53 protein-coding genes and 1 pseudogene (1 of these 54 only partly in view) are annotated in these 55,644 nt (G+C 73.7%); 26 read left to right on the top strand and 28 right to left on the bottom strand.

Features of this window, described 5'->3' with window-relative positions:
• From DN069_RS26970 to DN069_RS26990, 5 genes are all read right to left on the bottom strand, one after another.
• On the bottom strand, positions 1-1,659 hold a 1,659-nt coding region (locus tag DN069_RS26970; RefSeq protein ID WP_165845649.1), incomplete at its 3' end, for a SpoIIE family protein phosphatase.
• 142 nt (positions 1,660-1,801) lie between these two features.
• A complete protein-coding gene (locus tag DN069_RS26975; RefSeq protein WP_111505212.1) occupies positions 1,802-2,755 on the bottom strand; it encodes a geranyl diphosphate 2-C-methyltransferase in 954 nt (317 codons plus the stop codon).
• Positions 2,752-3,894 (bottom strand): family 2 encapsulin nanocompartment cargo protein terpene cyclase, encoded by a 1,143-nt coding sequence (locus DN069_RS26980; protein ID WP_243639777.1) that lies wholly within the window; start codon positions 3,892-3,894, stop codon positions 2,752-2,754. The genes DN069_RS26975 and DN069_RS26980 overlap by 4 nt, the downstream gene beginning before the upstream one ends.
• Positions 3,895-3,912: 18 nt before the next feature.
• Positions 3,913-5,355 carry a family 2B encapsulin nanocompartment shell protein gene (locus DN069_RS26985; protein WP_111505214.1) on the bottom strand — a complete coding sequence of 481 codons (1,443 nt, stop codon included), beginning with the start codon at positions 5,353-5,355 and terminating at the stop codon, positions 3,913-3,915.
• A gap of 106 nt (positions 5,356-5,461) precedes the next feature.
• Positions 5,462-6,766, bottom strand: a complete 1,305-nt coding sequence (locus DN069_RS26990) for an NsdA family TPR-like regulatory protein (RefSeq protein ID WP_111505216.1) — start codon at positions 6,764-6,766, stop codon at positions 5,462-5,464.
• A 66-nt stretch (positions 6,767-6,832) separates the two neighbouring features.
• Between DN069_RS26990 and DN069_RS39515 the strand changes: the two genes are divergently transcribed.
• The 6 genes from DN069_RS39515 to DN069_RS27015 all read left to right on the top strand — a co-directional run bounded on the left by DN069_RS39515 (position 6,833) and on the right by DN069_RS27015 (position 11,708).
• Entirely contained in the window at positions 6,833-7,081 is a 249-nt protein-coding gene (locus DN069_RS39515; RefSeq protein ID WP_133260047.1) for a hypothetical protein, read from the top strand.
• A gap of 173 nt (positions 7,082-7,254) precedes the next feature.
• Positions 7,255-8,046 (top strand): DUF4389 domain-containing protein, encoded by a 792-nt coding sequence (locus DN069_RS26995; protein ID WP_111505218.1) that lies wholly within the window; start codon positions 7,255-7,257, stop codon positions 8,044-8,046.
• 43 nt (positions 8,047-8,089) lie between these two features.
• Entirely contained in the window at positions 8,090-8,740 is a 651-nt protein-coding gene (tenA, locus tag DN069_RS27000) for a thiaminase II (protein WP_111505220.1), read from the top strand.
• Between the two features lie 32 nt (positions 8,741-8,772).
• Positions 8,773-9,414, top strand: a complete 642-nt coding sequence (locus tag DN069_RS27005) for a TVP38/TMEM64 family protein (RefSeq protein ID WP_165845650.1) — start codon at positions 8,773-8,775, stop codon at positions 9,412-9,414.
• A gap of 153 nt (positions 9,415-9,567) precedes the next feature.
• Positions 9,568-9,972, top strand: a complete 405-nt coding sequence (locus DN069_RS27010) for a hypothetical protein (RefSeq protein WP_111505224.1) — start codon at positions 9,568-9,570, stop codon at positions 9,970-9,972.
• 155 nt (positions 9,973-10,127) lie between these two features.
• Entirely contained in the window at positions 10,128-11,708 is a 1,581-nt protein-coding gene (locus tag DN069_RS27015; RefSeq protein WP_111505226.1) for a sialidase family protein, read from the top strand.
• Between the two features lie 47 nt (positions 11,709-11,755).
• On the opposite strand, the gene DN069_RS27020 is transcribed toward DN069_RS27015, so the two are convergent.
• Entirely contained in the window at positions 11,756-14,080 is a 2,325-nt protein-coding gene (locus tag DN069_RS27020; protein ID WP_111505228.1) for an ABC transporter permease, read from the bottom strand.
• Positions 14,077-14,808, bottom strand: a complete 732-nt coding sequence (locus DN069_RS27025; RefSeq protein ID WP_111505230.1) for an ABC transporter ATP-binding protein — start codon at positions 14,806-14,808, stop codon at positions 14,077-14,079. The genes DN069_RS27020 and DN069_RS27025 overlap by 4 nt, the downstream gene beginning before the upstream one ends.
• A gap of 153 nt (positions 14,809-14,961) precedes the next feature.
• Between DN069_RS27025 and DN069_RS27030 the strand changes: the two genes are divergently transcribed.
• On the top strand, positions 14,962-15,807 hold the full coding sequence (locus DN069_RS27030; protein WP_111505232.1) for a sensor histidine kinase: 846 nt from the start codon (positions 14,962-14,964) through the stop codon (positions 15,805-15,807).
• The gene (locus tag DN069_RS27035; RefSeq protein ID WP_207892272.1) at positions 15,804-16,505 is read left to right on the top strand and encodes a response regulator transcription factor; all 702 of its coding nucleotides are present in this window, start codon (positions 15,804-15,806) and stop codon (positions 16,503-16,505) included. The genes DN069_RS27030 and DN069_RS27035 overlap by 4 nt, the downstream gene beginning before the upstream one ends.
• Positions 16,506-16,525: 20 nt before the next feature.
• Here DN069_RS27035 and DN069_RS27040 read toward each other — a convergent pair whose 3' ends face one another.
• On the bottom strand, positions 16,526-17,494 hold the full coding sequence (locus tag DN069_RS27040; RefSeq protein WP_165845651.1) for an ArsR/SmtB family transcription factor: 969 nt from the start codon (positions 17,492-17,494) through the stop codon (positions 16,526-16,528).
• Positions 17,495-17,586: 92 nt separating this feature from the next.
• Between DN069_RS27040 and DN069_RS27045 the strand changes: the two genes are divergently transcribed.
• The gene (locus DN069_RS27045; protein WP_111505236.1) at positions 17,587-18,132 is read left to right on the top strand and encodes a hypothetical protein; all 546 of its coding nucleotides are present in this window, start codon (positions 17,587-17,589) and stop codon (positions 18,130-18,132) included.
• A 74-nt stretch (positions 18,133-18,206) separates the two neighbouring features.
• Here DN069_RS27045 and DN069_RS27050 read toward each other — a convergent pair whose 3' ends face one another.
• Entirely contained in the window at positions 18,207-19,892 is a 1,686-nt protein-coding gene (locus DN069_RS27050; protein WP_111505238.1) for a hypothetical protein, read from the bottom strand.
• A gap of 242 nt (positions 19,893-20,134) precedes the next feature.
• Here DN069_RS27050 and DN069_RS42670 point away from each other — a divergent pair, with 242 nt between their 5' ends.
• From DN069_RS42670 to DN069_RS27070, 3 genes are all read left to right on the top strand, one after another.
• Complete coding sequence (locus DN069_RS42670) at positions 20,135-20,998, top strand: DUF998 domain-containing protein (RefSeq protein ID WP_341538505.1); 864 nt, start codon at positions 20,135-20,137, stop codon at positions 20,996-20,998.
• A 98-nt stretch (positions 20,999-21,096) separates the two neighbouring features.
• Positions 21,097-21,861, top strand: coding sequence for an ArsR/SmtB family transcription factor (locus DN069_RS27065; protein ID WP_111505304.1), 765 nt, complete (start codon positions 21,097-21,099; stop codon positions 21,859-21,861).
• 87 nt (positions 21,862-21,948) lie between these two features.
• Positions 21,949-22,275, top strand: coding sequence for a DUF6401 family natural product biosynthesis protein (locus DN069_RS27070; protein WP_111505240.1), 327 nt, complete (start codon positions 21,949-21,951; stop codon positions 22,273-22,275).
• 21 nt (positions 22,276-22,296) lie between these two features.
• On the opposite strand, the gene DN069_RS27075 is transcribed toward DN069_RS27070, so the two are convergent.
• From DN069_RS27075 to DN069_RS27085, 4 genes are all read right to left on the bottom strand, one after another.
• A complete protein-coding gene (locus tag DN069_RS27075; RefSeq protein ID WP_424556328.1) occupies positions 22,297-22,965 on the bottom strand; it encodes a mechanosensitive ion channel family protein in 669 nt (222 codons plus the stop codon).
• A 24-nt stretch (positions 22,966-22,989) separates the two neighbouring features.
• Entirely contained in the window at positions 22,990-23,142 is a 153-nt protein-coding gene (locus DN069_RS42925) for a mechanosensitive ion channel family protein (protein WP_424556329.1), read from the bottom strand.
• Positions 23,143-23,308: 166 nt separating this feature from the next.
• Positions 23,309-24,457 (bottom strand): ROK family transcriptional regulator, encoded by a 1,149-nt coding sequence (locus DN069_RS27080; protein WP_111505242.1) that lies wholly within the window; start codon positions 24,455-24,457, stop codon positions 23,309-23,311.
• A gap of 94 nt (positions 24,458-24,551) precedes the next feature.
• Positions 24,552-26,051: an FGGY family carbohydrate kinase gene (locus DN069_RS27085; RefSeq protein WP_111505244.1), complete on the bottom strand. Its 1,500-nt coding sequence runs from the start codon at positions 26,049-26,051 to the stop codon at positions 24,552-24,554.
• A gap of 84 nt (positions 26,052-26,135) precedes the next feature.
• Between DN069_RS27085 and xylA the strand changes: the two genes are divergently transcribed.
• The gene (gene xylA, locus DN069_RS27090) at positions 26,136-27,308 is read left to right on the top strand and encodes a xylose isomerase (protein ID WP_111505246.1); all 1,173 of its coding nucleotides are present in this window, start codon (positions 26,136-26,138) and stop codon (positions 27,306-27,308) included.
• A 48-nt stretch (positions 27,309-27,356) separates the two neighbouring features.
• Here xylA and DN069_RS27095 read toward each other — a convergent pair whose 3' ends face one another.
• A complete protein-coding gene (locus DN069_RS27095; protein WP_111505248.1) occupies positions 27,357-29,870 on the bottom strand; it encodes a helix-turn-helix domain-containing protein in 2,514 nt (837 codons plus the stop codon).
• Positions 29,871-29,907: 37 nt separating this feature from the next.
• Complete coding sequence (locus DN069_RS27100; protein WP_111505250.1) at positions 29,908-30,600, bottom strand: MerR family transcriptional regulator; 693 nt, start codon at positions 30,598-30,600, stop codon at positions 29,908-29,910.
• A 205-nt stretch (positions 30,601-30,805) separates the two neighbouring features.
• Between DN069_RS27100 and DN069_RS27105 the strand changes: the two genes are divergently transcribed.
• The 6 genes from DN069_RS27105 (at position 30,806) to DN069_RS27130 (ending at position 34,489) form a co-directional block, all read left to right on the top strand.
• Positions 30,806-31,033, top strand: coding sequence for a hypothetical protein (locus DN069_RS27105; protein WP_111505252.1), 228 nt, complete (start codon positions 30,806-30,808; stop codon positions 31,031-31,033).
• Positions 31,034-31,095: 62 nt separating this feature from the next.
• A complete protein-coding gene (locus DN069_RS27110; protein ID WP_111505254.1) occupies positions 31,096-31,491 on the top strand; it encodes a hypothetical protein in 396 nt (131 codons plus the stop codon).
• A gap of 67 nt (positions 31,492-31,558) precedes the next feature.
• Positions 31,559-32,203 (top strand): hypothetical protein, encoded by a 645-nt coding sequence (locus tag DN069_RS27115; RefSeq protein WP_111505256.1) that lies wholly within the window; start codon positions 31,559-31,561, stop codon positions 32,201-32,203.
• A 51-nt stretch (positions 32,204-32,254) separates the two neighbouring features.
• Positions 32,255-32,917, top strand: a complete 663-nt coding sequence (locus tag DN069_RS39520; protein ID WP_133260048.1) for an LppU/SCO3897 family protein — start codon at positions 32,255-32,257, stop codon at positions 32,915-32,917.
• A gap of 91 nt (positions 32,918-33,008) precedes the next feature.
• Positions 33,009-33,563: a dihydrofolate reductase family protein gene (locus DN069_RS27125; protein ID WP_111505260.1), complete on the top strand. Its 555-nt coding sequence runs from the start codon at positions 33,009-33,011 to the stop codon at positions 33,561-33,563.
• A gap of 11 nt (positions 33,564-33,574) precedes the next feature.
• A complete protein-coding gene (locus DN069_RS27130) occupies positions 33,575-34,489 on the top strand; it encodes an RNA polymerase subunit sigma-70 (RefSeq protein WP_111505262.1) in 915 nt (304 codons plus the stop codon).
• A gap of 109 nt (positions 34,490-34,598) precedes the next feature.
• On the opposite strand, the gene DN069_RS27135 is transcribed toward DN069_RS27130, so the two are convergent.
• Together DN069_RS27135 and DN069_RS27140 are read right to left on the bottom strand one after the other, a co-directional pair.
• A complete protein-coding gene (locus DN069_RS27135) occupies positions 34,599-35,387 on the bottom strand; it encodes an SAM-dependent methyltransferase (RefSeq protein WP_243639779.1) in 789 nt (262 codons plus the stop codon).
• A 153-nt stretch (positions 35,388-35,540) separates the two neighbouring features.
• Complete coding sequence (locus DN069_RS27140; protein ID WP_111505266.1) at positions 35,541-36,269, bottom strand: hypothetical protein; 729 nt, start codon at positions 36,267-36,269, stop codon at positions 35,541-35,543.
• A gap of 326 nt (positions 36,270-36,595) precedes the next feature.
• On the opposite strand from DN069_RS27140, the gene DN069_RS27145 reads away from it, so the two are divergent.
• The gene (locus DN069_RS27145; RefSeq protein WP_424556330.1) at positions 36,596-36,760 is read left to right on the top strand and encodes a hypothetical protein; all 165 of its coding nucleotides are present in this window, start codon (positions 36,596-36,598) and stop codon (positions 36,758-36,760) included.
• On the opposite strand, the pseudogene DN069_RS27150 reads toward DN069_RS27145, so the two are convergent.
• A pseudogene (locus tag DN069_RS27150) lies at positions 36,738-37,978 on the bottom strand (FAD-dependent monooxygenase). The gene DN069_RS27145 and the pseudogene DN069_RS27150 overlap by 23 nt on opposite strands.
• 83 nt (positions 37,979-38,061) lie before the next feature.
• Here DN069_RS27150 and DN069_RS27155 point away from each other — a divergent pair.
• A complete protein-coding gene (locus DN069_RS27155) occupies positions 38,062-38,646 on the top strand; it encodes a TetR/AcrR family transcriptional regulator (RefSeq protein ID WP_111505306.1) in 585 nt (194 codons plus the stop codon).
• Between the two features lie 46 nt (positions 38,647-38,692).
• On the opposite strand, the gene DN069_RS27160 is transcribed toward DN069_RS27155, so the two are convergent.
• The 3 genes from DN069_RS27160 to DN069_RS27170 all read right to left on the bottom strand — a co-directional run bounded on the left by DN069_RS27160 (position 38,693) and on the right by DN069_RS27170 (position 42,438).
• Positions 38,693-39,958: an RNA polymerase sigma factor gene (locus DN069_RS27160; RefSeq protein ID WP_111505268.1), complete on the bottom strand. Its 1,266-nt coding sequence runs from the start codon at positions 39,956-39,958 to the stop codon at positions 38,693-38,695.
• A 9-nt stretch (positions 39,959-39,967) separates the two neighbouring features.
• Entirely contained in the window at positions 39,968-40,339 is a 372-nt protein-coding gene (locus DN069_RS27165) for a YciI family protein (RefSeq protein ID WP_243639781.1), read from the bottom strand.
• Between the two features lie 134 nt (positions 40,340-40,473).
• Positions 40,474-42,438, bottom strand: coding sequence for a SpoIIE family protein phosphatase (locus DN069_RS27170; RefSeq protein ID WP_165845652.1), 1,965 nt, complete (start codon positions 42,436-42,438; stop codon positions 40,474-40,476).
• Positions 42,439-42,613: 175 nt separating this feature from the next.
• Between DN069_RS27170 and DN069_RS27175 the strand changes: the two genes are divergently transcribed.
• Positions 42,614-44,176 carry a pectate lyase family protein gene (locus tag DN069_RS27175; protein WP_111505272.1) on the top strand — a complete coding sequence of 521 codons (1,563 nt, stop codon included), beginning with the start codon at positions 42,614-42,616 and terminating at the stop codon, positions 44,174-44,176.
• Between the two features lie 12 nt (positions 44,177-44,188).
• On the opposite strand, the gene polX is transcribed toward DN069_RS27175, so the two are convergent.
• Positions 44,189-45,928 (bottom strand): DNA polymerase/3'-5' exonuclease PolX, encoded by a 1,740-nt coding sequence (polX, locus tag DN069_RS27180; RefSeq protein ID WP_111505274.1) that lies wholly within the window; start codon positions 45,926-45,928, stop codon positions 44,189-44,191.
• 4 nt (positions 45,929-45,932) lie between these two features.
• Positions 45,933-46,160 (bottom strand): hypothetical protein, encoded by a 228-nt coding sequence (locus tag DN069_RS27185; protein WP_111505276.1) that lies wholly within the window; start codon positions 46,158-46,160, stop codon positions 45,933-45,935.
• Between the two features lie 70 nt (positions 46,161-46,230).
• On the opposite strand from DN069_RS27185, the gene DN069_RS27190 reads away from it, so the two are divergent.
• Both DN069_RS27190 and DN069_RS27195 read left to right on the top strand, forming a co-directional pair.
• Positions 46,231-46,899 (top strand): ComEA family DNA-binding protein, encoded by a 669-nt coding sequence (locus tag DN069_RS27190; RefSeq protein ID WP_133260049.1) that lies wholly within the window; start codon positions 46,231-46,233, stop codon positions 46,897-46,899.
• 142 nt (positions 46,900-47,041) lie between these two features.
• Positions 47,042-49,729, top strand: a complete 2,688-nt coding sequence (locus DN069_RS27195; protein ID WP_243639782.1) for an HAD-IC family P-type ATPase — start codon at positions 47,042-47,044, stop codon at positions 49,727-49,729.
• Between the two features lie 112 nt (positions 49,730-49,841).
• On the opposite strand, the gene DN069_RS27200 is transcribed toward DN069_RS27195, so the two are convergent.
• Positions 49,842-50,702 carry a 3'-5' exonuclease gene (locus DN069_RS27200; protein ID WP_111505280.1) on the bottom strand — a complete coding sequence of 287 codons (861 nt, stop codon included), beginning with the start codon at positions 50,700-50,702 and terminating at the stop codon, positions 49,842-49,844.
• 216 nt (positions 50,703-50,918) lie between these two features.
• On the opposite strand from DN069_RS27200, the gene htpX reads away from it, so the two are divergent.
• Positions 50,919-51,863, top strand: a complete 945-nt coding sequence (htpX, locus tag DN069_RS27205) for a zinc metalloprotease HtpX (RefSeq protein WP_279387934.1) — start codon at positions 50,919-50,921, stop codon at positions 51,861-51,863.
• A 16-nt stretch (positions 51,864-51,879) separates the two neighbouring features.
• On the opposite strand, the gene DN069_RS27210 is transcribed toward htpX, so the two are convergent.
• Together DN069_RS27210 and DN069_RS27215 are read right to left on the bottom strand one after the other, a co-directional pair.
• On the bottom strand, positions 51,880-52,335 hold the full coding sequence (locus DN069_RS27210) for a GNAT family N-acetyltransferase (protein WP_111505284.1): 456 nt from the start codon (positions 52,333-52,335) through the stop codon (positions 51,880-51,882).
• Between the two features lie 359 nt (positions 52,336-52,694).
• Positions 52,695-52,910 carry a dodecin gene (locus tag DN069_RS27215; protein ID WP_111505286.1) on the bottom strand — a complete coding sequence of 72 codons (216 nt, stop codon included), beginning with the start codon at positions 52,908-52,910 and terminating at the stop codon, positions 52,695-52,697.
• 165 nt (positions 52,911-53,075) lie between these two features.
• Between DN069_RS27215 and DN069_RS27220 the strand changes: the two genes are divergently transcribed.
• Positions 53,076-53,411: a hypothetical protein gene (locus DN069_RS27220; protein ID WP_111505288.1), complete on the top strand. Its 336-nt coding sequence runs from the start codon at positions 53,076-53,078 to the stop codon at positions 53,409-53,411.
• 7 nt (positions 53,412-53,418) lie between these two features.
• On the opposite strand, the gene DN069_RS27225 is transcribed toward DN069_RS27220, so the two are convergent.
• Both DN069_RS27225 and DN069_RS27230 read right to left on the bottom strand, forming a co-directional pair.
• Complete coding sequence (locus tag DN069_RS27225) at positions 53,419-55,008, bottom strand: dipeptide ABC transporter ATP-binding protein (protein WP_111505290.1); 1,590 nt, start codon at positions 55,006-55,008, stop codon at positions 53,419-53,421.
• A gap of 2 nt (positions 55,009-55,010) precedes the next feature.
• Positions 55,011-55,644, bottom strand: the 3' portion of a protein-coding gene (locus DN069_RS27230) for an ABC transporter permease (protein WP_111505292.1). The gene runs 353 nt beyond the window's last position; only the last 634 of its 987 coding nucleotides appear in the window; the start codon falls outside the window, past its right edge; the stop codon is at positions 55,011-55,013.

Raw genomic sequence — 55,644 nt, forward strand, 5'->3', positions numbered from 1 at the left:
GGCGTCGAGGAGGGTGTCGGCGAGGGGTTCCAGGGCCGGGGCGGTGGTGTGGGCGGTGCGCAGGAGGGTGAGCAGGCGGGCGACGGAGTCGTCGTAGGGTTCGGTGCGCTCCTCGATCAGGCCGTCGGTGTAGAGCAGCAGCGTCCCGCCCGGGGCGAGGTGGTGCTCGGTCAGCGGGTAGTGCGCCGAAGGGTCGATGCCCAGGGGTGGGCCGCCCGGCAGGTCGAGTTCGCGCGGGTCGCCGTCCGTGCCGGTCAGCACGGGCAGCGGGTGGCCCGCGCGGGCGGCGAGGAGGCGGCCGGTCGCCGTGTCGAGGGTGACGTAGCAGCAGGTGGCGAAGAGGCCGGTGTCGAGCTCCGCGAGCAGCCGGCCGGTGCGTTCGAGCACCACGCCGGGGTCGTGGCCCTCGCGGGCGAAGGCCCGCAGCGCGACGCGCAGTTGGCCCATCACGCCGGAGGCGTGCGCGCTGTGGCCCTGGACGTCGCCGATCACCAGGCCGACGCGCTCGCCCGCGCCGTCGTGGTCCAGCTCCAGCACCTCGTACCAGTCGCCGCCGACCTCCATCCCGGCCGTACCCGGCCGGTAGCGGGCGGCGACGGTGTGGCCCGCGATGTCCGGGACGCGGCGCGGCAGCATCGCGCGCTGCAGTTCGGTGGCACGCTGGTGCGCCGCGTCGAAGTGCAGGGCGCGGCACAGGGCGTGCGCGATGATGCCGCTCAGCGCCGTGAACGTGGCCCGCAGCGCCTCGTCGAAGCGGCGCACGCCGGAGTAGCCGACGATGCAGCCGCCTATGCGGTCGCCCGCCGCGATCAGCGGCAGCACCGCCCAGGAGCGGACCAGCGGGCGCTGCCCGGGCGGGGGCGGCGCGGAGACGCCCTCGACGAAGACCGGCTGCTCCTGCTCGATCGCCCGCCGCATCACCGCCGTGGCGGCGGGACGCAGCGGGTGCAGTGCCTCGGGCTGCGGCTGGTGCAGCGGGCGGGCGCCGAGGTTGACCAGCTCGCCGTCAGGCGTGAGGTGGATCAGGAAGGTCTCGGCGTTGAGAGCCGGCCGGGCGATGTCGGTCAGCACCCGCATCACGTCGGCCGCGGTGGTGGCCCGGGAGAGCGCGCGGGTGATCGTCAGCAGGAACCTGTCGGCGCTCTGCGGGTCGTCATCGGGCCCGGGGGCGGTGGACGGGGCTGCGGGCGGGGCGGACGGATCCGGCGGGTCGGGCGCCGGGCCCGTCAACGACGGTGTGGCGTGGGCCGGGTAGCCGGGGTCGGGGCCGTCGTCGGTGCGGTCGATGACCAGGCCGACCACGCGCGCGGGCCGCCCGTCCGGACCGAGCAGGACCTCGCCACGCTCCTCGATCCGCCGCACGCCGCCCTCGCGTTGCACGATGCGGTAGCGGTTGCGGTACCGGCCGCCGCGCTCCAGCACCTCGGCGGTGGCGGCCGCGAGCCGCGCCGCGTCGGAGGCGTGCAGGGCGGCGAAGAACGCCTCGGCCCGGCCGTTGAAGTCCTCCGGGGCCACCCCGACGAGGTCGCAGACCGCGTCGTCCCAGTGCAGGGCGCCGGTGGCCAGATCCCAGTGGAAGGCGCCGGCGCGGGCGGCCCGCACGGATTCCGGCAGCAGCGGCCGCGCCTCCTGTGCCAGAGCTGATGGCTCCGGTTCCACCTGTCCCCGTTCCACGAACGCCTGCCTCATGCTGCCGCACGCGCCCGAGGGCCGGGGCGTAGTCGCCGACTGGTGATCGGTTGATCACATCAGATCACCCGATTATGGCGACTACGTCCCGGCCTGGGCTATCGGCGCGCCGTCAGATGCGGTCGGCGGCGATGAGGAGGTATTGGAAGCTGCCGTCCTTGTAGGCGTCGAGGAAGGCCTTTTCGATGCCGGTGGTGAGGTGGGACTGGGCGCGCAGTTCCCAGTAGGGAATGGTCGCGGCCGTCAGGTCGATGACGCTGACGGGGACGAGGCGGTTGGCGGCCATTTCCTTGAAGTAGGTGCTGCGGGGGTGGATGTCGCAGATGTAGTGGGCGTTGATCTCGCTCACCGCGCGGGAGGGGAGGCCGTAGGTGTCGTTGTAGCAGCCGGTGATGGTGACGTAGCGGCCGCCGCGCTTGAGCTGGCGGGCGTGTTCGGCGAAGAGCTGGGAGAGTTCGACGTACATGGTGGACTCGTTGTTCCAGATGCCGTCGAAGGCCGCGGTCTCGAAGCCGGTGTCGAGCATGTTGCGCAGGTGGAAGCGGACCTTGTCGGCGACGCCGTGTTCCTTGGCCTGGAGGTTGGCGAACTCGACCTGGTGGCTGGAGATGGAGATGCCGTCGACCTGGCAGCCGAAGCGCTGGTTGGCGACCAGGCTGCCGCCGCCGCGGCCGCAGCCGGCGTCGAGCAGGCGGCCGTCGGCCGGGATCGGCCCCAGATGGTCCGCGAGCAGCTGCGCCTGCACGCTCTCCAACCGGTGCAGCTCCCGGACGGTGCGCTCCTCGCGGGTGTCCTCGGGTCCCTCCAGGACGGACCAGTCGGGCTCACCGATGCCGTAGTGGTGGTGGTAGAAGCCGTCGACCTCGCCCAGGCGCAGGTTGACGGGGTTGCGCTCGGCGTTCCAGTAGGCCGCGACGGAGTCCTGGTAGGGGCTGGTACGCACGGACTGGGACGGGAGGACAGCACTCTTCTCGCTGAGGATCACAGCTTCTTGTCTCCGGTTCTCGGTGATCGTGATGTGGTGCTGGTGGAGCAGGTCGTGCTGGTGGAGCGGGTGGTGGCTCATGCGGCGGCAGCGCCGTCGCCGCCGTGGTAGCGGGCGCTGGTGCGGTGCCACGTGTGGCTGCCGCCCATCCAGGCCCAGACGCCCGCGAGGAAACGCTTGAGCTCGGGCGAGCCGAGCGCGCTGAGCGCGGCGGACTCGGCCTCGATGGTGTGCATCAACTCGTCGTGGATCAGCGCCGCCTGGTCGACCGCCTCCTGGAGGGTGCAACCGTCCTCGGCCGCGATCAGGTTGGGCAGGTTGGTGTCGGTCGGGTCCTCCTTGGCCATCGAGTACAGGTCGTTGAGGAGGACGTTGGCGACGCCGGCGTAGAGGTAGGTGCGGCGCACCCGGTGGTCGGCGAACTCGTGGGCGGGCAGCTCGTATCCGCCGACCGGGTCGACCAGCACCATGCACGGGAAGAAGGCGTTCTCGTACCGGTGCAGCAGGTACTCCCAGACGGCCGGCGTGCGGCCGGACATCCGCCACTCCGCCTCCTGGCCGTAGCCGACGAACATGATGGCCAACTCGTGCCGCAGCCGGGCGACCTGGGTCGGGTTGGCGATCGTCGACAGCAGCGTCAGCGCGGAGCGGAACGCCTTCAGCACCGGCTCGGCGGCGACGACCTGCTCGAACTGCCCGTAGTAGCGCGGTGGCAGACGCACCGGGTCGACGACCGCGTGCGCGAGGGCGACCCGGTTGCCGATCAACTCCGGCCTGGTGTCCTCGCCCTCGTCGACCCAGTGGTCGTCCACCGCCCACTCCGCCAGCCCGCACCGGGCCGCGGCGAGCAGCCGGTCCGGGTCGTCGGTGTCGGGGTGGGCCAGCATGAACAGCCGGCCGAAGTCGTGCGAGCGCAACCGCTCCAAGCGGCCCTGGAACAGCCCCATTTCGTCCGCCCAGGCCACCAGCCGGTCGTTGACGACCCGCCCGAGCGCCGGGTCGTCGCGGACCGCCTCCGGGCAGTAGAGCGGCGGCACGGTGACCGCGCTGCCGGTCGCCTTGGGAGCTTCCGGGGCCTCGGGGGCTTCGGGTGCCAGGGGATCCGGCGCGGCGGCTTCCGGGGCCGCCTCGGCCTCCCGGAAGAGCCGGACGGCGGTGGTGCCGGGACCGGCCGGGCCGGAGAGGATGCGCCCCAGCAGCCCCTCGTCGAGGTGCAGCATCGTGGTTCCCGTCCTTGCCTACGCGTGCGGAGCCGCGATGTCGACGTTCTCGAGGATCCCGATCGCGTCCGGGACCAGGATCGCCGCCGAGTAGTACGCGGTGACCAGGTAGGAGATGATCGCCTTCTCGTCGATGCCCATGAAGCGGACGTTCAGGCTCGGCTCGACCTCGTCCGGCAGGCCCAACTGGTGCAGGCCGACCACGCCCTGGTTGTCCTCGCCCATGCGCATGGCCATGATCGAGGTGGTGTGCCCGTCCTCGATCGGCAGCTTGCCGCAGGGGTAGATCGGCACCCCGCGCCAGGCCGGGATCCGGTGGCCGTTGCGGTCGATGGTGTCCGGGTAGAGGCCGCGCCGGTTGCACTCGCGGAAGAACGCCGCGATCGCCTTGGGGTGGGCCAGGAACATGGTGGTGCTGCGCCGCATGCTGAGCAGCTGGTCCATGTCGTCCGGGGTGGGCGGCCCGGACCAGGTGCTGACCCGCTGGTCGTAGGCGGTGTTGTGGAGCAGCCCGAACTCCCGGTTGTTGACCAGCTCCCACTCCTGCCGCTCGCGGATCGCCTCCACGGTCAGCTTGAGCTGCTGCTCGGTCTGGTTCATCGGCTTGTTGTAGAGGTCCGCGACCCGGGAGTGGATCCGCAGCACCGTCTGAGTCAGGCTCAGGTCGTACTCGCGCGGGGCGAGTTCGTAGTCCACGAAGGTGTTCGGGATGACCGGCTCGCCGTCGTGGCCCGCACTGAGGTCGATCGGCGCCTCGCCCTTGCTGTTCGTCGCGCGCTGCGACTCGGCGACGAACCGCTGGATGTGGTCCCGCAGTTGCGGCGCGCGGTCGAACAGGTCCAGCACGCCGGACCAGGGCAGCACCATGATGGTGCCGGACGTCGACGCCCGTGCGGTGTGCAGCCAGAGCGGGTCGCTGGTCAGCACGGCCTCGTCGCCGAGGTGGTCGCCGTCGGTCAGCACGCCGAGGACGTTGGTGTCGCCGTACTTGCCCGTGCCCAGCCGGTCGATCCGGCCGTGGGCGACGATGAACACCTCCTCGATCGGCGAGCCCTCCTCGACGAGCACCTCGCCCGCGTGGAAGTCCCGCACCTGGAACCGGGAGGCGAGCTCCTCGAGCACGGCCATGTCGTCGAAGTCGCGCAGCGCGGGGATCTCCCGCAGCGTCTCCGGCACGATCCGCACGTCGTCGGCCCCACCCTGCACGAACCCGACGCGTCCGCGCCCCACCGCCAGCGTCAGCCGCCGGTTGACGCGGTAGGTGCCGCCGGCGACGTTGACCCACGGCAGGTTCTTGAGCAGCCAGCGTGAGCTGATGCCCTGCATCTGCGGTGTGGACTTGGTCGTGGTCGCCAGGTTGCGCGCGGCGCGGGTACTGAGGCTCTGCTGGTCGGGAGCTCCGTCGACCCCTGCGGGGCTCTCCGTGGCCTCCATGGACATGAGTGCGACCTCCTCGGTCATCGGGCGTGATTCCAGTAAGCGACACGTGAGTTGGCTGTGGGGGTGGCGCGGGGGGTGGGGGTGTTGAAAGTTGCGCGGCGTTGAACAGGCCGGGCCGGTAGGGCCCTCAGGCCTGGACGCACACCTGCTGGACCCGGCCGAGCAGGCCGCGGCCCGCCGCGGTGGAGTGGAAGGGCCGCAGTCTGCTGCGCAGCGTGCGCACGGCGCGGTCCGCCCGCGCGCTGCGCAGCAGCGGATAGTCGTCAAGGAAGGCGTGCCAGGCGGTGCAGGCCTGTTCCAACGCGCCCCCGTCCAGCAGCAGTTCGCCCAGGCGGGCGGCGCCGACCGCCCGCGTCCGGCGCTCCTCCGGCGGGCGCAGCTGCAGGGAGCGCCGCAGGGCGGCGACCGCGCCGGCCCGGTCGCCGAGGGCGCTGAGGACCTCCGACTCGTGGTCCTCGTGGGCGGCCCGGTGGTAGTCACCGGCGCCCTCGGAACGGCCCAGCAGTTCGGCGGAACGTTGCAGCACGGTCAGCGCGCGCCGCCGCTCCCCGCGCGCCGCCGCGGCGACGGCCAGCTGTCCGGTGACAGCCGCCGCGAGCCAGGTCGGCAGCCGCGTGCGCAGCGCGGAGGCGGCCTCCGCGAGCTCCAGGGCGTGCTCGCGGTGCCCGAGCGCCTGGGCCTGCACGCTCAGCCCGCGCAGCGCAGCGGCCTGGCCGGTCGGGTCGTCGGCCTCGGCCGCGAGCAGGGTGGCGGCCTGGTAGTAGCCCTGAGCGACGCCCTGCCGGTGCTCGTCGAAGCACATGGAGCCGGCCAGGCAGGCGAGCGCGGAGGAGACCAGCAGCAGCTCCCGCCGCGCCTTGGGCGCGGCCGGCGCCGCGAGCCAACCGGCGACGCTGCTGCGCAGGAAGCCGGTGAGGGCCGCGCGCGAGTGCCCGCCACCGAAGGCGGAGTCGACGGTGGTGAAGGTCCGCAGCATGTCCTGCGCGGCGCGCGTGTGGGAGACCGTCACCCGCTCCGTTGCCGCACCGGTCGTCCCGTGCGCGGAGCCGGGGGCGGATAAGGAGACCGGGGTGGGCGCGGCGAGCCGGTAGGGGCGCGTACGCGGCTGGACGGTGTCGAGCTCGGTGAGGTCGTGCAGGGCCGTCCGGGGCGTCGGACCCTCATCCGATGCGGTGGGCGCAGGGGCGAAGCCGACGTCCGCGAGGTGCAGCGGACGCCCGAGCTGCCGGGCGAGCGTCTCGGCGACGACGGCCGCGACGGCGGCCAGCGGGCGGGTGCCGCCCATCCAGTGGGCGACGGAGGTGCGGTCGTATCGCAGCGTCAGGCCGATCTCGGCTCCCGCCCGGTTCACGGCTCGGGCGAGAGCGGCTCCGCTCCAGCCGGCCTCCTGGGCGAGCGCACGCAGGCGTGCGTTGGGGTGCCGTGGCGCCATGGTCGTGCAGTCCTCCGGTCCTGAGGGGTGGGGACCGGCTCACGTTCGCGGGTCCTCGTCCGATAGATGAACCGTTCCGTCCGCATCGACGCGCGGGTCGCGCAGCGCAAAGGAGCGCGGCCCGGCGCACCCGCCTCACGCGCGCTTGGCCATGACAAGCCGTGGACGATCCGTCAACCGGTCATGTTCGACATGTACACGACGCCAGTGGTGACCGTGGGCGTCCCGGGTGGGCGCTCGACGACCAAGATCGATCAGAAGCGGTCGGCGGAGGCCGTTCGACCTCGGTCGTCGGACCGGCGCACGGCGTGGTGAAGGGGCGCACGTTCGAAGCGCCGGACGACCCACTGTGCGCCCCCGGCCCCGTGCCTCCGCCATCCGGGCCAGTCCGGCGCGCGCTCACCGTCCGCGCGGGCGATGCTGACCATCCGACGGCTCGTCACCCGGACCCGTCCCCGGGACTCGTCACTCCAGAGAGGACGCTGGCCATGGCTCAGCAGCAGCTGTGGGCGCCCCCGCCCCCGATGCCGAACGGCGAGGTCCTCCCGGAGCTCGACGTGCCCGCGCCGGCCGCGCAGCGGCGCTGGACCGTGCTGCTGCGCTGGCTGCTGGCGATCCCGCACTACATCGTGCTGGCGGTGCTGGGCTTCGTCGGCTTCTTCGTGGTCGTCGCCGGCTGGTTCGCCGCGCTCGTGCTGGGCCGGCTGCCCGGGCCGATCGCCCGCTACCTCACCGGCCTGCTGATCTACCAGACCCGGGTCTCCGCCTACAGCATGCTGCTGGTCGACCAGTACCCGCCCTTCGCCTTCGACGCGCCCGGCTACACCGTGCAGGTCGACGTCCGTCCGGCCGAACTGAACCGGCTCGCGGTGCTCTTCCGGCTGATCCTGATGATCCCGGCGGGGATCGTGCAGAGCCTGGTCACCACCGGCTGGTACGTGGTCGCCCTGGTCATCTGGATCGTCACGCTGGTGCTGGGCCGGCTGCCCGAGCCCGCCTTCGGCGCGACCGCGGCCACCGTCCGCTTCGCCATGCGGTTCGGCGCCTACGCGTCGATGCTGACCGCGGCCTACCCCAAGCGCCTCTTCGGTGACGAGTCGCTCGCGCTGGCGGAACGCCGCTCGGCGAGCCGGCCGCTGCTGCTGTCCACCGGGGCCAAGGTGCTGGTCGTCGTCTTCCTGGTGCTGGGCCTGGCCAACTCCGCCTGGAGCTCGGCGGTGAACTCGGGGAACAACAGCAACAGCACCACGGCCACGACCGGCGCCGGTCCCGCCCACTGACCCGGATCGGCCGCGCCCGGCCGGATATGGCAGGGTCTGCGGCATGAGCCTCACCGACGACCTGTGGTCCGACATCGAGTCGATCTACGCCGAGATCCTGCAGCACCCCTTCGTGCGCGGGCTGACCGACGGCACGCTGCCGCGCCCGGCGTTCCGGCACTTCGTCGAGCAGGACTCGCTCTACCTGCGCGACTACGCCCGCGCCCTCGCCCTGTGCGGGGCGCGCGCCCCGCAGGCGGCGGCGCTGCAGGCCTTCGTCGAGGACGCGGTCGGTGCGCTCGCGGCCGAGCAGGAGATGCTGGCGGGCTTCGGCGCGGAGCTCGGCGAGGAGCTGGGGCAGCTGGTCCTGCCGACCACCCGCGCCTACACCAGCCACCTGCTGGCCGTCGCCCACGGCGGCAGCTACGCCGAGGCGGTCGGCGCGGTGCTGCCCTGCTACTGGATCTACGCCCGGGTCGGCGCGCACCTGCTGGAGAAGTCCTCCCCGGACCGGCTCTACGCCCGCTGGATCGCGGCCTACGGAGACGAGGCCTTCCAGTCCGTCGTCCGCCGGGTCCTGGAGCTGACCGACGCCCTGGGCGCCGAGGTCTCCCCGGCGGAGCGGGCGCGGATGCGCGAGCGGTTCGTCACCTCCTCCCGCTACGAGTGGATGTTCTGGGACGCGGCCTGGCAGGGCGAGCGTTGGCCCGTCTGACCGGTCGACGGCGTCTGGCCGGTCGACGGCGTGTGGCCCTGCTCGTCCTCGCCGCGGCGGTCGTGGCCGTGACGGCGGTGCTCGGCGCCTCCGAGGCGCAGCGGTTCGCCACCCATCTGCTCGCCCGGTCCGACCCCTTCTCCTCCCTGCCGGCCGTGTCGGCGGGCGCCGCGTTCGTGCTGCTCTACGCCGCCGCGACGGTCGCGCTGGTGCCCAAGCCGGTGCTGAACCTCGCGGCGGGCGCGTGGTTCGGCCTGGCCGAGGGCCTGCCGCTGGCCGTCGCCGCGACGACCCTCGGCGCGGCCGCGTCGTTCCTGCTGGGCCGCGCGGCTCTGCGCGGACGACGCCTCGGATTCCTGGAGCGTCGCGGCTGGTCCACGCTGGACCGGGAGTTGAGCGACCGCGGCTTCCGCTCGGTGCTGGCGCTGCGGCTGCTGCCGGTGCTGCCCTTCGCCGCGATCAACTACGGCTGCGCGGTGGGAGGCACCCGCCTCGCCCCCTTCACTGCGGCGACCGCCCTCGGCGTCGTCCCGGGCACCGCCGCCCTCGTCCTCGCGGGCGCCACGGCCTCCGCCCCCAGCGCCACCGGCACCTGGTCCTCCCTCGCCGCCCTCGCCCTGCTGACCTGCGTCACCCTCGCCCCTCGCCTGCGTCGCCGGGCGGCGCAGCCGTAACCACGTTCGAACCGGCATCATGGTGCGAGTACGACACACACGCCACGGGGGAGGGGCGCGCATGCGCGAGCCGTACGAGCTGGAGGTCCGCAGGCCGGGCCGGGGACGCGCGGGGTGGGAGGCGCTGCGCCGTGCCCTCCGCGCGGCGCTCGCGTGAGGGCGTACGGGACGCGCTGGATCCGCTGGATCTGGGCGATCGGTTTCGCCGAGGGCGCGTGCATGCACGTCTGGTACCTGGTGCAGGGCGGGCTGCACGCGTTCCGGGGTGAGCCGATCGTCATCCAGCTGTTCTTCCACGCGGAGCTGCTGCTCGATCCGCTGGTGCTCCTGCTGATGCTCCGCCGGAGCCGGGCCGCGGCGTGGTTGGGGCCGGCGGTGCTGCTCTGCGACACGGTCGCCTTCTGGTGGCTCTGCTGGGACGACCTGCTGCGTCACCCCGCGGCGTACCTGAAGCTGACCGGCCTGCCCGCCGTCACGGTGTTCGGCCTCTTCGTGCTGATCACCGCCGTGCCCCTGCATCGCGCGTACGCCGCGCGGCGGGTGCCGCTGATCGACTGAACGCGTGGGGTGCTACCCCGGATCGTGGTGTTCACCGTATCCCTACCGGTCCGTCACAGGTAGGCTCTCCGCGTCCCGACGGGCCGTCAGGCCCGCGGTGCAGCACGGGCCCGCACAGTCGAGAACTGACGAGAACCGACACATTCGGGGGTTTCATGCGCATCCGTACCAGGGCTTCACTCGCCGCCGTCGCGTGCGCCGCACTCGCGGTCGTCGCCTCCGCAGCGGCACCGGCCGGCGCGGCCGGTAACGGCCACAGCGGCTACCTCGGCAGGGTCTCGCCGGGTGACCCCTACGCCTCCTGCAACATCAGCGGCGACGGAACAGGCACCAACTACCCCGGTACCGCGGACGAGCCGTGGGTGGCCGCCAACCCGCGCGACCCGCACCAGGTCATCTCGATGTACCAGCAGGACCGCTGGTCCAGCGGTGGCGCGCGCGGCGTGGCCGAGAGCTGGAGCAGCGACGGGAAGCACTTCCACCACGTGGCCCTGCCGTTCACCCACTGCACGCCCGGCGGGCTCGACTACCAGCGCGCCTCCGACGCCTGGGTGAGCTTCGGGCCCGACGGCACCGCCTACGCCAGCGCGCTGGTCTTCGACGCCGCCACCAACCGCAACGGCGTCGCCGCCGCCACCTCCTACGACGGTGGGCGGACCTGGAAGCACCTCACCAAACTGATCGACGACAACGACGCGGCGATCGGCAACGACAAGAACTCCGTCACCGCCGACCCGAACCACGCCGGCGTCGCCTACCAGGTGTGGGACCGCCTCGACCAGACCACCGGAGCGAACGCGAGCTTCACCGGTCCCGCGTACCTCTCCGTCACCCGTGACGGTGGCCGTACCTGGTCCAAGGCCCGGCCGTTCGTCGACACCACGGCGGTGCCGAACTCGCAGACCATCGGCAACGTCATCGTCGTGGACCGCCACTCCGGCACGCTCTACGACTTCTTCACCAGCATCACCTACACCGACGCCACCGCGAACACCGTGCTGGACAGCCACTACGCGATGGTGACCTCGCACGACCAGGGCCGCACCTGGAGCAAGCCCGCCCGGGTCACCAAGGACAGCTCCGTCAACGAGGTCGACCCGAACCTGCCCACCGACCCGAACGGTTCGCTGCGCGCGGGCGGCGGCCTCGGCAGTGTCGCGATCGACCCGGTCACCGGTGAGCTCTACCTGGCCTACGAGGGCTCGGACTTCAGCGGCGGCAAGTTCGACCAGGTCCAGCTGGTCCACTCGACCGACCACGGCCGCACCTGGTCGGCGCCGGTGCGCCTGAACCAGTCGCCCAACACGCCGGCGTTCACGCCGACCATCACGGTCGACGCGCACGGCACCGTCGCGGTGACCTACTACGACCTGCGCTACCTGCAGCCCGGCAACGTCACCACACTGCCGACGGCGGGGTGGCTGCTCACCTTCCCGCGCGGCGGGGAGGCGAACCCGGTGGAGCGTCAGATCACGCCGGTCTTCGACTGGTTGCTCGCCCCGATGGCGGGCGGCCACATGCTCGGCGACTACGCGGGCCTGACGACGGACGGCCCGTTCGTGCGCCCGGTCCTCGTGGAGACGAACACGCCCGCGGCGGGCGTGAACACCGCGGACGCCTTCTCGGGCCTCTACAGCCCGTCGAGCCTGCACGGTCCGGGCGGCTTCGTCGGCCCGAAGCTCACCGCGACGGGGAAGAGCGGCGTCGCCCGCGTCTTCGACCGACTGCGTCGCTGAGCTGGTCGAGGGGCGCGGGGACCGAGAGGTCCCCGCGCCCCTCAGTGCTACTCGTTGTGCAGCACCTGGGCGATGGTCAGCCGTGCCGCCGCCCGGGAGGGGATGAGCGCGCCGAGGGTCGCCAGGACCACGCCGGAGAGCAGGAGCAGGGCGATCGCGCCCGGGTGCCAGACCTCCACCATGGGGGCCGGGAAGGCGATCCCGCCGGCCCGGCCGGTGATCGGCACGACCAACGCGTGCGCCAGCACGCCCAGCGGGACGCCCAACAGGCCACCGGCCAGGCCCAGCGCGCCCATGGAGGCGACCATCATCACCGTCACCTGACGTGGCGTCATGCCGATCGACTTCAGCATGCCGAGGTCGCGACGGCGCTCCCGGGCGTTCAGCACCACGGTGTTGAAGACACCCAGCGCCGCGACCGCGCCCAACAGCAGCGTCAGGATGGTCGAGGAGGCGATGGCGGTCGTCGCTCCGGCGTTGACCGTCACCTTGGCCGACGGGCGCAGACCGGGGTCCGCGGCGCGCACCGCTCGGCCGTACGCGCCCACGTCGGTGCCGGACGCGAGCCTCACCAGGTACTGGCGGCCGGTGAGGGTCGGGCTCACGGCCAGCGCGGTGGACCAATCGGTGAAGACGTAGTCGGGGTCGCCGGAGAGGGTCTCGCCGACGACGGTCACCGGCTCCTGGCGACCGGCGGTCTGCAGGGTCAGCCGGTCACCCAGCGACACCCCCCACTCCTCCAGGAAACCGGGCGGCGCGACGATCTCGCCGGGCCCGTGGAACGAGCGCCCCTGCACCACCAGCGCTCCGACGTCGGCGGAACTGCCCCGGTACGCCCTGAGGTTCAGCCCCTTGGCGTGACCGGCCAGGCGGGCCGGGGCGTAGGTGGTGGCAGTCACCTGCACGGCGCCGGGCAGCGAGCCGAGCAGGGACTGGATCTGCGGATCGGTGTGCGTCGGTGGCGTCATGCCGAACTCCGCGCGGCCGGTGTCCACCTCCACCTGGTAGCTGCCGTTGCCCTCCTCCGCGTTGCCGTAGGCGGTCATCGTGGCGGCCAGCCCGTTCGCGAAGGTCACCGTCGCGACGCCGAGGACCACCGCGGCCAGGGTCAGCGCGCTGCGCCCGGGGCGGGCGAACGGCAGGCCGAGGCCCAGGCTGACCGAACGCGGCAGCCGCGTCGCGGACAGCCGCCGCTGGATGCCGAGCGCCCGGCCGCCGCGCGGCGCGCTGCCCGCGCTGATCGCCCGTGCCGCGGACAGGCCGCGGGCCCGCAGCGACGGCAGCAGCGCGGCCAGGACCACCAGCAGCGGCATGCCGAGCAGCGCGACGATGTTCACCCACGCGCTCAGGCCCAGGCTGTCGGCAAGGAACGCCCCGTCGACGCCGTGGAAGATCTGCTGCAGCAGCGGTTGCTCGGCCAGGTCGCCCAGCGCGGTGCCGAGCAGACAGCCGACGACCGCCGGCACGGACACCATGAGCAGGTAGATCGCCACCACCTGGTTCGGGGTGAAGCCGAGCGCCTTCAGCACCCCGATGTGGCGGAAGCCGGAGACCACCGCGCCGCTCACCACGTTGCCGACGATGAGCGCGGAGACCAGCAGCCCGAGGATCCCGAAGACCATGAGGAACGGAACGAAGGCGCTCGGGACGTGCTCCACGGCCCGTTCGAGGTCGAGGTATGACTGCGTGGCGGTGAGCGCCCCGCCGGGCACGGCGGCCCGCAGCGCGGCAGTGTCGGCCCGGATCTCGGCGTCGCCGTCCGCGTGCGCGAACCGGTACAGCAGCTGCACGGAGGTCGGGTGCAGAGCCGTGATCTGGCTCGGCGACACCCATGCGTCGGCGCTCTGACTGACGCTGGAGGCGAGCCCGACGACGGTGAGCGGGACGCCGCCGACGGTGACCCGGCTGCCCAGCGCCGCGTGCGGTCCGTCGTGGTCGAGGCCCGGGGGCGAGCTGAACACCACCTCCCCGGGCCCGGTGGCCCAGTGGCCCGACCACAGATTGACCCGGTCCACCGGGCCGGCCGGATCGGCGCGGCCCACGACGGTGACGGGGCCGGGGTCGTGCACGGTCACCGGCTGGTCCAGGGTCGCCACGGCCTGGTCGAACGGCCCGGCGGCCGCCGCGACGCCCGGCATGCGTGTGGTGTCCGCGAGTTGCCCGGGCCGGGTCTTGGCCGCGTCGAAGGTCGCGGTCACCTGCGCGCCCTGCTGCCGCGCGAAGGCCCGCTCGAACGGCGCCGTGGCAGCGTCCAGCAGCCCCAGGGCGACCACGATCGTCATCGTCGAGACCAACACCACCAGGGCGATGACGAGGGTCTGCAGCCTGCGTCGCCGCACCGCCGCGCGGGCGGCCTGCCAGACGGCCCTCATCCGGCCCGCTCCAGGCTGCGCTCGCCGGCCACCCGGCCGTCGGCGAGGTCGACGACGCGGTTGGCGCACCGGGTCGCCAGCCGCGGGTCGTGGGTGACCAGCAGCAGCGTCTGCCCGATCTGGTTCAGGTCCAGCAGCAGGTCCATCACCTGCTCGCCCGCGTGACTGTCCAGCGCCCCGGTCGGCTCGTCGGCCAGCAGCAGGGCCGGACGGTTCATCAGCGCGCGGGCGACCGCGACCCGTTGGCGCTCGCCGCCGCTCAGCACCGCCGGGTAGGCGTTGCGGCGGTCGGCGATGCCGAGCTCGTCGAGCAGTTCCTGCGCGCGGCGGCGCGCCTGGCGGGCCGGCGTGCCGGTCAACTGGGCCGCCAGCGCCACGTTGTCCAGGGCCGAGAGGTCGTCGAGCAGGTTGAAGAACTGGAACACCATGCCGATCCGGCGCCGCCGGAACAGGGCGAGCCCGGTCTCGTTCAGCCCGGTCAGGTCCTCCCCGTGCACCACGACCCGGCCGCTCGACGGGCGGTCCAGCCCCGCGACCATGTTCAGCAGCGTGGACTTGCCGCAGCCCGAGGGGCCCATCACCGCGACCGCCTCTCCGGCGCGGATCTCCAGGGAGACCCCGGCCAACGCCTCGGCCTCACCGAACTCCTTGCGGACCTCTTCCAGTCGCACCACCACCTTGGGCGTGGCGCCGTTCGCGGCGGCTTCGTTCACCGATCGACTCGTCATGCCCCGCAACGTACGGTCGGCGGGGCCGCCCGGGCATCCCACCCCGGGTGCAAGCCGGGCCGCACGTCATCCCGTGGATGTAGGCGCCTGCACCCGCCGTACGACGCGTGCCGCCGCTGGATCTGGGAGGGTGGCCGGGTGCGGGGATCATGGATGGACGGGCTGGTCGCGGTGCTCGTCGTGGCGTGCGTGGCGGCGGGATGGCTGGGCGTGGCCCTGGTGCGGGAGCGCCGCGCCGGGCGGCGGGCGCTCGGGGACCGGGGTTGGCTGCTGGAACGCGAGCGCGAGAACGCCGCGCAGGCCGCCGTCGCGGCGGAGCGGGCGCGGATCGCGCGGGAGTTGCACGACATCGTCAGCCACAACGTCAGCCTGATGGTCGTCCAGGCGAGCGCGGCCCGCGAGGTGCTGGCCGTGCTGCCCGACGAGGCGGCGGCGGCGCTGCGCGCCGTCGAGGACGCTGGCCGCGACACGATGACGGAACTGCGGCACCTGCTGGGCCTGCTGGCCCCCGCGCAGGACGGCTCCGAGCCGGAGGGAGAGGCAGCAGGGGCCGCGGACGGGGAGCTCCCCGAGGGCCTCGCACCCCAGCCCGGCCTGGACCGGCTGGGCTCGCTCGTGGACCGCGTCTCCTTCGCAGGAGTCCCCGTCGAGGTGCGGATCCTGGGCGAGCCGCGGCGCCTGCCGGCGGGCGTGGACGTGACCGCGTTCCGCATCGTCCAGGAGGCGTTGACCAACGCCCTGCGTCACGGGGATGGTGGCAGGGCCGAGGTGACGGTCCGTTACGCCGACGCCTCGCTGCGCGTCGAGGTGCTCACCACCGGCGCCAGCGTTCTCCTGGGGGGCGAGGGCGCGCCCGCCAGGACCGCCAACCCCGGTGCGGGACGCGGCCTGATGGGCCTGCGCGAGCGGGTCGGCGTCTACGGTGGCGAGCTCGACGCCCGGCGCCGGCTCGGCGGCGGCTACCGGGTCCGCGCCCGGATCCCGTTGGAGCGCGCGTGAGTACGCCGGAGGCGGCTGAGACCGAGCGGGTGCCGCGCGTACTGATCGCCGACGACCAGGAGCTGATCCGCACCGGCTTCCGGCTGATCCTCACCAGCCGCGGCATCGAGGTGGTCGGCGAGGCCGCCGACGGCGTCGAGGCGGTGGCGGCGGCGCGCCGACTGCGTCCGGACGTCGTGCTGATGGACATCCGCATGCCCAACCTCGACGGCCTGGAGGCGACTCGGCGGGTGCTGGCCGCCGACCCCGCCTGCCGGGTGCTCATCCTCACCACCTTCGACCTGGACCGCTACGTCTACGCGGCACTGGCGGCCGGCGCGAGCGGCTTCCTGCTCAAGGACGTCACCGCCACGCACCTCGCGGCGGCCGTCCGCCTGGTCGACACCGGCGACGCGCTGCTGGCCCCCTCCATCACCCGCCGCCTGGTCGAACGCTTCGCCTCGGCCGACCGCGCACCCGGCCCCCAGCCGGCCGCTCCAGCGACCCCCGCGCTGGACGCGCTCACCCCACGCGAACGCGAGGTGCTCACCCTCGTCGGCCGCGGCCTCTCCAACGGCGAGCTCGCCACCGCCCTCACCCTCAGCGAGGCGACGGTGAAGACCCACGTGGCCCGCATCTTCAACAAACTCGCCCTCCGCGACCGCGCCCAGGCGGTGGTCCTCGCCTACGAGACGGGCCTGGTCAGGCCGGGCTCGTAGCGCGGAGCCTGAGCGGGGGCTCAACTCCCGGCGAGCAGCCGGGCGCCGAGCGTGGTGCAGGTGTGGCGGGCGTACTTGCCGTCCCGGGCGGTGGCCACCAGCCCGGCCGCGCGCAGGGTCTTGGCGTGGTCGGAGGCGGTCGCCGCGCTGATGCCGAGGTGGCGGGCCAGGCCCCCGGTGGTCTGCGGCCGGGCCAGCAACTGCAGCACCTGGGCGCGGGTCGGACCGAGCAGCGCCGCCAGCGGATCCGCACCCGCCTCCGGCGGGGGGACCAGCGGCAGCGGTGTCAGCGCCGGGTAGACCAGCAGCAGCGAGCCGTCCGGGTGGGGGGCCCGCAGCGGCGTGCCGCGCCACAGCAGGGACGGCATCAGGGTGAGGCCGCGTCCGGACAGCGTGAGGTGGGCGTCGCCGCCGGGGCGCGGCAGCCGCAGGACGGTGCCGTCCTCCCAGTCGGCTCCCGGGACCAGACCGGCCAGCATCGCCTGCAGCCCCTGGGAGATGAGCACTTGCGCGCGCCAGGCGACGTCGGCCGCGAACCCGGCCTGGATCCGGGGCCACCAGGGGGGAAGCACACGGCGCAGCAGCGCGTCGAGGGAGAGCTGCAACTCCCGCCAGGCACGCGCCTCTCCGGCCGCGAGGGCGACGGCGCGCGGCGGCAGCTGGGCCAGACCGCGCCAGGTGTACCGCAGATCCTCGTCCACCAGCGCCCGTGGCGTGCCGAGGACATGCGCGAGCGCGTCCTCGCCGTCGGGCAGCGGGGGATCGAGGAACAGCGGTCCGAGGCCGTCGTCGGGACGTAACAGCTCGAGCAATCCGCCGACCGCGGAGGGGAGTTCACCGGCGAATCGGTGTCGCCAGCGGGCCAGGGCCTGGTCCGGGCTGCCGGCGCGCACCAGCGTCAGCGCCAGCATGCCCTCCACCAACGGTGAGGGCGCGGGCGCGAAGCGCACCCGGAGCAGGTCCTCGGGTGTGAAACGCATCCGCAGCATGGCCATCCCCCTCGAAGCCCTCCTCAGCCTGGCACGATTCGACCGTGCCCGAAAGGATCGCGTCGCGGTTGCGGCAGGCGCAGTCTCGACGCATGAAGACGTCCCAGAGAACCCGCCGCACCGTCGGCGCGCTGCTCGCCGGCGGACTCGCCCTCGGCCTCGCCCTCCCGGCGGCGGCGGCCTCCGCGGCAGCGCCGCAGGACCAGCCCGGTCCCTGGCAGCCGTACCGCAGCGGCACGTTCACCGATCCTGCCGGCACCGCCTGTGCCTTCACCCTGACGGGTGTTCCGGTGTCGGACCGCGAGGAGATCCGCACTCTGGCCGTGGACAGCTCGGGGGAGCCCACGGAGCAGGAGATCAAGGGTCAGCTCGTGGTCCGCTACACCAACGAGTCCAACGGCAGGTCGGCGGACGAGAACCTGACCGGGGTGGGGTGGTTGTACTACCACGCCGACGGCAGCCAGACCTGGGTGATCTCCGGTCACTTCGGGATGGGCATCCACCCGGGCAACCCGTACTCCGCGCCCGGCTACTGGATCCTGAACGGAAGGATCACCCTGCAGATCGACACCGCCCACCACTCCTACGTCTCCGCCCACGACGGAACCACGGAGGACCTCTGCGCCGAGCTCACCTGACGTACGGCAGGGCCCACGACGTGGGCAGGGCGCGGGACGCCGTACGGCGTCCCGCGCCCTGTTCCGTCAGACCCCTACTGCGCGTTGCGGCAGGGGTTGCCGTCGAGCACGTTCCGGAAGTCGTTGTAGAGGTAGTGCGGTCCGCCGACCCCGGGGTAGACCAGGCCGAGCAGCCCGCCGAACTCCGCCTGCGAGGAGCCGCCGAAGTGGTTCGTCGTGCCGGGGATGTGGGCGCCGCCCTCCTGCCACACGCACGAGCCGTCCATCCGGGTCGTGGTGAAGTACGGGTAGAACTGGGCGCCGGGCGGCGGGTTGACGCAGTTGGCGCCGGTCGTGCGGTTGCACGGGACGGGCAGGGTGCCGTTGTCCTCGATCCGTGGGAGGTCGGTCTCGAAGGCCACCCGCTGGAACTGCTGTCCGTCGCGGAAGGTCGGGCTGGAGAAGATGATCGGCGACGGCTTGGTCGCCCGGTCCGCGGCCGGGTTCCCGGTGCCGGGCCAGGTCAGCTGGTAGGGCACGCCGTTGTAGTCGTCGTCCGTCGGCGCGTTGCCGACGCAGCCGCCGATCCGGGCCAGCAGCGAGTCGCTCGGGTTGAAGCAGCCGTTGTCGTCCGCGTCGAGCGTCGAACCACCGGCCGCCTGTGTGCAGTTGCCGGTGTTCGGGTCGGCCGCGGCGCAGTACTCGAAGTGGCCGGTCTCGTCCGCGTAGGCGGTGCTGTACGAGTGGGCCGTCCACGGCACCCGGGTCTGCTCGCTGGAGGTCGAGTACATCGGGTGGTAGGCGGACGGGAGCGTGGTGCAACTGGTCGCCGTCGGGTCGTACTTGAGCTGCGCGAAGCCGTTGGCCACGGACGCGGTCATCGAGCCCCGGCTGTGCGCGGTCTGGTCGTCGATCTCGACCTTGAACCCGGCGCCGGTGTCGAACATGTGCAGCTTCAGCACGTCGCCGGAGTTCATGAAGTAGTCGTGCGCCGCGTCGAGGTTGAAGCGGTTGTTGTTGGTCGGGTCGGCGGGCGAGGTCGCCTGCCCGTTCTTGGTCAGGAAGGCGAAGTTGACGTACTCGACGCCCGCCGCGTTGAGGCAGGACGCGTTGTTGTCGACGCCGGTGTTGTAGTTCCGGGAGAGGCTGTCGATGTTCAGCGCGGCGCACCACTTGGTGGCGTCACAGCTGCTGCCGGCCGGCCACGGGGCCCAGCCGGGCGGGTAGAACTGCATCTCCATGTACGCGCCGCCCGGGTGCTTGCCGATGTAGTGCGGCGAGGCCGGGTCGCTGTCGTTGTAGATGTTGCTGTCCGAGTCCGGCTTGCAGGCCGCGTTGCCCTGGCCCGGTCCGGGGGCGGACTGGTCGTCGCACATCGCCATGCCGAACCAGAAGGCGGGGTGCAGCTGGAAGTTCCAGGTGCTGCCCGAGCCGTCCTGCTTCGGCTGGGTCTTCGGGTCGGTGGGCAGGCGCACCGTGTAGGTGTCGTTGTTCCCCGAGCCGGCCTTGTTGCTGTAGAAGAGCACGGAGGGCTCGTCGTGCCCGACGTAGTGGCCCTCCCCGTAGAGCGTTTCGCTGTCCTCGACCTCGGTGCACCAGCTCATGTTGCTGCCGCAGTCGTGGTGGGCGGCGTGCGTGCCGGCCGTCCCCGCGCTGCTTCCCGCGGTCGTCGTCCCGGAGGCGGCGGCGTTGGCCGCGACGGGGGCGACGGTGAGGGCAGCCAGCGCCGTCAGCGCCGAAATGCCCACCTGCAGTTTCTTCTTGACGTTCCGTGGACCCACGAGCTCCTCCCTCTCCGCTCGCGGCGACGCTGCCGGGAGCGGTGCCCTGGTACCGGCCGGATCTCAAGCCGCAGGCGAACCTAGGTGATGCCTGTGAGCCTTGTCGAGAGAACTGACTGACTCCGTTTCAGCTCGGAGTCGGCGGGACGGATGGTGAGGCCGGCCGCCAAAGTAGGAGAAATCTGCACATTTCTCCGCGTGGGACCACTGCGAAGCGCGGGCGGCGTGCTTACCGTGGGTTGGTGCGACCTGTTGCATGGTGGGCCGTGATGTCCTCGGCGGTCGCGCCGTTGGTGCTGGTCAGCGGCTGGCTGGTGGCGGCGACCCTGCAGGGGCCCGGTTACGACCCGCTGACGGACACCATCAGCGCCCTGGCCGGCACCGGGGCCGTCGATCCGTGGCTGATGGCCGGGGCCATCGGCGTACTCGGCCTGTGCCACCTCGTCACCGCGCTGGGGCTGCGCGCCGCGGGCATCGCCGGGCGGCTCGCGCTGGCCGCCGGGGGAGTGGCGGCGCTCCTGGTCGCCTTCTCGCCGGTGCCGCTCAGCGGCGGCTCGATGCGGCACAGCGCCTCCGTGGTGGTCGGCTACTGCTGCCTCGCGGTCTGGCCGGCGTTCGCCGCGTACCGACGGCGCGACCGTGAGTCCTGGGCGCTCCAGCCGGGGCTCTCCGTCGCGGTTTCGGTGGTGTTCCTGCTCGGCGCGCTCTGGTTCGCCGAGGAGGAGTGGGGCCATGGCGCGGCGGGCCTGGCCGAACGGGTGCTGACCGGCGGGCAGGCACTGTGGCCACTGGTCGTCGTGACCTCCCTCCTGCTCCCGGCCTGGGGCCGCCACCCGGTGGCGGAGGCCGTCGCGGTCCGGGATGCCTGGGGCGGCGGCCGGGTGCAGGCTGGAGGCATGAGCGCGAACACACTGGTCACCGTGCACGCGGTCGTGCGCGGGCCCCGCCCCTTCCGTCGTGTCGAGATCCAGGGCTACGACGCCGGCCCGGCCTTCCGCCCCGAGGACGTCCTGCGGCTCTGCCGGGACCGCGGCCACCAGGACGTGAACCTCGACGACCCGACGCAGGTGACCTGGGTGGGTGGCGACGCGCGGACGTGGTCGTAGCGGCGGTGCGGGGCGTCTGGCTGGGGCGTTGACATTATGCAGGTGAATGCCTGCATAATTGCAGAGTGAGCCTGCCCCCCAGTCCCGACGAAGCCGGCCTGGACGCCGCCTTCAAGGCGCTGGCCGATCCGACGCGGCGGCTGCTGCTGGACCGGCTGCGCGAGCAGAGCGGCCAGACCCTGCGCGAGCTGTGCGAGCGCCTGGCGATGACCCGCCAGTCCGCGACCCAGCATCTGGACCTGCTGGTCCGGGCGAACCTGGTCACCGTGGTCCGGCGCGGCCGGGAGCGGCTCCACTACCTCAATCCAGCGCCGATCCACGAGATCGAGCAGCGGTGGATCTCGGAGTTCGACCGTCCCCGCCTGCAGGTGATCAGCGCCGTCAAGCACCTGGCAGAGGAGCGCGCCATGAGCGTCCCCAGCGTCCCCACCTATGTCTACGTCACCTATGTCCGCGCCTCCGCCGCGCAGGTCTGGGAGGCCCTGACCTCGGCCGACCTGACCGCCCGTTTCTGGGGCCACGCCAACGTCTCGGACTGGCGGCAGGGCTCCCGCTGGGAGCACGTGCGCACCGACGGCTCCGGCGTCGCCGACGTGGTCGGCCGCGTGCTTGCGGCGGAGCCGCCCACCCGGCTGGTGATCACCTTCGACGACGGCGACGACCCCTCCGTCGTCACCTTCCTCGTCGAGCCGCACCAGGACATCGTCCGGCTCACCGTCACCCACGAGAACCTGGCCGACGCGGAGGCGCTCGGCGCGGTCTCGCACGGTTGGCCGGCCGTCCTCGCCAACCTCAAGTCGCTGCTGGAGACGGGCGAGGTGTTGCCGCAGCAGCCCTGGGAGATGGCGCCGGCCAAGGCCTGAGCCGCGCGGAGGGCTGTGCCGAAGGTCTCATCGTTCGGGGGCCTTGGGCCGGTCACGGCGCGCATCCGGGACCGTATGTTGGAACGCATGTCCGAGATACGGTTCGCGCCCCTGGCTCGACTCGCCGACGCGTACGGCACGCGCTTCGCCGAGTTCGCCTTCGAGCCGGGCTTCGTCGCGGCCGTCGACCAGCACGTCGCCGATCTGCGGGAACGGCTGCGGGGCCCGTCGCCCGACCTGACGGCCGAGGCGCCGGACCCGGAGGACCTCTCCGACTACGCCCTGGGCTTCCTGGACGCGCTGGAGGAGATCGGCTGGCGGGAGCCGGTCGGCCACGACTACGCCGTGTGCCGGCTCACCGCCGTCTGCTGGCTGGTCCGCGAGCACCGGCTGCTGGAGCCGGACGCCGCCTGACCCTCCACCGACCGCGCGCGGTCAGGCCATCGGCGGCGTCTCGCCACCGCCCTGCTCGCCCCGGTCGCCGCGGCTGGACTCGATGTCCCGCGCCGGCTGGTTGCGCATCGCGTCCTCGCGGCCGGCCTGGTAGGCGCTGCCGCCGCCGCGCAGGCGAGCGGTCTCCTGCTCGGCCGAGCCGAGCCAGCGCTCCCAACGGGACCGCATCGGGTTGATCATGCTGCCGCCGAAGCCGACGATCACCGTGCCGACGACCGCCGCGAGCGCGGCGATCAGCAGCGGGCCGGTGATCGCGGTCGCGATGCCCGCCTGACCCAGCGCCGCGATGGCGCCCAGGAAGACGATGACGGCCCAGGCGATCCGGGCGACCGCGGGGCCGTAGGAGGCGTTGGACAGCGCGTTGCCGACGATGTCACGGACCGCGTTGGCGATGGCCATCGCGACCACGACGATGACGATGGCGACCAGGCCCTTGGGCAGCCAGTTGACGATCCCGGCGATCATGTTGCTGATCGGGTTGGGGCCGAAGACGCCGAAGGCGAGCTGCAGGGTCATCAGCAGGATCGCGTAGTAGACGACCTTGGCGATGATCCCGGTCATGTCGTACTTGGACCCCTGCAGGGTCCGGGCGATGCCCGCCCGCTCGGCGACCTTCTCCGAGCCGAGCCTGCGCATGAAGCGGTCGAGCACCTTGCCGATGAAGCGGGCGATGATTCACCCGATGACCAGGATCGCCAGGAAGCCGATGAACTTCGGGACGAACGAGATCACCTTGTTGAAGGCGTTGGTGAAGCCGCTTCCGAAGTCGACGGACAGCGCCAGTTGCTGTGCCTGGCCGTGCGCCGCTGTCAAGAGTTGGTTGGTCACTGCCCCGACCTCCGTGCTGAGGCGCCCCCGTGGGCGCGCCGATCCCCCGATGGTGGATCCAGCGTTGCCCGGTCACGGATCGTGCGCCCGTCGGCGGAGCCGCCCGGGTGACGCCCCGTCCGAAGGCCACCCACCTGGGCGCGCCCCGCGCCCCCGGGGACCGGGGTCAGTCCCAGAGGCGGGCGGGGTCGGTGATGACGCGTTGGGTGGTCAGCAGCGCCGCGCCGAGGAGGGGGCCGCGGCGGCCGAGGCGGGAGGGGCGCAGGGTGTCCGGATCCCAGGGGCGGACCCGGACCCGGGCCGTGAGCTCCGTGGTCATCGCGGGCAGCAGCCAGGGGGCGAGCTCGGTGTACGCGCCGCCGAGCACGATCGCCGCCGGGTCGACCAGGTTGACCGCGGAGGTCAGCGCCGTGCCGAAGGCCTCGCCCGCGCGGGTGAGCGCGGCCAGGGTCGGCGCGTGGCCCTCCCGGGCGCGGTCGACGAGCGCGGCGACGGGGTCGCGGTGCGTCCCGCGCACGCCCGCGGCGCGCAGCACCGCGCGGGCGCCGGCGTACTGCTCCAGGCAGCCGCGCGCGCCGCAGGAGCAGCGGGGGCCGTCGGTGTGCACGGGCACGTGGCCGAGCTCGCCCGCGTAGCCCGCCGCGCCGCGGAAGAGCCGGCCGTCGATGACGAGCGCCGCGCCGATGCCGGTCTCGGCCGAGATGTGCACGAGCGTGTCGGCAGGCTCGCCGCCGCGCCACAGCTCCGCCAGCGCGCCGAGGTTGGCCTCGTTCTCCAGCTCGGGCGCGCGCAGCGCCGCGGGCCAGTGCTCGGCGGGGACGACGCCGTGCCAGCCCAGGTTGGGGGCGTGTTCGACGGTGTCGTGCGCGGGGCCGAGGACGCCGGGCACGGCCAGCACCGCGCCCTCGATCCGCAGGCCCAGCGCCAGCGCCTCCCGCGTGCTCGCCGCCGCCAGCTCCGCGAGCTCGCCGAGCACCTGCTCGGCCGGACGGGAGCGGTTCAGCGCCGGGACCCGGTGCCACACCCGCGGCTCACCGCGCAGGTCCACCACGCACGCGCCCAGATGCGCGGGCCCGACCTCCAGACCGAGCCCGGCCGGGCCGCGGTCGTGCAGGGCCAGGGCGCGTCCGGGCCGCCCGGCCTTGCCGCTGGCCTGTGTCTCGCCCTCGACCAGCAGCCCGGCGCCGAGCAGCTCGTCGACCAGGCTGGAGACGGCCGCCCGGGTGAGCCCGACGCGTCCGGCGACGGCCGCCCGCGAGAGAGGGCCCGAGGCGGCCACCGTGGACAGGACCAGGGCGAGGTTCTGACGGCGCATCCCCTGCTGGGACGCGGGCCGGCGCGGCCCCTCGGGCGTTGCGGCGGGCGAGGCGGTGGGCAAGGACGCTTCTCCGTTCCCGTGCTCGTTCGGATCACGCGGGGCCGGCCGGGGTTCCGGCCGGAGCCTGCAGGGTCGCGGCTCGGTGCAGCGTATCGGTGATCTTCGCCAGGGCCACGTCGTCCCGGGGGACCGGCTCCAGCAAGGGGCCGTCGGCGGTGCCCCAGCGGCGAGCCACCGCGTCGGCCGGCTCGCCGGTCAGCAGCGCCGCGGCCTGCGCGGCGGCGCCGAGCGCGACCAGCTCCTGCGCGGCGGGGATCCGCAGCGGGCGGCCGGAGAGCCGCCGCACGGTCTCCTGCCAGGCCCGCCCGCGCGCCCCGCCGCCGATCAGGAGCAGCGGCTGCTGGGGGTCGTCGGCTGCGCCGCCCGCGCGCAGCACTTCGCCCAGCGCGGTGAGCAGCGCGTGCGCCGCGCCGTCGTAGGCGGCCTGGAGCAGCTGGCCCGCGGTGGTGTCGTGGCGCAGGCCGTGGACCAGGCCGCTGGCGCCCGGCAGGTTGGGCGTGCGCTCGCCGTCGAGGTAGGGGAGCACGACTGCGTCGCCGCCCGGCTCGACCGCCTCGCGGTCCCGGCCGAGCAGCGTGGCGAAGCGGTCCACGGCGAGCGTGCAGTTGAGCGTGCAGGCCAACGGAAGCCAGCCGCCGAGCGCGTCGGCGAAGCCGCAGACCGTGCCTGTGACGTCCTGCGGACGCCCGGCGGTCGCGGCGTAGACGGTGCCGGAGGTGCCCAGACTCAGCACGGGCACGGCCGAGCCCGCCGACCCCGAGCCGGCCGATGCCGTGCCGGCTGCCCCCGAGCCGGCCGAGGCGGAGAGCCCGAGGCCGATCGCGGCGGCCATGTTGTCGCCGGTCCCGGTCGCGACCGGGATGCCGGCGCGCAGCGGCCCGTCGCTCCCGCGCACGACCCCGGCCCGCGCGCCGGGGGAGAGGACCTCGGGCAGCATCGCGACGTCCAGGCCGATCCGGTCCAGCAGCGCGGTGTCGTATCCCTCCGGTGTCCACCAGCCGGTGCCCGAGGCGTCGCCGCGGTCGGTGACGGCCACGCCGGTGAGCCGCTCGGTCAGGTAGTCGTGGGGGAGCCGGACGGCGGCCGTCCGCGCCGCGGCCGCCGGCTCGTGCGCCGCCAGCCAGGCCCACTTGGCGGCGGTGAACGCGGCGGTCGGCACGCTGCCGGCGCGCTCCGCCCAGCGCCGCGCGCCCAGCTCGGCCACCAGCGCCTCGGCCTGCGGCGCGGAGCGGACGTCGTTCCAGAGCAGCGCCGGGCGCACCGGGCGACCTGCCCGGTCCAGCGTGACCAGGCCGTGCTGCTGACCGGCCACGGAGACGGCCTCGGCGCGTTCGGCGTAGCCGGTGGCGGCGACGGCCCGCAGCAGCGCCCGCCACCACTGCTCCGGATCGCTCTCCCGGCCGAACCCGGTGCTGACGGTGTGCTCGGCCCGGCCCAACCCGAGCACCGCGCCCGTCCCCGCGTCCACGGCCAACGCCTTGGTGGACTGCGTGGAGCTGTCCACCCCGATCACGATCCGGGCTGTGGTCATGTCTGCTGTGTCCTCTCGCTTCCCCTGGCGGCCCTTGCATACTAATTTGTTTATTGCCATGACGAATAGAGGCTGGAGCCATCCATGAGCAACGACTCCCTGGTCCCCACTCCCGCGCACAAGTTCACCTTCGGCCTGTGGACCGTCGGCTGGCAGGGCCGCGACCCGTTCGGCGACGCGACCCGCCCGGCCCTCGACCCGGTCGAGAGCGTGCGGCGCCTGGCCGAGCTCGGCGCCTACGGCGTCACCTTCCACGACGACGACCTGATCCCGTTCGGCGCCTCCGACGCCGAGCGCGAGGCGGCCGTCAAGCGCTTCCGCGCGGCGCTCGACGCGAGCGGCCTGCGGGTGCCGATGGCGACCACCAACCTGTTCACCCACCCGGTTTTCAAGGACGGCGCGTTCACCGCCAACGACCGCGACGTGCGCCGCTACGCGCTGCGCAAGACGATCCGCAACATCGACCTGGCGGCCGAGCTCGGCGCCTCCGTCTATGTCGCCTGGGGCGGCCGCGAGGGCGCGGAGTCGGGCGCCGCCAAGGACGTGCGGACCGCGCTGGACCGGCTCAAGGAGGCCTTCGACCTGCTGGCCGAGTACGTCGAGCAGCAGGGGTACGACCTGCGCTTCGCCATCGAGCCCAAGCCGAACGAGCCGCGCGGCGACATCCTGCTGCCGACGGTCGGCCACGCGCTGGCCTTCATCAACGAGTTGCAGCGCCCCGAGCGCTTCGGGGTCAACCCGGAGGTGGGCCACGAGCAGATGGCCGGGCTCAACTTCCCGCACGGCATCGCCCAGGCGCTGTGGCACGGCAAGCTGTTCCACATCGACCTCAACGGCCAGTCCGGCATCAAGTACGACCAGGACCTGCGCTTCGGCGCGGGCGATCTGCGTCAGGCCTTCTGGCTGGTCGACCTGTTGGAGTCGGCGGGCTACGACGGCCCGCGCCACTTCGACTTCAAGCCGCCGCGCACCGAGGACTTCGGCGGGGTGTGGGCCTCGGCGGCCGCGTGCATGCGCAACTACCTGCTGCTGGCCGAGCGTTCGCGTGCCTTCCGGGCCGACCCGGAGGTCGTCGCGGCGCTCGCGGCGGCCCGCCTGCCCGAACTCGCCCGCCCCACGGCCGAGGACGGCCTCGCCGCGCTCCTGGCCGACCGCCGCGCCTTCGAGGAGTTCGACGCGGACGCGGCGGCCGCACGCGGCATGGCCTTCGAGGCGCTGGACCAACTGGCGTTGGAGCACCTGCTCGGCGCCCGCTGAGCCAGGGCCCGGGTTGACCTGAGGCGTCGGACGGGCGCCCGTCCGCCCTCAGCCCTCGGTGCCGGGGGCGGCGAAGCGGGCGGGGGCGTAGCGGCGGCGGTGCTGTTCGCGGAAGGAGTGGCCGAGGTGGTGCTGCAGCCGCAGGTGGCGGAACTGGTAGACCGCCCCCGTCTGGCGCAGCACCCCGCGCCGGTAGGCGTCGTCCAGGAACGCGATGGTGTTCCAGGGCAGTCGGCCGGTCAGCGGGAGCCAGAGCCGGGTGAGGACCAGCCACTGCCCCCACGCGGTGAACGCGATCGCGCAGGAGCACGCGCCGCCCAACCCGCCGATCGTGCCGACGATCAGGCCCACGGTCAGCCCCCAGGTCATCGGGCCGAAGGCGTACTGGAGCACGTCGCAGACCGCGAACCCGCCGAAGGTGATCGCCAGGGCCAACACCGGACCGAGGACGAGGAGCTGCCGGCTCACCGTCGCACGATTGGCGGCGAGCAGGCCGATCGGGGTCGCGGCGGCCGAGGTGTCCAGCGGCGCCTCCAGGGTGGCCATCAGCGCCAGGGTCAGCCCCGCGGCGATGCCGAAGATCAGGCCGAAGGCCAGCATGTTGACCAGGGTGGCCCGGACGACCGCCCAGTTGTCCAGCGGCACGTTCAGGTACAGGCCGCGTTCCACGGTGATCGCGGCGGCGGTGCCCGCGCCCATCGCGAAGCCGCCGAGCAGCACCGCGCTCAGGCGGCGCGGGGTCAGCCGCACCGGCCCCCGGTGGGCCGCCAGGTTGCGCCGGGAGAGCCGCAGTTGCATCCGGGCCGGCTCGAAGGGCTGGTCGGAGCGGACGACCAGGACCGCGTAGAGGAGTCCGAAGGACACCCCGACCACCGGCCCCATCAGCAGTCCGTCGAGCATGACGAACCAGAGCGCGGCCGAGGAGGTGAGCAGGCCGACCAGCCAGTCGGCCAAGATCATGGAGACGGTCGAGACCAGGACCACGGCCAGCACCCGCAGGGCGCGCGGGAGCGAGTCGCCGATCCGCCACCAGGCGAGGTCCTGCTGCTCCCGCTCGCCGCCGACCATGTGGTGGGCCAGGTAGCCGAGCCAGCGCTGGGCCCGCTCCGCGTCCCACTCGCGGCGGCGCGCCCGCCCACCCGTCGGCCGCTCCGCCGTACGGCGCCGGTAGAGCGCCGGGACGAAGCCCGCGAGCAGGTGCTCCTCCAGCGCGTGCGCGGTGGGGAACCGCTGCTCGTCGAGGAGTTCGGTGGGATCGCGGTGGCGTCCGTCGCTGTACATCGTCCGGGCCAGGGTGACCATCAGCGGTGTGCTGAGCACGGCGGCCAAGGTGGTGGCGGCCCGCGTCCGACGGGCGCGCAGCGCCTCCAGCACCTCGTGCCAGAGCGGTGGGGACGCTCCGTCCCGGTCGGCGGCGCCCGCGAGCGCGTCCAGGGCGGCGGGACGGGCGGTGCGGGGCAGGTAGTCCACGACATGATCGACCGTCAGGTCGGTGAGCTCGATCGCGGCCGCCAGGACCAGCGGGGAGCCCGCCGCCTGCGCGGCCTCGGCGAACTCGGCGCGTCTGCTGGTGAGTACCAGGGGCAGCAGCGCGGTGTTGAGCTCCTCCAGGGCGGCGGCGCGCAGTCCCTCGGCGATCTCGTCGAAGCCGTCGAGCACGGGCAGGATCACGTCTCCCTGCACCAGCGCCGCGGCCATGCTCGCCCCGCTGGGGACGCGCCGGGCCAGATGTGGATGGTCGCGCAGCAGCAGGTCGACCATCCAGTCCCGCAGCGTCGTCGTGGTCGGGTCCCAGGAACCGAGGCTGAACACCACGGGCACCCGGTCGGGGAAGCCCGGTGGCTCCAGCAGGTCCAGCGCGAGCCGGATCGTGAGGATCGACTTGCCCGAGCCGGCGCGGCCCAGGATCACCAACCGGCCGGATCGGATGGCCCGGTAGGACTCCGCCACGCCGCGCAGATCGCCCTCGAGCGGCGCGGCCGGAGGCCCGTCCCCCTCGGCGGGCACCCCGCCGGAGGTGAGCCGCTCCACGTTCGCGCGGTGGTCGGCCAGGCCCGGAGGCGCGGCCTGCCAGCGCACCGGCAGCGCGAACGGGTCGTGCACGCGCCGCTGTTCCTCCTCGCGTTGCAGCCGCCGTCGCACCTCGCGCGCCAACTCCTCGGCGGCGTCGGCCAGCTCGCCGCGCAGCGGCGCGGGCGCGGGGACGGGGGTGCGCGCGGGCGCCACGGCGGGCCCGATGGGTTCCGGTGGTTGCTCTGCCGTAGTGGCGGGTTCGGTGGGCGCGACGGGTTCGGCCGGCGCGACGGGAGCTCCGAGCTCCGGTTCGTCGTCGCGCTGACGCACGCCGGTGAGCGTCGCGGCCAGGCGCCTGCGTTCCTCGGGACTCGCGTTCAGGGCGTCCGCAAGGAGGTTGACGGTACCGAGGCGATGGTCCTTCAGGCGGCCTGTCTCCAGGCGGCGGATGGTGCTGACGCTCACCCCCGACTCGTGTGCCAACTCCTCCTGTGTCAGTCCGGCCTGGTTCCGCAGGCCGCGCAACAGCGGGCCGAGCCGTTCCGTCACCGCGGCGCCCTCTCTCTTCCTCGGTTACGGTCCTGGTTCACGATTCTAGCCGTTGACTGTCCGTCAACAACCGGCCGTCCGGCTCGTGGGCCAGGCCGTAGCGCCGTGCCGTCTGTTCCTCCTGCGCGATGCGGTGCAGGGCGGTGAGGGCGGGTTCCATGAGAACGGCGCCCAGGACCGCGAACTCGACGCGTTCCTCCTCGGTCGGGTGGGCCTCCATGAGGTCGAGGTCGAGGTCGGCCATCCGCTGCATGAGTTCGGCGTAGGGGATGACGATGTCGGCGCTGTCGGCGTAGCCGAGCCGGCGGAACGCGGCCAGGGCCAGGACCAGCGAGCGGTACGACGGCGAGATGGTGCGCAGCGCGAGGGCGTTGGTCCAGCCGAGCCGTTCCAGGAGGGCGTCGACCTCCTGGCGGACGCCGCGGATGTGCTCGTCCTCCTCGTCCGGCTCGCGCACCTGGGGCAGCGCCCACAGCGCCGCGCCGAGCCGGAGCGAGCGGCCCAGGGAGTGGTCGTCGATGTGCCCCAGCACCTCGCGGACCGTGGCCACCGGGATCCGGCCGACCTGGATCATCGCCCGCACCAGACGCAGGCGGCGCAGGTGCTCCTCGTCGTACTCCGCGGTGCTCGCGTTGATCTGCCGGCCCGGCGGCAGCAGTCCTTCGCGCAGGTAGAACTTGATCGTCGCGGTGGAGACCCCGCTGCGCTTGCTCAACTCCGCCAACCGCATCGCACGCGCCTTTCTGGTGGAGGCCCTTGCACCACCCTCTCGGGGAGTGACACTATCCAACCATCGCGTACAGGGGTAGTGACGCTATCCGATCGGGGGATCTCGTGACCGGTCATCAATGACCTGCTGCTGACCTGTGCCTTTGTCCTTCCCGCCGCAAACATCGGGGTGTGAACACCCGTCAGCGACGAGATGAGGAGGAGGCGTGGCCTACCGCTACTGGTGCGGGGAGTGCGGCTTCAAGACCCCGTGGCTCACCCAGTCCGAGGGCGAGCAGAGACAGATCGAGCACTACGCCTCGCGCCACCCGGGGATCGAGCCGGGCGGCCAGGTGGAGGTCAACCGGAAGAACCCGGGCGGCAGTGGAGGCTGCCTGACAGCCGTGGCCATCGTCGTGCTGCTGCTCCTCGTCGCGGCCTCCTGCCACCACTGACCGAGACCGCACCACCGAACCCGAACCGTCGTCAGAACCCAAGCCGAAACGGGGAGTCCGCCATGGACGAACTCATGCACAAGCTCGTCTCCGCCGTCCTTGTGGCGCTGCTGTTGACCGTCGTCAGCGCGATCAGCGTCGCCACCCGCAAGCGCAAGGTCGCCCGCGCCGAGGGGGCGGCGCCGGCGCCGGCCGAGGACCCGACCCAGGCGCTGCTGCGCGAGGCCCGGAACCACGACCTGCGCCGCGACGAGCTCGCGGCCCAGGGCCACACCGCCGAGGCACTCGGACACGCGCGCGCCGCCGCCGAACGCTGGCGCCTGCTCACCGACCAGCGCCCCGGACGCTTCCTCGCCGAGCGCCGCGCCGCGCTCGCGTCCCTGGCCGGGCTGCTCACGGTGGCCGGCCACGAGAGTGAGGCGACCCGCGCCCGGATGGAAGCCGACTCGCTCGTCTGAGCAGGGCCTCCGCGTCGGAGTGCCCTCGACCGTCCCCGACTCCCGACCGTTCGAAGGAAGAACGAGCATGCCCAGTGCCCTGTGGTCCGGACGCTCCGCCACCGCGCACGGCGCCGCACCCGACCTGGGGCGCGCGCTGGCCCGTGAACTCGGGCTGGACCGCGCCCCCGACGTCGGCGTGCTGCCGGCGGACACCACCGCCTCCCCGGCGGGCAGCCTGCTGCCGCCGCGCGAGCGATACAGCGGGATGCCCGCGCCCACCCATGCCTACCTCTACGTCGACGCCACCCGTCCGCGCCCGTTCGAGCTGCGGGCCGCCCTGCTGAGCGGTCGCACCCTGCGCGGCCGCAGCATCGGGCTGGGCGCCCTGCTCTACGCGGTGCCGCTGCGGGCCAAGGTCGCCACCCAGGTCGCGTTGACCGGCGGCGGGCCGATGGGTCCGCAGCGCTTCGGCGGCGATCCGAAGGCCGCCGCGCGTCTGAACGCCGACCCCGAACTCGCCCGTCAGGCGGCAGCGGTGTCCGTCACCCGGGCCGGGCCCGACACGCGCCACACCTGGGAGGTCGATCGGCTCCTCGTGGTCGAGCCCTACCCGGGCGGGGCGGTCCTGCTCGCCCGCACGCTCCACCGCGCCACGACGCCGCAGTGGGAGGTCCGCGCGCCGGCCCTCCTCGACCTCGCGGCGCGCATCGAAACCCTGCTCGTCGGTTGACCCGGCGGCACCGCACGACACCCCCACCACGGATGGCAGGAGAAACCTCAGATGACGACCGAACGCGAGCCGATGCCGCCCCGGACCAGGCCCCGGGCGGCGCGCCGAGCGGCGCCGCGGCGGCCGGAGCAGACGTCGGACCGGACATCTCCGCCGTCGTCGGGCGGATCCGCGCGGGCTCGGCGGCCCGCCCGCGCGAGGCTGGTCCCGCTCGGCGCGCTGGGGGCGGCGGCCCTCGTCCTCGCCGCGGTGACGGGCTGTCAGAGCTCGTCGGGCTCGGACCCGTACGCGATGCCGTCGGACACGTACACGGCGCCGGTGGACCCGAACCCGACGCCCACCGACCCCGACACCGCACCGGTGGACCCGAACCCCACCCCCACCGACCCCGACACCGCGCCGGTGGACCCGTACTCGCCCCCGGCGGACACCACGCCGCCCTCGCCCAGCCCCTACGACTCGGGCACCTGCCTCAACGGCACGCTGCCGGACTCGACGACGGCGCAGACCGTCAACGACGTCAACCAGGTCGACTGCTCGGCCGACGACGCGCACTACAAGGTGATCCAGGTCTTCTACGAGACGACCGACCTGAGCCGCTGCGACGACGTGTCGGACACGCAGTACTCCTTCTCCTCTCAGGTGACCTGGAACGGCGCGACCATCAACTCCTACGTCTACTGCCTCGTCGGCCTCGGCTCCTACGCCCGCTGAGCGCCTCGCTCGGCGTGACCGATTCCTTTCCGGCCCCGCCCGAGTCTCAACTCTGCGGGCCGGAAACTCCGGCCGCACCGAGGAGGCCATCATGCGCAGGATCAAGGCGGGCGCGTTCGTGACGCTGGACGGCGTGGTCCAGGACCCGGGAGGCTTCGGCGAGCTCGACGCGGGCGGCTGGGCGCTGCCGTACTTCGACGAGGCCGCGCGGGAGCACTCCACCCGGCAGCTGCTGGAGAGCGAGACCTTCCTGCTCGGGCGGGAGACCTTCGAGATCGTGGAGAAGGCCTGGTCGGCCAATACCGGCCCGTACGCGGAGGCGATGAACGCCATTCCCAAGCTCGTCGTCTCGCGGACGCTGCGGGGCCCGCTGTCCTGGAACGCGACCGCTCTCACCGGGGAGGCGGCCCGTACCGTCGCCGAGCTCAAGCGGGGCGAGGGCGGGGACATCATCATGTACGCCAGCTTCAGGCTGCTGCGGACCCTGCTCCGGGAGGACCTGGTCGACCAGCTGACCCTGGGCGTCCACCCGGTGGTCCTCGGCGAGGGCAAGCGGCTCTTCGACGGCGCGCAGCCCTTCGGACTCCGGCTCGTCTCCGCCACGCCGAGCGCGACCGGGGTCGTCTCGCTCACCTACGCGCGGTAGCGTCGGCCGGGATGGGTGACTTCGCCACCGACACCGAGCCGTACCGGCGCGAGCTGCTCGCGCACTGCTACCGCATGCTCGGGTCGGTGGACGACGCCGAGGACGTGGTCCAGGAGGTCTACCTGCGGGCCTGGCGCGGGTACGGGGCCTTCGAGGGCCGCTCCTCGGTGCGCGCCTGGCTCTACCGGATCGCCACCAACGCCTGCCTGACCGCACTCGCGCACCGGAGCCGACGCGTGCTGCCGTCCGGGCTCGGCGCTCCCGCCGACGATCCGTCGGCGCCGCCCGTGGCCGCGGAGGCGCGGTGGATCCAGCCTGTGCCCGACGCCATGCTCGACCCGGCCGTCATCGTCACCGAACGGGAGAGCCTGCGGATCGCCATGATCGCCGCGCTCCAGCGGCTGCCCGGCCGTCAGCGCGCGGTGTTCCTGCTGCGGGACGTGCTGGCCTGGCCGGCGGCGGACGTCGCCCAGGTCATGGGCGTCAGCACGGCGGCGGTCAAGAGCACGCTGCAGCGCGCGCGGGCCCAGCTGGCCGAGGAGCCGCCGGACGTCGAGGAGTCGGTCGAGCCGGGTGAGCTGGAGGGTGTGCTGGCGAGCTACATCGCGGCGGTCGAGGACGCGGACGGCGCCGCCCTGGAGCGGCTGCTGCGCGCCGACGCCCGGGTGGAGGCCACCCCCTGGCGCACCTGGTTCTCCGGCCGTGCCACCTGCGTGCGCTACCTGGTGGAGCAGGTCCTCGGGGCGCCGGGGGACTGGCGGCTGCTGCCGACCGCCGCCAACGGCCGGCCGGCGGCCGTGGGGTACTTCCGGGGCCAGGCCTACGGAATCCTGGCGCTGACCGTCACGCCGACGGGCATCGCGGGCGTCCACGCCTTCGTCGGCCCGGAGCTGGTCCGGCGCTTCGGCTTTCCCGCCGCGCTGTGAGCGGTGCGGTGGGTGAGCCGTGGCGTCGTGCCCGGTCAGACGGGGGCGACCCCTCCAACGGCCCCCACCGGGCCCGGATCGACCAGGACGCGGACAAGCGTCCCGAGGCTCAGGGCTTGCGGGCGACGCCGACCGCGGCGAGGCGGAGGACCGGGTGGGCGTCGTGGGAGGGGGTCTCGTCGTCGGGACGCCACTCGGCGACGGTGACGACGCCCGGCGGGACGAGCTCGAGGCCGTCCAGGAAGGCGGCGACCTCGGCGCTGGTGCGGAACTGTCCGCGCCCGACGCCTTGGCGCAGCATCGCCTCCGCCTGCGCCGTGTCGGCGTCGACCTCGGGGCCCGCGGTGATCAGGTGGTGGACGAACACGTAACTGCCGGACGGGAGTTCGTCGACGAGGGCGCGGACGACGCGGTACGGGTCCTCGTCGTCGAGGACGTAGTGGAGGATGCCGCAGAGCAGCAGGCCGACGGGGCGCTCGAAGTCGATGTGGGCGCGCAGCACGGGATCGGCGAGGAGCTCGGCGGGGTGGCGCAGGTCGCCGTCGGTGACGACGGTTTGCTTGTTGTCCGCCAGCAGCGCGCGGGCGTGGGCGAGCACGGCCGGGTCGTTGTCGACGTAGACGACGTGGGTCTCCGGGGCGCTCCGCTGCGCGACCTGGTGCACGTTCTCGGCCGTCGGCAGGCCGGAGCCGATGTCGATCAGCTGCCGCAGCCCGGCCTCGCGGACCAGGAAGTCCACCACCCGTCGCAGCACCGCGCGTTGCTGCTGCACGCCGAGGTGCACCTGCGGCAGCGCCTGGGCTATCCGGTCGCCGAGGGCCCGGTCGGACTCGAAGTTGTCCTTGCCGCCCAGCAGGTAGTCGTAGACGCGGGCGATGTTCGGCGGCGGGGTTTCCACGGGTGCTCCACTGGGTGCCGGGCTCGGGTGATCCGTGGCGATCATAGAGCCGGCGTCAGCGGTGGAACGTCCCCGGCCGGGGATGGGGCCCGGCGGCCCCCACCCCCGGCCGGGACGACTCGAAGGCCTCGCGGGCGCGAGGCCCGGGGCGGGTCAGATCTGCTTCAGGTCCGCCGTCAGCGTGGCGATGTCGATGCCGTTGACCCGCCCGGCCTCGCGGTACTCCTGGGCGAGCACGGCCCAGGCCTCGTCCCCGTAGGTCTGCCACCAGTCCCAGGCCACCTGCTGCACCGCGCCCCAGGTGACCACGTAGAGCCAGTCGGCGTCGTAGCCGAGCAGCGGGATGGCGTGGCCGCCCTCGATCGGCTGGGTCTGCCAGTCGCCCTCGAGCGTCCAGGGCAGGCCGTCCTGGAACTGGGTCGGCGCGTTGGCCGGCACCTGGATGCCCGCGTAGACGCCGCCGAAGAGCGCGATGGTCTGCTTGATCGCCTTCTGCGCGTGGACGTTGACGGGGGCGTAGGCGAGGATCCTGTTGCCCCACAGCCCCGAGGCCTGCCAGGCGGCCAGCACCTGCGACTCGACCAGGCCGGAGTCCTTGCCGCCGGAGAGCTGGAAGTACTGGGCCACCACCTGCTGTTCGGTCGGCACCTGGTCGCCCTGGCCGGTCTGCGCGTTCCAGGACTGGATCAGGTGTGCGGCCGCGGCCATGGTGCAGTCGCCGTACTGGTCGTTGCCGTCCATCGGCCAGTTGCTGACCTTGGTGGCCCAGTCGACGGATGTCGGCGGCGCCGGCAGTTGCTCTGTCGCATAGGCGGTGAACTGCTTGAGACCGACCGGGAACTGAGGCCCGAGCTTGCCGTACTTTCCTGCGTCGCGCGCCATGGTGCGCTGTACCTCCGGGGGTGGTGGCCCGACTGGCTGTGGACGCATTCCACCATTCCAGATCAACTCGGCATGTACCAGACATTTGGGGACACACGTCCGAGTGAACCCGGTCGAGCCGCGCTGACCTGCGCTGCTGGGGTGGGAGGCTCGTCGGAGCGGACGTGGAAGGGGAGACGAGGTCGTGGTGGCGGGACGATCGCGCGGCGCGGTGGCCGGTGCGCTGGTGGCAGTGGTCGTCGCGGCCCTGGCTGCGTGCGGCGGGAGCAGTGTCACCCGGGCGACGTCCACGCAATCTCTGGGTCCAGCCGCCCTCGCCCGGCCATGTGCCGGGCTCCGGCCCGGCGAACCCCAAGGACGACGTGGAGTCGGCGCTCCACGACGCCGTCTGCTCGGGGCAGGTGAGCCTGTCCGCCGCGCAGTCTGCGATCGCGACCAACTGGACGACCGCGCTGGCGACCCTGCGGGTCACCCCCTCGCCGCGTCGCTGACGCCGCCGTTCCGGGTGGCCGAGAGGAGGTGGGGCGGCTGCCAGTCGAACATGGGCGCCGCGCCGCGGACCACCGCGGACTCCGGCAGGCGCCCGGCCAACGCCAGCGCCGTGTCCCGCAGGGTCACGGCGACGCGTGAGCGCACCGCGACCGCGCGCGCCACGCGTGCCGACCGGCGCACGACGCCGGTCGTGCGCGGCAGCCGCGCGGTGGAGTAGGCATCCAGCGCGGAACCCAATCCGGTTGCGGTCCAGGCGGTGTGAGCGAGCGTCACCGCATCCTCCAGGGCCTGGCAGGCCCCCTGGCCCTGGAACGGCGTCATGGCGTGCGCGGCGTCACCGAGCAGGGCCACCCGTCCGTGGTGGAAGGCGGGCAGCGGCGTGACCATCTCGAACACGTCGTTGCGCAGCACCAGTTCCGGTTGTGCGGCGGCGAGCAGTCCGGGCAGCGGCGCGCACCAGCCGCCGAAGCGGCGCAACAGCTCGGCCCGTTCGTCGCCGTCCGCGGCTCGCGTCCCGGCCGGGGCGAGCGCCGCGGCGTAGAGGTAGGTGCGACCGCCGGGGAGTGGCAGGACACCGGTCAGCGCACCGGGACCCCAGACCTCGCCGAGCGGCCCGGGGCGGGCGTCGCGCGTCGGGATGACGGTGCGCCAGGTCGTGAAGCCGCTGTAGCGCGGGGCCGGGTGTCCGGGGAAGAGCAGACCGCGGGCGGGGGAGTGGATCCCGTCGGCGGCGACGACCAGCTCGGCGGTGTGACGCGTGCCGTCGGCCAGGGCGAGGACCGCCGGACGGGTGGGGTCGTCGGGGACCCCCGGGTCGAGCACGCGCGCCTCGCTGCCCGTGTGCAGGGCGCCGGTGGGCAGTTGGCCGGCCAGCAGGCGGACGAGGTCGGCGCGGTGCATGACCGCCAGCGGATCGCCGAAGGCGTGGGCGATTCCCTCGCCGCTGGTCCGGGCGAGCCAGCGGCCGCTCGGGGGCGGCGCAGTCCGCCCTCGCCCTGGACGGCGGCGACCCGCCGTACCTCGTCGCCGAGCCCGAGGACGTCCAGCGCGCGCAGCGCGTTCGGCGCGATCCCGAGCCCGGAGCCGACGGGCTCCAGCGACTCGGCCCGCTCGTGCACCTGGACGTCCCATCCGACGGCCAGCAGGGCGAGGGCTGCCGCGAGGCCGCCGATCCCGGCGCCGATGACGTGGGCCTGCGGCCGGTGCGTCCCGTTCATGCGCGGCCTCCTTGCTTCACTATGGATGTAGTCCAACGTACTACGATCGTAGTGAGGAGTGGAGAGGAGGCATGATGCGGACCATGACCTCGCCGCGCGCCCGCCTGATCGCCGACACCGCCGTCACCCTGCTCGCCGAGCGGGGGCTCCGCGGCCTGACCCACCGGGCGGTGGACGAGGCGGCCGGTCTCCCGCCCGGCTCCACCTCCAACCTGGCCCGCACCCGCGCGGCCCTGCTCACGCTGGCCCTGGAGCATCTCGCGCAACTGGAGGCCGCGCCGCTGACGCCGTCCCTGCCGGTCGGCTCGCTCACCCCCGACGCGGCCCGCGGCCTGCTCGCGGGGCTGCTGGTGGAGGGCCTCGGCACGGCGCTGGGCCCGGGCCGGCCGCTGACCCTGGCGCGGTTCGAACTCGCCCTGGAGGCAGGCCGGGACGGAGAGGTCCGGGCCCGCTACGACGTGCTGGGCGGGGGCTTCCGCGACCTCGCGGCCTCGCTGCTCGCGGCGTCCGGCTGCCCGGACGCCGAGGGGCGCGCGAGGTACCTCGTCGCCTGGTGCGACGGGATCCTCTTCAACGCGACGGCAGGCTCGGGGCAGGCGCAGCCGCCGGGCGCACGGGAGTTGACGGAGCAGGTGGAGCTGATGCTGCGCACCCTGCTGGCACCCTGAGGCGCCGCGCCGCCGACCGGCCGCGGCTCAGCGCCAGGTTCGCCGGTCAGCCGAGCTCGGCCAACCGGCTTTCCAGGAAGGCCCGTTCGGTCTCGTTCGTGGTCAACTCCAGTGCCTCGCGGTAGGCGTCCGCCGCCTCCGGGATGCGGGCGAGACGGCGCAGCAGATCGGCACGGGCGGCGTGCATTGGCTGGTAGGCCGCCAGGGGTTCGCGCAGCGCGTCGATCGCCGCCAGGCCCGCGTCCGGGCCGGAGACCTCGGCCAGGGCGACCGCGCGGTTCAGCGCGACCACCGGAGTGGGGGCCAGCCGCAGTTGAAGGTCGTAGAGGGCCAGGATCTGCTCCCAGCGCCGCCGTTGGTCCAGCGTCTCGTCGCTGTGCACGGCGTTGACCGCCGCCTGCACCTGGTACGGGCCCGGGGCGCCGCGGCGCAGGCAGGCGCGGACGAGCGTCTGGCCTTCGGCGATCTCGGCGTGGTCCCACCGCCCACGGTCCTGCTCGGGGAGCAGGACCAGCGTGCCGTCCGCGCGGGTGCGCGCCGCCCGGCGCGCGTGCGTGAGCAGCAGCAGGGCCAGCAGGCCGACGGCCTCCGGCTCGTCGGGCATCAGCTCGACCAGCACCCGGGCCAGGCGCAGCGCCTCCGCGCACAGCTCCTCGCGGACCAGCGCCTCACCGGCCGAGGCGTTCCAACCCTCGTTGAATACCAGGTAGATGGTGTCGAGCACGCCCTTCAGCCGGTCGGGCAGCTCCGCCTCACGCGGGACGCGGTAGGGGATGCCCGCCTCCTTGATCTTGCGCTTGGCGCGGACCAGGCGCTGGGCCATGGTCGCCTCGGGCACCAGGAACGCGCGGGCGATCTCCGCGGTCTGCAGCCCGCCCAGCAGTCGCAGCGTCAACGCGACCTGGGCGGCGGGCGCGAGCGCGGGGTGGCAGCAGGTGAAGAGCAGCCGCAGTCGGTCGTCGGACACGGGCCCCTCCTCTGCGGCGCGTTCCTCCGGGGTGGCCGTCGTCGCGTCGATCAGCTGCTGCGCCTGGCGGTGGCGGTCCTGCCGGGACGCCTCACGGCGCAGCCGGTCGACGGCACGGTTGCGCGCCGTCGTGGTGATCCACGCACCGGGGTTGGGCGGCAGGCCGCGCTGCGGCCACTGCTCGAGCGCGACGGTGAAGGCGTCCTGCACCGCCTCCTCGGCGAGGTCGATGTCGCCGAGGAAGCGGATCAGGGCTGCCACGCAGCGGCCGTACTCCTCGCGGAAGACCCGTTCGGTCTCGCGGCGGCCGGCCGGCTGCTCGTCGTGGGCGCGGTCGTCGGACACCCGGTCGGCCTACAGCTCCGCCGTGTCGTCCTGGAACGGACGCACCTCGACGGGACCCTGGCAGGCCTTGCTGCCCGCCGCGGCCAGCGCGAGCGCGGCGTCGAGGTCGGCGGCCTTGACCACCCAGAAGCCGCCCAGGTGCTCCTTGGTCTCGGCGAACGGGCCGTCGGTGGTGAGCACCTTGCCGTCCGGCTGGGTGCGCACGACGGTGGCGACGTCCGCCGGGAGCAGACCGCCGGCGAAGACCCAGGCGCCGTCGGCCTGGAGCTTCTTGTTGAACACGTCCACGTCCTGGTACATGGTCTGCATGGTCTCCGCGGACGGCGGCTCCTGACCCTCGACCATGTGGACGGAGAGCAGGTACATCTTCGTGGCGCTCATGGCGAACTCCTCGTTGCGGTGCGGTGCGTTGCGGATCCGGCGTTCTGCCGGGCTGATACCACCACTACGAACGGCCCCCCGCCGGATCGACACTCCGGCGGGGAGAACTTCGAAGATTTTTCCGGGAGTGTCTTTCAGGGCCGCAGACGCACCCGCGCCGCCAGGACGGCGATGTCGTCCTCGGCCTCGCTCGGCGTGGAGCTGTGCAGCGCGGCGTCGAGCAGGTCGTCCAGGTCGCCCGCGGCGGGCAGGGGGAGCGCGGCCAGGCGCTCCAGGGAGACGTCGATGTCCTCGTGGCGCCGCTCGACCAGCCCGTCGGTGTAGAGGAGCAGCACGTCGCCCGACCCCAGCTCGCGCACCAGCTGCTGGTAGCCGCCGACGCCGGTGCCCAGCGGGGGACCGCTCGGTACCGGCACCAGCTCGGTCACGCCGTTCGGGGTCACCAGGGCGGGCGGCAGATGCCCGGCGCTGGCGAAGGTGACGCGGTTGCGCGGCGGATCCACGAGTGCGAGCAGGCAGGTGGCGGGGCGGGCGGCGTCGTTCTCGGAGATCATCGCGTCCAGCTGACGCAGGATCCGGTGCGGCGGCAGGTCCATCACCGCGACGTAGCGCAGCATCGACCGGTAGGTGCTCATGTCGACGGCGGCCTCGACGCCGTGTCCCATGACGTCGCCGATCACCAGCAGGGTCCTCCCGAAAGGGAGCCGCACGCTCTCGTACCAGTCGCCGCCCACCACGGAGCTGCTGCCCGAGGGGAGGTAGCGGCAGGCGATCTCCATGTTCGGGTGCGGGTTGGCGGGCTCGGCGAGCAGCGCGCGTTGCAGCTCCAGGGCGATGCCCTGGGAACGGGTGTAGCGGCGGGCGTTGTCGATGCTGAGCGCCGCGCGCGCGGCCAGGTCCTCGATCAGCGCCAGGTCGTCGTCCGAGAATTCCGCGCCGCGCGCGAGGATCAGCGCGCCGACCAGGTGGCCGCGCGCCGCCAGCGGCACGGCCACCACGGAGGCGATCCCCGCGGCGCGATAGACCTCCAGGGTGGCCGGGTCGGAGATGGCCGCGGCCCCCTCCGCGCCCTCGTCGATCGCGGCCAGGTCCAGCACCACCGGCTTGGCGGCGACCAGGCTCCTGGTGACCAGCGACCCCTCGCGATGGCGCACCGACTCGCCCGGGTGCGCCAGCGTGGCGAGCTGCTGATGCAGTTCCGGCCGCCCCGCGACGGCCGCGCGCAGCAGCCGCACCGTGCCCAGCGGCATGCCCAGCCGGTGGTCCGGCACCCCGGGCGGCAGGATGTCGACGGTCGCCAGGTCGGCCAGCCCCGGCACGGTGAACCCGGCCAGCTCGGCGCAGGTCGTGTCGGTGTCGAGCGTGGTCCCGATCCGCTCACCCGCCGCCGTCAACGTCGCCAGCCTCCGCCGCGCCCGCAGCTCCCCCTCCGGCGGCGCGGAGGCGGGCGCCATGGCCTCCCCGCCGCGCCCCGAGACAGCGACCGAAGCGCCGGCGGGGGTGACAGCTTCCGGGCCGTCAGGCGCCGTCGCCGGAACGGCCTGCGCGGCGGTGGCACCCGCGGGTCCCACACTCGGCGTGGCCGGAGCCTCCTGCGTGGCGTCGAGGAGGGCGACGACGAGGACGAGGGGGGTCTGGGCGCCCGTTCCCGGGTCGGGGGCGACGCGCTGGAGGCGCATGCGGATGGGTTCGTGGGTGGGGCCGGCGACGAGTTCGCGGGTTTCGCCGTCGGCCAGGACCAGCGCGGCGGCGTGGGCGGTGGCGGCCGTCTCGCCGAAGCCGGACGCACCCGCGCGGCTGAGCGCCGTCGCGGTGAGCGGCGCCCCGGCGGAGGCCTCCGGGGGCAGGCCGGTGAGGCGCAGGAAGGCGTCGTTGGCGTAGCGCCAGCGCAGCTCCGCGTCGAGCAGGGCGACGCCCACCGGGAGGGCGGCGAGCACCTGCGACGGCAGCCCCGTCGCCACGGCGGCGGGCTCGGCCGGACCCCGCGCATCGGCCATGACTGCGTCCGCCGCGTCGTCGGCTGCCGCGGCGGCGTCCCGCTTCGGGGCCTCCGCGCCCACGTTCTCCCCTCGTCCCCCGGTCGGCAGAACTGATTCCATGATCGCCCCGAGCCGCGGGCGACGCATCCGCTCCCCCCGGTCCGACGTCCATCTTGCCCGAGTGCCCGGGCGACACGCGCCCCGGGACGGGGTACCTGTGAGCGGAATCGCAGTGGGACAGAATCCGGTAAGGAAGCTTTACGTTCTTGTCGGGATGTTGTCATGATGTCCTGCCGTGAGCATCAGCCATAAGCGCCGTCAGCGGCGCAGCATCCTCATCGCCTCGGTGGCGGCCGTCGTGGCCGGCGCCGGGATCTACGCGGCCGCCGGCGCCGGCGCCTCCGTGACCGGGCCCGTCGCCGCGGCCAGGGCCGGGACGAACTGGATCTCCTACACCGGCGGCAAGCTGGTCTACGGGCACGACGCGCAGGGCAACCGCGTCCCCGACTACTCCGCCGCGGGCTACGAGGGCGGCGGCGTCGCCCTGCCCGTCGCCGCGGTCAGGCAGCAGGTCGGCTCGCCCAGCGGCAAGGACGACACCGCTCGGATCCAGGCCGCGATCAACGCGGTCGCCAAGCTGCCGGTGGGCGCCGACGGGCTGCGCGGCGCGGTGCTGCTCGCTCCGGGCCAGTACCGGATCGACGGGACGCTGACCATCGACGCCTCCGGCGTGGTGCTGCGCGGCTCCGGCAGCGGGACCGGCGGGACCGGCCTGGTCGCCCACGGCGCGACCGCCCGCACCCTGATCACCGTCGGCGGCAGCTCCCGCTACACCGCCGTCGGCACCCCGACCGACGTGACCGACTCCTACGTGCCCGTCGGCGCGACCTCGCTCGACGTCGCGAGCACCGCAGGGCTGAAGGTCGGCTCCGAGGTCGTCGTGCAGCGGCCCACCACGCAAGCGTGGCTCGACGCCATCGGCATGCAGAGCCTGTGGAAGCCGAACTGGAGCCTGTACTCCGAGCGCAAGGTCACCGCGATCAGCGGTCACCGGCTGACCCTGGACGTGCCGCTGACCACCGCGCTGGAGCACCGGTACACGCAGGCCACGGTCTACCGCTACACCTTCCCGCGGATCGACCACGTGGGCCTGGAGTCCCTGAGCGCGGACGGTCGGGCGATGGCCGCCGACCCGAACTACGCCAAGGACTTCTACGGCTCCAGCCTCTCCTCGTTCGGCGCCGTCCAGGACTCCTGGGTACGCGACGTGACGGGCTATCACTTCGGGCAGAACGGCGTGACGGGCCTCGGCTCGCAGAGCCGCCGGATCAGCGTGCTGCACACCGCGACGCTGGACATGCTGGTCAACAACGCCACCTCGGCCCGCTCCGACGGCTACACGCTGGAGGGGCAGCAGAACCTCGTCCAGGACTGCCTGGTGACGGCGTCGAAGATCCACGCCTTCACCACCGAGGCGCGCCAGTCCGGCCCGAACGTCTACTCGCGCTGCACCGCCAAGCTGACGCAGACCGCGTACGACTCCGGCGGCCACCAGCGCTGGGGCAGCGGCACGCTCTACGACCAGGTCACCGTCGCCGGCACGCTGCTGCTGGTCAACAACGGCACCCGCGGCACCGGCCACGGCTGGTCGGACGCCAACAGCACCGCGTGGAACTGCGTCACCACCGGTGGCTACGAGGTGCAGCAGCCGGCCACGGCGCACAACTGGGCCTTCGGCTGCACCGGCCCGCTGCTCTCCGGTTCGAACGGCGAAGTGGTCAGCAACGGCAGTCCCGTGCCGCCGGCCAGCCTCTACGACGAACAGTTGCGTGAGCGCGGGCTGCGCCCGGTCGGCTGACGGCCCTGCTGGTCACGCCTGGCCCGCGGGCAGGTCCGGCTTGGTGAGGAAGCGCTTGAGCTTCTGCCAGGGCCAGGTGTTGATCACGTCGTCCGGGCCCAGCCAGGCGCGTTGGGCCGTGCCGACGCCGAAGCGCGGGTTGGCCAGTTGGACCGTGGAGTGCGCGTCGGAGTCGATCGAGAACCGCACGCCCGCCGAGCGGGCCGCCCGGACGTGCTCGTCGTTGAGGTCCATCCGGCCCGGCGCGCCGTTGATCTCCAGGGCGGTGCCGGTCCGCGCGGCGGCCGCGAAGACCGCGGGCCAGTCGACGTCGATCGGGGCGCGCCGGCCGACCCGGCGGGCGCTCGGGTGGCCGATGACGTGGACGTGCGGGTTCTCGCAGGCGCGGATCAGGCGGCGGGTCTGCGTGGCGCGGTCCGCGCCGAAGTGGGAGTGGACCGAGGCGACGCAGACGTCGAAACCGGCCAGGAACTCCGCGGGCCAGTCCACCGAGCCGTTGGGGCCGATGTTCAGCTCTGTGCCGTGGAGCAGTCGCATCCGCCCGTAGCCGCCCGCGAGTTCCCGCAGCCGGGCGCGCTGGGCCAGCATCTTCTCGTCCGTCATGCGCTGCATGACGAGGTCGGGCGCGTGGTCGGTCACCGCGTAGTACGCGTAGCCGCGGGCCTTCGCCGCGGCGAGCATGTCCTCCAGGGAGGCCACGCCGTCGGTGAGGTCGGTGTGGGTGTGCAGGTCGCCGCGCAGGCCGCGCTCGGTGACGAGCACGGGCAGCTCGCCCGCCGCCGCGGCCTCGACCTCGCCGAGGTCCTCGCGCAGCGTCGGCGGGATCCAGGCCAGGCCGAGCGCGGCGTAGACGTCCTCCTCCGTCGCGGAGGCGACCGTCGCGCCGGTCTCGTTGTCGAACAGGCCGTACTCGGAGAGCTTCAGCCCCGCTCGGACGGCCCGGGTGCGCAGCTTGATGTTGTGCGCCTTGGACCCGGTGAAGTAGACCATCGCCGCCCCCCACGCCTCGGGGGCGACGACCCGCAGGTCGATCTGCAGGCCGGCGGCGGTCCGCACCGACGTCTTGGTCGGGCCGCTGACGATCACCTCGGCCACCGCGGGCAGCGCGACGAAGGCCTCCGTCAGCGGCGCCGAGTCGTGCGCCGCGGCCAGGACGTCCAGGTCGCCCACCGACTCCCTCAGGCGGCGCAGCGAGCCGGCCCACTCGCAGCGCAGGCAGCCGGGGACGTCGCGCAGCGTGGCCGTCACCTCCTCCGCCAGGGAGGTGGCGGTGCCCAGGTCGGCGCGCCCGGCGGCGGCGTGCAGCACCGCCAGGCCGTGCAGGATGTTCTCCTCCGTGCGGCCGCCGAAGCCCGGCAGGTCGTGCAGCCGGCCCGCCTCCGCGGCGGCGCGCAGCTCGTCCACGCTGGAGACGCCCAGGTCCTGGTGGAGCGTCAGTGCCCGCTTCGGGCCCAGGCCGGGCACCTTCATCATCGCGCGGACGCCGGGCGGGATCTTCGCGCGCAGCTTCTCGACAGCCTCCAGCGTGCCGGTGCGCCGGACCTCGTCGATCTTGCCCACGGTCGACTTGCCGACGCCGGGGATCTCCAGGATGTCCTTCGGGTCCATCGCAGCCAGGTCGGTCGGCCAGCCGCCGATCGCCCGCGCGGACTTCTCGTAGGCGCGGGCCCGGAACGCGTCCCCGCCGATGATCGTCAGTAGGTCCGCGTACTCCTCGAGCAGCGCCTGGACCTGGTCGTTGAGCCGGGCCATGGGCTCAGCGTAGGTCGGCGGCCCCGGCGTCGCCGCCCGAAGCCGTACCGCCCGAAGCCGTACCGCCGGAAGCCGTGCCGCCCAGGGTCGCGCCGCAGCGCCAGCAGCGGGTCGGACGGGCCTCGTCCTGCACCGCGTCGCACTCCGGGCACAGCCGGTGCAGCCAGCAGGCCGGCTCGCCGCCCTCCTCCGGCTCCTCCCGTCCGAGGAGTTGGTCCTCGTTCTCGCTCATACCTGTCACGTTAGCGCTGGAGGGAGGCGGTGCGGGTGCCGGTGCGGGCGGCCCGATCTACGGTATGAACGTGTCTGAATCGGGTGAAACAGGTCATCACATGCGCCTGGGCGGGCGGATGAGTTCCGCCGGCAGCGTGTTCTGGGCGTTGCTGCCGTTGTTCACCGTCGGGATGGGGACGGCGGCCGTGGTCGGCTGGGCCGGGTGGCGGCTGCGCTCCCGGGCGGTGGCCGCGCTGGCCGCCGTGGATGCCGCGGTCACCGTGGTGGCGCTGTGGCTGGCCCAGGCGCCGCCCGACACCGCACGGAACAACACCGCAGGGGCGTTGATCGCCGTGCTGCTGGTGGGCGGGGGACTGGCGACCACCTTCGCGGTGCGCCCCCGGCTGATCGGACCGTCCGTCCAGGACCCGGCCCTCACCGCCGCGCTCGACCGGCGGGCCCGCCGGGTGCGCGCCCGCGAACTCGCCGAGCGCGATCCGGCCCTGGCCCGCGAGCTGGGCATCGGCCGGCCCGACCTGGCGCACCAGTACGACGACGGTGGTCTCGCCGACGTCAACCACGTGCCGGCGCCGGTGCTGGCCGGCCTGCCGGGCATGACGCCCGAGTACGCCGACCGGATCGTCGCGGCACGCGGCGAGCGCGGCGGCTTCGGCAGCGTGGCCGAGCTGGAGGTCTGGGCGGACCTGCCGCGCGGCGTCGCCGAGGAGCTGTCCGACCGGCTGGTGTTCCTGCCCTGAGGCGTTCTCCGGTGTCGCCACCTTCACACTCCTTCACAGCCGTCCGTGGTCATCTTTGCGTCAACGCCGGATAACCTGGGCGCGACAGGAGCGTGACGAGGAGGCACCACTGACCCAGCCGGCCGGGACGAGCGATCTGCAGGTGCTGCGCGCGCTCGAGACCGGCCTGGGCGGACTGGACGAGTGGCAGGCCGAGCTGCGGCTGGTCGAGTGCGGCGAGAACACCCTGCCCGCCCCCGCCGCGCCCTCGTGGTCGCGCCGTGTCGCCGCGCAGGCACGCGACCCGTACGCCGCGACGCTCTGCCTGCTCGTGGCCGTCACCTGCCTGTCCGGCGCCTACGGCAGCGCCGCGGTGCTGTCCGTGCTGGTCGTCGCGGGCTGCGCGCTGCGCCTGGTCGGCGAGGTGCGGGCGGAGCAGGACGCCGCCGCGCTGCGCACGCTCGCCGAGGGGACCGCGACCGTGCTGCGCCGCCGCTCGGGCGCCGACGGCGCCGCGGACCGGCCGCGTGCCAGGGAGCTTCCCTTCGACCAGTTCGTGCCGGGCGACCTGGTCCGGCTCGGGCCGGGCGACCGGGTGCCCGCGGACCTGCTGCTCGTGCGCTCCAGCGGGTTGACGCTCGACCAGTCGGCGCTGACCGGCGTCAGCCTCCCCGCGGCCAAGCGCGCGGCCGGGGCCTCGACCGCCGCCGCGTCCGGTCTGCGCTCACCCGACAACGAGCGTCTCTGCCTGCGCGGCAGCACCGTCGTACGGGGCACCGGCAGCGGGGTGGTCGTCGCCACCGGCGCGGACAGCTACCTCGGCGGACGGCCTGCCCCCGACCCCGGAACCCTCGGAACGCCCGTGCCCGAGAGGCCGGAGGCGACCCGGCACACCCCGCGTCGGACCGCGTTCGACCGCACCGCGCGGGCCGTGTCCGGGCTGCTGCTGCGGCTGACGCTGCTGTCCGGAGCGGCCGGTCTGCTGGTCGGGGCGCTCGCCGAGGGCCACAGTTGGGAGGTCGTCCCCTACGCGGCGGCCGTCGCGGTCGGACTGACCCCCGAGATGCTGCTGCTCGTGGTGACCGCCGCGCTGGCCCGCCAGTCCGACCGGTTCCGGCGCGGCGGCGTCTACGCCCGCCGGCTCACCGCCGTGCACGACCTCGGCACGCTCGACGTGCTCTGCACCGACAAGACCGGCACGCTCACCCGTGACCGGCTCACCCTCGACGCCGGTCTCGACCCCGAGGGCAACCCCGATCCCGGGCCCGCCCACTGGGCCGCCGTCACCAGCCTGGTCTGCGCCGACCTCGGCGACCCGCCGCTGGTCGACTCCGTGGACGAGGCCCTGCTCGACGCCGCCTGGGAGGCGGACCCTGGCTTCGCGGACCGCCTGACCGGCCTCCTGGCCGTCCCGTTCGAGCCGAGCCGCCGGATCGCCGTCGCCCTGGTGCGTGGACCGGTCGGGCTGGGTTCCGCGACCCTCTCCGTCACGGGCGCGGTCGAGGACGTACTGGCCCGCTGCGCGAGCGAACGGGTCGACGGCGGGGAGCGGCCGCTGACCGAGGCCCGCCGCGCCGCGGTCGTCGCCCTCGCCGACGCCCGCGCCGCCGACGGCCTGCGCGTGCTGGCCGTGGCCACGGCCGAGACGGAGGCCCCCGCCGCAGGCCCGGGCGTTCGCACCGCCCGACGTCGCGCCGAGGACCCGTACGGGCTCACCCTGCTCGGCCTGGTCTGCCTCGCCGACGCGACGGAGCCGGACGCGGCCGCCGCCCTGGCCGACCTCGCCGCCGCCGGCCTCACCGTGAAGATCGTCACCGGCGACCGGGCCGGAGCCGCCGCGCACGTCTGCCGGGCGGCCGGCCTCGTCCCCGGCACCCCGCTGCTCGGCCCCGAGGCCGACGCCCTCGACGACGCCAAACTGCGCCGCGTCGCCGAACGGACGACCGTCTTCGCACTCTTCGCCCCCGCGCAGAAGGCCCGGCTGGTCCGCGCGCTCCAGGCGGCCGGTCACACCGTCGGCTTCCTCGGCGACGGCCTCAACGACATGCCCGCGCTCCGGGCCGCCGACGTCGGCGTCAGCTCGCCCGCAGCGCTCGACCCCGGCCCGCGCCGCAGCGCCGACCTCGTCCTCGGCGCGGACGCCCTGCCCCACCTCGCCGGCGCGCTCCGCGCCGCGCGCACCGCCGTCGCCAACGTGGGCAACTACCTGCGGATCACGCTCGCCTCCAACCTCGGGAACGTGCTGGCGATGCTGGCCGCGGGCGCGGTCGTGCCCTTCCTGCCGATGCTCCCGGCCCAGGTGCTCACCCAGAACCTCTGCTTCGACCTCGCCCAGCTCTCGCTCGCCTTCGACCGCCCCCTGCGCGACGGCGGCGCGACGGCGGCCCCGCGCCGCCTCACCCGCTCCGATCTGGCGCGCTACGCGCTCCTCTTCGGCGTCGTGAACGCCTGCGCCGACCTCGCCACCTTCGCGCTGCTGCGCTCCGTCACGGCGGGCCTGCACGTCGCGCACTCGGAGGTGCTGTTCCACTCCGGCTGGTTCACCGAGAACCTGATCACCCAGGCCGTCACGGTCCACCTCCTGCGCACCGGCGCGCGCCGCTCGGACGGCTGGTCCCCGGCGTCCTGGCCGGTCCGCGTCGCGAACCTCGCCCTCGTCGTCATCGGCGTCCTGCTGCCCGCGACCCCGCTCGGCGCGGCGCTGGGGCTGCGCCTGCTGCCGGGCGAGTTCTACGCCTTCCTGGGCCTGATCCTGGCCGGTTACGCGGCGGCGCTGCTGGCGGCCCGGCGCTTCGTGGCACTCCCCTCCAAGGGCGAGCGGCTCCTTCGCCCGGTCGACGCCGCCACCTGACGGGCGAGGGCGCCCCAGGGGGTTGCTCGTGCCCACTCTGAGGGCACCTTCCTGTGCGGGTGCCTCCCCGCCGAGGGCTGCGGGACAGCCGCACCGGCAGAGCGTCGCGCCCTCAGGCGGTGCCTCGGGGCCACTCGGGCGCGCGTTCCCGGGGGCGCCAGGTGTGATGGGGTGTCGTGGTGTCGTCGTGGGGCGACTCCGCTGCCGGCCCTCGGCCGGGGGTGCCCCCAGCGGGTGGGCGGCGAGGGGCGGAGGGGACCAGGGCCGGGACCGGAGCCAGGGCGGCCGGGGCGGGAAGGCGGCCCCGGTAGCGGAGGGCGGTCGGGGCCTGGGCCAGGAGCGCGGCCAGGACCTCGGCCGTGGCGCGGCAGTCGCCCAGGGCGGTGTGGGGAGCGTCCACCGCGGCGGCGGTCAGGCTGCGGTGGAGGGCGGCCAGGCCGAAGCCGGAGCCGGCGAGCTGCGCGCGGGCGGTCACCAGCGTGCACAGGCCCGGCCACCGCGGGACCGGACGCCCCGCCCGGCGGAACTCCGCCGCCAGGAACGCGTCGTCGAAGGGCAGGTTGTGCGCGACGACCACCGTGCCGGCCAGCAGGCGCTCCAGCTCGGGGGCGATCTCGGCGAAGGTGGGCGCGCCATGGACCTCCGCCGCGGCTATGCCGTGGATCGAGGTCGCCCCCATCGGGCCCTGCGGATCCAGCAGGGTCGCGTACTCGTCCAGCACTCGGCCGTCCGCCCGGAAGCGCACCACGCCGACCTCGCAGACCCGGTCGACGCCGGGCCGCAGGCCCGTCGTCTCCAGATCCACGGCCGCGAACACCAGCGCGCGCGGGTCGACGACCCGCCGCCGGGAGCGCGTCAGCGAGCCCGCGTCGAAGCAGCTCAGCGACGCCCGCCGGCGCCCGCCCGCCCGGCCGGACCGGCCCAGGCGGCCGAGCAGGCGCCGGACCCCGGCCCGCAGCTGTGAATCGCGCATCGTCTTCTCTCCCGGCCCCGCACCTCTGGGCGCCTCGGGCTGTTCCCCTGATCTTTCTCGCAATGTAGCCGCCGGGTCTGACAGCCGCCGTCCGGATCCCGCCGACACGAAAAGTGCCGCGATCTGTCCGTTCCGGCGTCGACGCGCCTACCCTGGAGGCGTCCGGCACGGACAAGTGCCGGGGCGCGGTTCTGTGCTCTCGCGGAGGCGATCACCGTGCGATCTCGCTCTTCTTCTCCCCGCTCCCGGTCCCGGTTCGCCCCGGACCGCCAGCTCACGGTGCGTATGGTCACCGTGGTGTTCCTCCTGGGCCTGCTCTACGTCGTCTTCGCGGCGGTGCTGATCGCGCTGCTGAAGTCGGCGGTGCTCGTCGTGTTGATCGCGGGCGGTCTGCTCGCCTCGCAGTTCTGGTTCTCGGACCGGGTCGCGCTCTTCGCGATGAAGGCGCGCGAGGTCACCCCCGAGGAGGAGCCGAGGCTGCACGGCGCCGTCGACCGGCTCTGCGCGCTCGCGAACATGCCGAAACCGAAGGTGGCCGTCGCCGACACCGAGCTGCCCAACGCCTTCGCCACCGGACGCAACGCCGACCACGCCGTGCTCTGCGTGACCACGGGCCTGCTGCGCCGTCTTGAGAGTGACGAGCTGGACGGGGTGCTCGCCCACGAGCTGTCGCACATCGCCCACCGGGACGTCGCGGTGATCACCGTCGCCTCGTTCCTCGGCGTGCTCGCCGGCCTCGGCGTGCGGATCGGCTTCTACTCCGGCCTGGTCGGCGGCCGGGGACGCCGCGACCAGAACACCGCGATGATCGTCGCCGCCGTCGTGGTGGTCTCGGCGGCCGTCTACGCGCTGAGCTTCATGATGATCCGCGCGCTCTCCCGCTACCGCGAGTTCGCCGCCGACCGCTCCGCGGCGCAGCTGACCGGACGCCCGTCGGTGCTGGCCTCCGCGCTGGTCAAGGTGAGCGGCGAGGCCGGCCGGATCCCGGTCAAGGACCTGCGCACCGCGCAGGCGTTCAGCGCCTTCCTCTTCGCTCCGGTGCCCTCCGGCGGCGAGGGCGAGGGGGAGTCGAAGCTCGCCCAGCTCTTCTCCACCCACCCCCCGCTCCAGTCCCGCCTCGACGCGCTGGAGCGCATCTCCGCGGACCTCGGCGAGTCCTGAGGCCGCCGCCCCGGCCTCACAGCGTCCGGGTCATGAAGGTGCTCAGCGGGTCGGGCCGGTAGTCGGCGAACGGTGCGCACTCGGCGAAGCCGAACTTGGCGTAGAGGCGGCGCGCGGGCAGGAAGAACGCGGCGGAGCCGGTCTCCAGGCTGACCCGCGTGAAGCCCGCCGCCCGCGCCTCGCCGAGGATGTGCTCCAGCAGCAGCGTCGCGACGCCCCCGCGCTTGCGGGCGACGGCTGTCCGCATGGACTTGAGCTCGGCGTGCCGGGCGTCGAGTCGCTTGAGCGCGCCGCAGCCCACCAGTTCGGCGCCGTCGTGGACGGACCAGAAGGTGACCTCGGGGCGGCGCAGTCCGTCCAGGTCCAGCGCGTGTTTGCTCTCCGGCGGCGAGATCTCCCGCATCTGCCGCACGTGCTCCTCCAGGAAGCCCACGATCTGCGGACCCGACAGGTCGTCGACAGCGATCTTCACGCGTGGCGTTCCTCTCCCGTGACGTTCCTCAGTGACATACAGACAAGTCGATTCAGATGTCCGGTGCGTTACGGCGCCGCCGCTGCGCCGACGGGTGGGCCGGGTCGCCGGTGCGGGCAGGGCGTGTGAGCATCGGGAGAACGGGGTGCGGGGACGGAGGGAGCGCGCGGCGTGCTGACGTCCCAACGGGCGTTCGTCGGCGCGAGGCTCGGCCTGGACCTGCGCCACCTCACCGGCCACGCCGCCCGCACGTTGCACTCTCCAGGGGCGCGAGGCTCTGCCAACCTGCGGCTCCGCCGCGGGCGGTTGATCCAACAGAGCCCCGCGCCCCTGGAGAGTGCAACGTCCCCCGTCGGCCGTCAGGCGGACTCGTCGAGGCGGAAGCCGACCTTGAGGCCGACCTGGAACTGCTTGACCTCGCCGTTCTCGATCGAGCCGCGGACCTGGGTCACCTCGAACCAGTCCAACCCGTGCAGGGTCCTCGCCGCGCGCCCGAGCGCACTGCGGATCGCTGCGTCGACGCCCTCCGACGACGTGCCGACGATCTCGGTGACGCGGTAGGTGTGGTCGCTCATCTCAGCCTCCATCGATGGTCAGCTCACTCCACCTTCGCGCAGGGTGCCACCACCCGCCACGCGGGCCCGCTCACCCGGACGGCGCGGCCCGGCTGCGGCGTCGGCGCGGCCTGCGTAGCGTCGGAGCAGGGCCGACAGGCCCGCCGCCGAGCCTCGGGAGGACGCATGTCCCGCAGCCGAACCGTCGCAGTCCTGCTGGGCGGGGTCGCGCTCGTCGTGGCGCTGGCCGGGTGCTCGGACCCGCCGCAGGGGACGGTGACCGCGACGAACAGCGACGGGTCCGTCGTCCAGATCGTCTCCAACCCGGCCGCCACCTCCTGCCACCGGTTCGCGCCCATCGGCGTGACCGCGGTGATGGACGGCACGCTCGCCGACATGCGCCTGTACGCGTCCGCGAACTGCACCGGCACGAACGACTACCTCTCCACGAACACATCCGTCGGCGGCGGACCCGGCGGCCTCGCTCGGGTTTTCCGCAGCTACGCCTTCGTGGGGCAGTAGCAGGGCCCTACAACCGCGGCACCGCGTCCAGGAGGGCGCGGGTGTACGCGTGCTGAGGCTCGGTCAGCTTCGCGGCCGCCAGGGTCTCGACGATCTCGCCCTGGCGCATCACCGCGACGCGGTCGCTCACCGAGCGGACCACGGCGAGGTCGTGGGCGATGAAGACCAAGGTCAGGTCGAACTCCTCGCGCAGTTCGCGCAGCAGCCCGACGACCTGGGCCTGGGTGGTGACGTCGAGGGCGGAGACCGGCTCGTCGCAGACGATCAGCTTGGGGCGCAGGATCAGCGCGCGGGCGATCGCCGCGCGTTGGCGCTGGCCGCCGGAGAGCTGGTGCGGGTGGCGGTCCGCGTGGTCGGAGGTCAGGCCGACGCGCTCCAGCAGGCCCACGACCTCGGCACGCAGCTTCGCCTCGTCGCGCTCGCCGCGCACCCGCAGCGGCTCGGCGACCGAGTCGCCGATCAGGCGGCGCGGGTTGAGCGAGGAGGTCGGATCCTGGAAGACCATCTGCAGCTCGCGCCGCCGACGGCGCAGCTCCCCGCCGCGCCAGGAGGCGAGGTCCGCGCCCTCGAAGCGGACGACGCCGCTGCTCGGGTCCTGCAGGCGCACCAGGGTGCGACCGAGTGTCGACTTGCCCGAGCCCGACTCGCCCACGATGCCCAGGGTCTCGCCCCGACGCACCGTCAGGTCGACGCCGCGCAGCGCCCGGACGGAGCCGAAGTCGACGCGCAACCCCTCCACCTCGACGAGGACGTCGTCCGCCGCCGGTGCGTCCCGCTCGGGCAGTGGGGCGTCCAGTCGTGGTACCGCCTCCAACAGGGCGCGGGTGTACGGGTGCTCGGGGCGGCCGAGCAGCGCGCCCGTGGCGCCGCGTTCGACGGCCCGGCCCTGCCGCAGCACCACGACCTCGGCGGCCAGGCCGCCGACCACGCCGACGTCGTGGCTCACCAGCACCAGCGCCATGCCGGTCTCCGCGCGCAACTCGTCGAGCAGGCGCAGGATCTGGGCCTGGACGGTGACGTCCAGCGCGGTGGTCGGCTCGTCCGCGACCAGGACGCGGGGGCGCAGGGCCAGGGCCATCGCGATCAGCACGCGCTGGCGCATGCCGCCGGAGAACTGGTGCGGGTAGTCGCGGGCCCGCTTCGGGTCGATGCCGACGCGCTCCAGCACCTCCACCGTGCGCTGCCGGGCGTCGGCGCGGGAGGCGCCGGTGTGCAGGCGGTAGGCGGTGGCGATCTGGGTGCCGACGCGGCGGTACGGGTCCAGGCTGGTCAGCGGCTCCTGGAAGACCATGGCCAGCTCCGGGCCGCGCACGGTGCGCAGCTCGGTGTCGCTCGCCCGGTTCAGGTCGAGCGCCGGACGGTCGGGGCGGTGCAGCAGCACGGCGCCCTCGACCCGGGTCGGGGTGCCGCGGTGCAGGCCGAGCAGGGCGAGCGCGGCAGCGGACTTGCCGGAGCCCGACTCGCCGACCAGGCCCAGCACCTGACCCGGCGCCAGCTCGAAGGAGAGCCCGTCGAGCGCGGTGACCGGTCCGGGGTGGATCACGCGCAGGTCTTGAACCTGCAGGACGGTTTCGACCTGCAGAACGGGGTCGGTCATGGTCAGATCCTGACTCGGGGGTCGAGCGCCGCGTGCAGCAGGTCGGCGACTGTGTTGGCGACGACGATCAGCGCGCCCGCCAGCAGGGTGATCCCGCAGACCACGGGCAGGTCGACGGTGCTCGCCGACTCGACGGCCAGCTTGCCGAGGCCCGGCAGGCCGAACATGGTCTCGGTGAAGACGGCCCCGGCCAGCACCATCCCGATGTCCATGGCCGCGACCGTGACGACGGTCGGCAGCGCGCCGCGCACGGCGTGCCGCAGCACGATCCGGCGCTCCGGGTAGCCGTAGGCGCGCAGGGTGCGGATGTGGTCCTGGTTCAGCGTCTCCAGCACTCCGGCCCGGGTGAGCCGGGTGTAGCCGGCCGCGGAGACGAGCGCGATGGCGAGCCACGGCAGCAGCAGGTTCTGCGCCCACTGCGCCGGATCCTCGGTCAGCGGCACGTAGTTGGGGAAGGGCAGGAGCTGCAGCCAGACGCAGGCGCCCATGAGCAGCAGCAGCGCCATCACGAAGACCGGCGTCGAACCCAGGGTCAGGATCACGGCGTTGACGACCCGGTCCCGCAGGCGTCCGGGCCGCAGCGCGGCGTAGAGGCCGGTGCCGATGCCGAGCAGTAGCCAGATCGCGGCCGCGCCG

This window comes from Streptacidiphilus pinicola, assembly GCF_003258295.1.
GTDB lineage: Bacteria > Actinomycetota > Actinomycetes > Streptomycetales > Streptomycetaceae > Streptacidiphilus > Streptacidiphilus pinicola.

Coding starts and splice junctions, on each gene's coding strand:
- DN069_RS26975 (WP_111505212.1), bottom strand. CDS start 2,755: ATGAGCCACCACCCGCTCCACCAGCACGACCTGCTCCACCAGCACCAC.
- DN069_RS26980 (WP_243639777.1), bottom strand. CDS start 3,894: ATGCTGCACCTCGACGAGGGGCTGCTGGGGCGCATCCTCTCCGGCCCG.
- DN069_RS26985 (WP_111505214.1), bottom strand. CDS start 5,355: ATGACCGAGGAGGTCGCACTCATGTCCATGGAGGCCACGGAGAGCCCC.
- DN069_RS26990 (WP_111505216.1), bottom strand. CDS start 6,766: ATGGCGCCACGGCACCCCAACGCACGCCTGCGTGCGCTCGCCCAGGAG.
- DN069_RS39515 (WP_133260047.1), top strand. CDS start 6,833: ATGAACCGTTCCGTCCGCATCGACGCGCGGGTCGCGCAGCGCAAAGGA.
- DN069_RS26995 (WP_111505218.1), top strand. CDS start 7,255: ATGGCTCAGCAGCAGCTGTGGGCGCCCCCGCCCCCGATGCCGAACGGC.
- tenA (WP_111505220.1), top strand. CDS start 8,090: ATGAGCCTCACCGACGACCTGTGGTCCGACATCGAGTCGATCTACGCC.
- DN069_RS27015 (WP_111505226.1), top strand. CDS start 10,128: ATGCGCATCCGTACCAGGGCTTCACTCGCCGCCGTCGCGTGCGCCGCA.
- DN069_RS27020 (WP_111505228.1), bottom strand. CDS start 14,080: ATGAGGGCCGTCTGGCAGGCCGCCCGCGCGGCGGTGCGGCGACGCAGG.
- DN069_RS27025 (WP_111505230.1), bottom strand. CDS start 14,808: ATGACGAGTCGATCGGTGAACGAAGCCGCCGCGAACGGCGCCACGCCC.
- DN069_RS27030 (WP_111505232.1), top strand. CDS start 14,962: ATGGACGGGCTGGTCGCGGTGCTCGTCGTGGCGTGCGTGGCGGCGGGA.
- DN069_RS27040 (WP_165845651.1), bottom strand. CDS start 17,494: ATGCTGCGGATGCGTTTCACACCCGAGGACCTGCTCCGGGTGCGCTTC.
- DN069_RS27045 (WP_111505236.1), top strand. CDS start 17,587: ATGAAGACGTCCCAGAGAACCCGCCGCACCGTCGGCGCGCTGCTCGCC.
- DN069_RS27070 (WP_111505240.1), top strand. CDS start 21,949: ATGTCCGAGATACGGTTCGCGCCCCTGGCTCGACTCGCCGACGCGTAC.
- DN069_RS27080 (WP_111505242.1), bottom strand. CDS start 24,457: ATGCGCCGTCAGAACCTCGCCCTGGTCCTGTCCACGGTGGCCGCCTCG.
- DN069_RS27085 (WP_111505244.1), bottom strand. CDS start 26,051: ATGACCACAGCCCGGATCGTGATCGGGGTGGACAGCTCCACGCAGTCC.
- xylA (WP_111505246.1), top strand. CDS start 26,136: ATGAGCAACGACTCCCTGGTCCCCACTCCCGCGCACAAGTTCACCTTC.
- DN069_RS27100 (WP_111505250.1), bottom strand. CDS start 30,600: ATGCGGTTGGCGGAGTTGAGCAAGCGCAGCGGGGTCTCCACCGCGACG.
- DN069_RS27110 (WP_111505254.1), top strand. CDS start 31,096: ATGGACGAACTCATGCACAAGCTCGTCTCCGCCGTCCTTGTGGCGCTG.
- DN069_RS27115 (WP_111505256.1), top strand. CDS start 31,559: ATGCCCAGTGCCCTGTGGTCCGGACGCTCCGCCACCGCGCACGGCGCC.
- DN069_RS39520 (WP_133260048.1), top strand. CDS start 32,255: ATGACGACCGAACGCGAGCCGATGCCGCCCCGGACCAGGCCCCGGGCG.
- DN069_RS27125 (WP_111505260.1), top strand. CDS start 33,009: ATGCGCAGGATCAAGGCGGGCGCGTTCGTGACGCTGGACGGCGTGGTC.
- DN069_RS27130 (WP_111505262.1), top strand. CDS start 33,575: ATGGGTGACTTCGCCACCGACACCGAGCCGTACCGGCGCGAGCTGCTC.
- DN069_RS27140 (WP_111505266.1), bottom strand. CDS start 36,269: ATGGCGCGCGACGCAGGAAAGTACGGCAAGCTCGGGCCTCAGTTCCCG.
- DN069_RS27155 (WP_111505306.1), top strand. CDS start 38,062: ATGACCTCGCCGCGCGCCCGCCTGATCGCCGACACCGCCGTCACCCTG.
- DN069_RS27165 (WP_243639781.1), bottom strand. CDS start 40,339: ATGAGCGCCACGAAGATGTACCTGCTCTCCGTCCACATGGTCGAGGGT.
- DN069_RS27170 (WP_165845652.1), bottom strand. CDS start 42,438: ATGGAATCAGTTCTGCCGACCGGGGGACGAGGGGAGAACGTGGGCGCG.
- polX (WP_111505274.1), bottom strand. CDS start 45,928: ATGGCCCGGCTCAACGACCAGGTCCAGGCGCTGCTCGAGGAGTACGCG.
- DN069_RS27185 (WP_111505276.1), bottom strand. CDS start 46,160: ATGAGCGAGAACGAGGACCAACTCCTCGGACGGGAGGAGCCGGAGGAG.
- DN069_RS27200 (WP_111505280.1), bottom strand. CDS start 50,702: ATGCGCGATTCACAGCTGCGGGCCGGGGTCCGGCGCCTGCTCGGCCGC.
- DN069_RS27215 (WP_111505286.1), bottom strand. CDS start 52,910: ATGAGCGACCACACCTACCGCGTCACCGAGATCGTCGGCACGTCGTCG.
- DN069_RS27220 (WP_111505288.1), top strand. CDS start 53,076: ATGTCCCGCAGCCGAACCGTCGCAGTCCTGCTGGGCGGGGTCGCGCTC.
- DN069_RS27225 (WP_111505290.1), bottom strand. CDS start 55,008: ATGACCGACCCCGTTCTGCAGGTCGAAACCGTCCTGCAGGTTCAAGAC.